37 protein-coding genes, 8 tRNA genes and 1 rRNA gene (1 of these 46 only partly in view) are annotated in these 46309 nt (G+C 38.1%); 37 read left to right on the top strand and 9 right to left on the bottom strand.

The genetic code is table 11. From position 1 onward, the window contains the following. Positions 1 to 4 precede the first annotated feature (4 nt). From rrf to ACFOUV_RS14060, 4 genes are all read left to right on the top strand, one after another. Positions 5 to 120: ribosomal RNA gene (rrf, locus tag ACFOUV_RS14075) — 5S ribosomal RNA — on the top strand. Positions 121 to 228: 108 nt separating this feature from the next. Continuing rightward, positions 229 to 300 (top strand) — tRNA-Asn (locus tag ACFOUV_RS14070). A 9-nt stretch (positions 301 to 309) separates the two neighbouring features. After that, a tRNA-Thr gene (locus ACFOUV_RS14065) sits at positions 310 to 382 on the top strand. A gap of 132 nt (positions 383 to 514) precedes the next feature. Continuing rightward, positions 515 to 1141 (top strand): metal-dependent hydrolase, encoded by a 627-nt coding sequence (locus ACFOUV_RS14060; protein ID WP_379497413.1) that lies wholly within the window; start codon positions 515 to 517, stop codon positions 1139 to 1141. A 153-nt stretch (positions 1142 to 1294) separates the two neighbouring features. Here ACFOUV_RS14060 and fabI read toward each other — a convergent pair whose 3' ends face one another. Then, complete coding sequence (gene fabI, locus ACFOUV_RS14055) at positions 1295 to 2071, bottom strand: enoyl-ACP reductase FabI (protein ID WP_379497412.1); 777 nt, start codon at positions 2069 to 2071, stop codon at positions 1295 to 1297. Positions 2072 to 2373: 302 nt separating this feature from the next. Here fabI and ACFOUV_RS14050 point away from each other — a divergent pair. The 10 genes from ACFOUV_RS14050 (at position 2374) to ACFOUV_RS14005 (ending at position 7531) form a co-directional block, all read left to right on the top strand. Further along, positions 2374 to 2448 (top strand) — tRNA-Glu (locus ACFOUV_RS14050). Positions 2449 to 2452: 4 nt separating this feature from the next. Continuing rightward, positions 2453 to 2528, top strand: a tRNA-Val gene (locus tag ACFOUV_RS14045). A gap of 5 nt (positions 2529 to 2533) precedes the next feature. Continuing rightward, positions 2534 to 2609 (top strand) — tRNA-Thr (locus tag ACFOUV_RS14040). A gap of 40 nt (positions 2610 to 2649) precedes the next feature. Then, a tRNA-Tyr gene (locus tag ACFOUV_RS14035) sits at positions 2650 to 2734 on the top strand. Positions 2735 to 2744: 10 nt separating this feature from the next. Further along, positions 2745 to 2819, top strand: a tRNA-Gln gene (locus ACFOUV_RS14030). A gap of 37 nt (positions 2820 to 2856) precedes the next feature. Next, a tRNA-Lys gene (locus ACFOUV_RS14025) sits at positions 2857 to 2929 on the top strand. Positions 2930 to 3169: 240 nt separating this feature from the next. Continuing rightward, on the top strand, positions 3170 to 4459 hold the full coding sequence (locus ACFOUV_RS14020; RefSeq protein WP_379497411.1) for a hydroxymethylglutaryl-CoA reductase, degradative: 1290 nt from the start codon (positions 3170 to 3172) through the stop codon (positions 4457 to 4459). Next, on the top strand, positions 4456 to 5418 hold the full coding sequence (mvk, locus tag ACFOUV_RS14015) for a mevalonate kinase (RefSeq protein ID WP_379497410.1): 963 nt from the start codon (positions 4456 to 4458) through the stop codon (positions 5416 to 5418). The genes ACFOUV_RS14020 and mvk overlap by 4 nt, the downstream gene beginning before the upstream one ends. A gap of 28 nt (positions 5419 to 5446) precedes the next feature. Next, positions 5447 to 6424, top strand: a complete 978-nt coding sequence (gene mvaD, locus ACFOUV_RS14010) for a diphosphomevalonate decarboxylase (protein WP_379497419.1) — start codon at positions 5447 to 5449, stop codon at positions 6422 to 6424. 12 nt (positions 6425 to 6436) lie between these two features. Next, entirely contained in the window at positions 6437 to 7531 is a 1095-nt protein-coding gene (locus ACFOUV_RS14005; protein ID WP_379497409.1) for a phosphomevalonate kinase, read from the top strand. A gap of 103 nt (positions 7532 to 7634) precedes the next feature. Here the strand turns inward: ACFOUV_RS14005 and ACFOUV_RS14000 are convergent, their stop codons facing one another. Then, positions 7635 to 7787 (bottom strand): Spo0E family sporulation regulatory protein-aspartic acid phosphatase, encoded by a 153-nt coding sequence (locus tag ACFOUV_RS14000; RefSeq protein WP_379497408.1) that lies wholly within the window; start codon positions 7785 to 7787, stop codon positions 7635 to 7637. Positions 7788 to 7980: 193 nt separating this feature from the next. Here ACFOUV_RS14000 and sigW point away from each other — a divergent pair, with 193 nt between their 5' ends. From sigW to ACFOUV_RS13960, 8 genes are all read left to right on the top strand, one after another. After that, positions 7981 to 8544, top strand: a complete 564-nt coding sequence (sigW, locus tag ACFOUV_RS13995) for an RNA polymerase sigma factor SigW (RefSeq protein WP_379497407.1) — start codon at positions 7981 to 7983, stop codon at positions 8542 to 8544. A gap of 15 nt (positions 8545 to 8559) precedes the next feature. Next, the gene (gene rsiW / locus ACFOUV_RS13990) at positions 8560 to 9195 is read left to right on the top strand and encodes an anti-sigma-W factor RsiW (protein WP_379497406.1); all 636 of its coding nucleotides are present in this window, start codon (positions 8560 to 8562) and stop codon (positions 9193 to 9195) included. A gap of 214 nt (positions 9196 to 9409) precedes the next feature. Further along, positions 9410 to 10231: a diadenylate cyclase CdaA gene (cdaA, locus tag ACFOUV_RS13985; RefSeq protein ID WP_379497405.1), complete on the top strand. Its 822-nt coding sequence runs from the start codon at positions 9410 to 9412 to the stop codon at positions 10229 to 10231. Then, a complete protein-coding gene (locus ACFOUV_RS13980) occupies positions 10224 to 11450 on the top strand; it encodes a CdaR family protein (RefSeq protein ID WP_379497404.1) in 1227 nt (408 codons plus the stop codon). The genes cdaA and ACFOUV_RS13980 overlap by 8 nt, the downstream gene beginning before the upstream one ends. Before the next feature lie 60 nt (positions 11451 to 11510). Next, positions 11511 to 12851, top strand: coding sequence for a phosphoglucosamine mutase (glmM, locus tag ACFOUV_RS13975; RefSeq protein ID WP_379497403.1), 1341 nt, complete (start codon positions 11511 to 11513; stop codon positions 12849 to 12851). 235 nt (positions 12852 to 13086) lie between these two features. Then, entirely contained in the window at positions 13087 to 14880 is a 1794-nt protein-coding gene (locus tag ACFOUV_RS13970; RefSeq protein WP_379497402.1) for a S9 family peptidase, read from the top strand. A 511-nt stretch (positions 14881 to 15391) separates the two neighbouring features. Then, a complete protein-coding gene (gene glmS, locus ACFOUV_RS13965) occupies positions 15392 to 17194 on the top strand; it encodes a glutamine--fructose-6-phosphate transaminase (isomerizing) (protein WP_379497401.1) in 1803 nt (600 codons plus the stop codon). A gap of 551 nt (positions 17195 to 17745) precedes the next feature. Beyond that, positions 17746 to 20535, top strand: coding sequence for a UPF0182 family membrane protein (locus tag ACFOUV_RS13960; RefSeq protein WP_379497400.1), 2790 nt, complete (start codon positions 17746 to 17748; stop codon positions 20533 to 20535). 340 nt (positions 20536 to 20875) lie between these two features. Here ACFOUV_RS13960 and wrbA read toward each other — a convergent pair whose 3' ends face one another. Continuing rightward, positions 20876 to 21481 carry an NAD(P)H:quinone oxidoreductase gene (gene wrbA / locus ACFOUV_RS13955; protein ID WP_379497399.1) on the bottom strand — a complete coding sequence of 202 codons (606 nt, stop codon included), beginning with the start codon at positions 21479 to 21481 and terminating at the stop codon, positions 20876 to 20878. A 205-nt stretch (positions 21482 to 21686) separates the two neighbouring features. Between wrbA and ACFOUV_RS13950 the strand changes: the two genes are divergently transcribed. From ACFOUV_RS13950 to ACFOUV_RS13940, 3 genes are all read left to right on the top strand, one after another. Beyond that, the gene (locus tag ACFOUV_RS13950) at positions 21687 to 22970 is read left to right on the top strand and encodes an MFS transporter (protein ID WP_379497398.1); all 1284 of its coding nucleotides are present in this window, start codon (positions 21687 to 21689) and stop codon (positions 22968 to 22970) included. 120 nt (positions 22971 to 23090) lie between these two features. Next, positions 23091 to 24539: a SulP family inorganic anion transporter gene (locus ACFOUV_RS13945; protein WP_379497397.1), complete on the top strand. Its 1449-nt coding sequence runs from the start codon at positions 23091 to 23093 to the stop codon at positions 24537 to 24539. Positions 24540 to 24551: 12 nt separating this feature from the next. Then, positions 24552 to 24971, top strand: a complete 420-nt coding sequence (locus tag ACFOUV_RS13940; protein ID WP_379497396.1) for a universal stress protein — start codon at positions 24552 to 24554, stop codon at positions 24969 to 24971. A gap of 298 nt (positions 24972 to 25269) precedes the next feature. Here ACFOUV_RS13940 and ACFOUV_RS13935 read toward each other — a convergent pair whose 3' ends face one another. After that, positions 25270 to 25452, bottom strand: a complete 183-nt coding sequence (locus tag ACFOUV_RS13935) for a helix-turn-helix domain-containing protein (protein ID WP_379497395.1) — start codon at positions 25450 to 25452, stop codon at positions 25270 to 25272. A gap of 311 nt (positions 25453 to 25763) precedes the next feature. On the opposite strand from ACFOUV_RS13935, the gene ACFOUV_RS13930 reads away from it, so the two are divergent. From ACFOUV_RS13930 to ACFOUV_RS13915, 4 genes are all read left to right on the top strand, one after another. Further along, a complete protein-coding gene (locus ACFOUV_RS13930) occupies positions 25764 to 27224 on the top strand; it encodes a SulP family inorganic anion transporter (protein ID WP_379497394.1) in 1461 nt (486 codons plus the stop codon). Positions 27225 to 27271: 47 nt separating this feature from the next. Then, positions 27272 to 27688 carry a universal stress protein gene (locus ACFOUV_RS13925; protein WP_379497393.1) on the top strand — a complete coding sequence of 139 codons (417 nt, stop codon included), beginning with the start codon at positions 27272 to 27274 and terminating at the stop codon, positions 27686 to 27688. 159 nt (positions 27689 to 27847) lie between these two features. Continuing rightward, the gene (locus tag ACFOUV_RS13920) at positions 27848 to 28894 is read left to right on the top strand and encodes an AbrB family transcriptional regulator (RefSeq protein ID WP_379497392.1); all 1047 of its coding nucleotides are present in this window, start codon (positions 27848 to 27850) and stop codon (positions 28892 to 28894) included. A gap of 39 nt (positions 28895 to 28933) precedes the next feature. Beyond that, positions 28934 to 29779 carry a DUF72 domain-containing protein gene (locus tag ACFOUV_RS13915; RefSeq protein WP_379497391.1) on the top strand — a complete coding sequence of 282 codons (846 nt, stop codon included), beginning with the start codon at positions 28934 to 28936 and terminating at the stop codon, positions 29777 to 29779. 577 nt (positions 29780 to 30356) lie between these two features. Here ACFOUV_RS13915 and ACFOUV_RS13910 read toward each other — a convergent pair. Then, on the bottom strand, positions 30357 to 30779 hold the full coding sequence (locus ACFOUV_RS13910) for a YugN family protein (protein WP_379497390.1): 423 nt from the start codon (positions 30777 to 30779) through the stop codon (positions 30357 to 30359). A gap of 194 nt (positions 30780 to 30973) precedes the next feature. Here ACFOUV_RS13910 and ACFOUV_RS13905 point away from each other — a divergent pair, with 194 nt between their 5' ends. Next, on the top strand, positions 30974 to 31585 hold the full coding sequence (locus ACFOUV_RS13905; protein ID WP_379497389.1) for an SAM-dependent methyltransferase: 612 nt from the start codon (positions 30974 to 30976) through the stop codon (positions 31583 to 31585). 58 nt (positions 31586 to 31643) lie between these two features. Here ACFOUV_RS13905 and ACFOUV_RS13900 read toward each other — a convergent pair whose 3' ends face one another. Both ACFOUV_RS13900 and ACFOUV_RS13895 read right to left on the bottom strand, forming a co-directional pair. Next, on the bottom strand, positions 31644 to 33143 hold the full coding sequence (locus ACFOUV_RS13900) for a BCCT family transporter (protein ID WP_379497388.1): 1500 nt from the start codon (positions 33141 to 33143) through the stop codon (positions 31644 to 31646). A 201-nt stretch (positions 33144 to 33344) separates the two neighbouring features. Then, positions 33345 to 34265 (bottom strand): ketopantoate reductase family protein, encoded by a 921-nt coding sequence (locus ACFOUV_RS13895; RefSeq protein ID WP_379497387.1) that lies wholly within the window; start codon positions 34263 to 34265, stop codon positions 33345 to 33347. A gap of 131 nt (positions 34266 to 34396) precedes the next feature. Here ACFOUV_RS13895 and ACFOUV_RS13890 point away from each other — a divergent pair, with 131 nt between their 5' ends. The 3 genes from ACFOUV_RS13890 to ACFOUV_RS13880 all read left to right on the top strand — a co-directional run bounded on the left by ACFOUV_RS13890 (position 34397) and on the right by ACFOUV_RS13880 (position 37885). Further along, positions 34397 to 35164, top strand: coding sequence for a GNAT family N-acetyltransferase (locus tag ACFOUV_RS13890; RefSeq protein WP_379497386.1), 768 nt, complete (start codon positions 34397 to 34399; stop codon positions 35162 to 35164). A gap of 212 nt (positions 35165 to 35376) precedes the next feature. Further along, entirely contained in the window at positions 35377 to 35742 is a 366-nt protein-coding gene (locus ACFOUV_RS13885) for an ArsR/SmtB family transcription factor (protein ID WP_379497385.1), read from the top strand. Then, positions 35735 to 37885 carry a heavy metal translocating P-type ATPase gene (locus ACFOUV_RS13880; protein WP_379497384.1) on the top strand — a complete coding sequence of 717 codons (2151 nt, stop codon included), beginning with the start codon at positions 35735 to 35737 and terminating at the stop codon, positions 37883 to 37885. The genes ACFOUV_RS13885 and ACFOUV_RS13880 overlap by 8 nt, the downstream gene beginning before the upstream one ends. An 8-nt stretch (positions 37886 to 37893) precedes the next feature. Here ACFOUV_RS13880 and ACFOUV_RS13875 read toward each other — a convergent pair whose 3' ends face one another. Both ACFOUV_RS13875 and pulA read right to left on the bottom strand, forming a co-directional pair. Beyond that, on the bottom strand, positions 37894 to 38916 hold the full coding sequence (locus tag ACFOUV_RS13875) for an LLM class flavin-dependent oxidoreductase (protein ID WP_379497383.1): 1023 nt from the start codon (positions 38914 to 38916) through the stop codon (positions 37894 to 37896). 146 nt (positions 38917 to 39062) lie between these two features. Beyond that, positions 39063 to 41225, bottom strand: coding sequence for a type I pullulanase (gene pulA, locus ACFOUV_RS13870; RefSeq protein ID WP_379497382.1), 2163 nt, complete (start codon positions 41223 to 41225; stop codon positions 39063 to 39065). A gap of 310 nt (positions 41226 to 41535) precedes the next feature. Here pulA and glgB point away from each other — a divergent pair, with 310 nt between their 5' ends. The 4 genes in view from glgB to ACFOUV_RS13850 are tightly spaced (at most 44 nt apart) and all read left to right on the top strand, a layout consistent with a single transcriptional unit that may run on beyond the window. After that, on the top strand, positions 41536 to 43449 hold the full coding sequence (glgB, locus tag ACFOUV_RS13865; RefSeq protein WP_379497381.1) for a 1,4-alpha-glucan branching protein GlgB: 1914 nt from the start codon (positions 41536 to 41538) through the stop codon (positions 43447 to 43449). Continuing rightward, positions 43450 to 44604, top strand: a complete 1155-nt coding sequence (locus tag ACFOUV_RS13860) for a glucose-1-phosphate adenylyltransferase (RefSeq protein WP_379497380.1) — start codon at positions 43450 to 43452, stop codon at positions 44602 to 44604. After that, positions 44604 to 45710 (top strand): glucose-1-phosphate adenylyltransferase subunit GlgD, encoded by a 1107-nt coding sequence (gene glgD / locus ACFOUV_RS13855; RefSeq protein ID WP_379497379.1) that lies wholly within the window; start codon positions 44604 to 44606, stop codon positions 45708 to 45710. The genes ACFOUV_RS13860 and glgD overlap by 1 nt, the downstream gene beginning before the upstream one ends. 44 nt (positions 45711 to 45754) lie before the next feature. After that, positions 45755 to 46309, top strand: partial view of a glycogen synthase gene (locus tag ACFOUV_RS13850; protein WP_379497378.1) — the 5' end (the start) only. 876 nt of this gene lie beyond the right edge of the window; 555 of the gene's 1431 nt are visible here — the first part of the coding sequence; the start codon lies at positions 45755 to 45757; the stop codon falls past the right edge of the window.

The following is a 46309-nucleotide window of genomic DNA, read 5'->3' as shown; positions in this document are numbered from 1 at the left end:
GTTGTCTGGTAGCAATAGCGAAGAGGTCACACCTGTTCCCATCTCGAACACAGAAGTTAAGCTCTTCCGCGCCGATGGTAGTTGGGACTTTGTCCCTGCAAGAGTAGGACGCCGCCAGGCAGCTTTTTTAATATAAATATTCATCAAATACATAATTTAATGGATATTATTTGTGGCTTGTGGCATATTAATTTATGAAATTGAATCTAATATGCGAAATTATATTATTCCACAGTAGCTCAGTGGTAGAGCAATCGGCTGTTAACCGATCGGTCGTAGGTTCGAATCCTACCTGTGGAGCCTTTTTTTGCTTCCATAGCTCAGCAGGTAGAGCACTTCCATGGTAAGGAAGGGGTCGTCCGTTCAAATCGGATTGGAAGCTTAATGTAAGGGGTTGCCATTATTAATGGTAATCCCTTTTTATTTTGGAAAAGCATCCGAGTGTATACTAATTAGAGCGATGATTTATTTTAGGATAGAAAGTTGAAATGAAACATAGAAACAGGTGAAAAGATTGAAAGGAACTACACACGCATTAATCGGAACAACAACAGGTTTAATGACAGCAAGCATATATCAAACAGATTTATCATCTATGTCTCTCTTAGTAGCTATTGGGACTGTATCTGGATTAATCCCTGATTTGGATATTGATGGAAAGCTCAGTAACCGAATTACATTTTCTAAGAAATTCCTTCAAATAGTGTCTCAATCTATAGCCATCTTTATAATCGCATATAGCCTTTTTACTGGTATAGGGATGGAAAAGTGGATTGGAGTAGGTGCTGGAATTACAATTATTATTATTTCATCTTTAATCAGGCAAAGACGTATGCTTACGATAACAGGTATTGGTGTTCTTGTTGGTGGCCAATCATTAGAGGAAAATTGGATATGGTTATTAGGCATCTATATCATTATAGCCTCATTTGTTTCCCATCGAAGTTATACACATTCTATACTAGGTATTATCTTTTTTGGTGTGATAGCCTCTTCTTTAGAAAAATCACTGGTACTTGATGGAGTTTTTGTGACTTGTATACTTGGTTATATAAGCCATCTAATTGCAGATATGAAGGTATTCCCTGTTAACAAAAGAGGAATTAAATTGTTTTTGCCATTTTCAAGAAAGCAGTTTTAAAAGCTCCTAATTAAACATTCAACTTGAGCGGTGTATGAAGAGAGCTTCTAATTCTACCAAGGCATATTTGTCAATTTAACTCTGCTAAGTTGAGTTAATTAAAAAACGATTTGCTGACTTCAACGCAGCAAATCGTTTTTTATATGTTTGTGATTATCCTCCGATAATATGAAAGCCTGAATCAACATGTAAAACCTCTCCTGTAACTCCGCGAGAAAGTTCACTAATAAAGAATAGTGTAGCATCACCAACTTGATCCTGATCGACATTCCGTCTAAGTGGAGCTTTCTCAACAATTACATTGGCTTTTTCGTTAAAGCCGGAGACTCCCTTAGCAGATAATGTGCGAATAGGGCCTGCAGAAACAGCGTTGACACGAATGCCATATTTACCTACATCCTCGGCTAAGTATCTTACACTAGCCTCAAGAGAAGCTTTGGCTACTCCCATTACATTGTAGTTCGGAATAACACGTTCTGCCCCCAAATAGGTTTGCGTAACAATGCTTCCTCCCTCAGTCATTACTTCCTTCGCTGCTTTTGTAACAGCAACAAGAGAGTAAGCACTGATTTCCTGTGCCACTAAGAACCCTTCCCGTGAAGTATTTGCGTATTCACCCTTTAGTTCTTCGCGGTTAGCAAAGGCTACAGAATGAACCAATCCATGAATGGTTCCTACTTTTTCTTTTATTTCACTAAATGCTTGTTGAATACTTTCATCACTAGCAACATCACAAGCTACAATTAATTCTGCCTCAATGTCATGTTTCTCTAATAACTTTACCAATTTTTGGTATGATCTTTCCTGTCTATTTGTAAAAATCAGGTTTGCTCCTGCGTTATGTAATGACTTTGTTATACCCCAAGCAATACTTCTTTCGTTTGCTACACCCATTATTACTACATTTTTTCCTTGCAATAGACCTGACATAGTATACCTCCACATTTTATTTCTTCTATATATTATAACCTATTAGGACCAGGTATTGAAACCATAACTTTTAGGGATTGATATTGTTTAAAATCTTACTTCAAAAGAGGGGGTTGATTTATAATATTACGAATATGACAATCTAGCCTTGTTACTGCGCTGTTTCCAGGTCGATTTCAATAAAAATAAATAAATATTTCATTTTCCTCTTTACAAAGTTATATATCCTGGTTATAATAAAATTCGTCAGTCTGCGACAGGTTGTTACAAACGTCGATGAATATACATGATATTCAATTCATGGCCCGTTGGTCAAGCGGTTAAGACACCGCCCTTTCACGGCGGTATCACGGGTTCGAATCCCGTACGGGTCACCAATATGGAGGATTAGCTCAGCTGGGAGAGCACCTGCCTTACAAGCAGGGGGTCGCAGGTTCGAGCCCTGCATCCTCCACCATTTTTGCCGGCCTAGCTCAACTGGTAGAGCAACTGACTTGTAATCAGTAGGTTGGGGGTTCAAGTCCTCTGGCCGGCACCATCTTTTGTATAAATTAATAAGTATAGTTAACAATATGTACGGAGGGGTAGCGAAGTGGCTAAACGCGGCGGACTGTAAATCCGCTCCCTCAGGGTTCGGCAGTTCGAATCTGCCCCCCTCCACCATTACTATTGTTGGGCTATAGCCAAGCGGTAAGGCATCGGGTTTTGATCCCGTGTACCCCAGGTTCGAATCCTGGTGGCCCAGCCATTTTTTTATTTTTGAAGGATGTTTTGGAATATTACACGAGCCATTAGCTCAGTTGGTAGAGCATTTGACTTTTAATCAAAGGGTCGAAGGTTCGAATCCTTCATGGCTCATCAAGCTAAATCAGTATATGCAACAGAAAATAAACAAGGTCGTTATGGTAACATACAGCCTTGTTTATTTGCATATTTAGATAAAATTATTCATAATAAATACAGTTATTTTTTTACGTTTTCTATGGAGATACTTCTAAATGAAAAAAATTAAGGTTTCATGTTATAATCTATATAGTTTAAAATCATAAATGATGAAAGAATTTTATATATAATTTCTATATTAAAGGATGATCCAGGATGAAATCTTCCAGAATCCCCGGTTTTTATAATTTGTCTGTTGAACAACGACGGGACCTGCTTAAAAATGTGCTAGATTTCTCTTCAGAGGATTTAGACGATCTCTGTATTAATCAGCCTCTATCTACTGAAACCGCAGATAAAATGATTGAAAATGTTATAGGTACATTTCAGCTCCCATTGGGTCTAGGGTTGAATTTCTTAGTAAACGGGAAAGAATATGTAATACCAATGGCGATTGAGGAAGCGTCAGTAGTTGCTTCGGCAAGTCATATAGCTAAAATTGTCAGAAGCGCTGGGGGATTTCAAACTAATGCAACGGAAAGAATAATGATTGGACAGATTCAGGTTATAGGCTGTCCGAATTATCAAGTTGCGAAACAGGACTTATTGGATCAAAAAGAGTCATTAATAAAAGCTGCGAACGCTGCTTACCCGAGCATTGTAAATCGGGGAGGCGGGGCTGGAGATCTGGATATACGTATCCTTAATGAAGAAAGTAATTCGAAGTATGGACAGATGCTTGTCCTGCATATATATGTCGATACACGTGATGCAATGGGAGCAAATATTATTAACACGATGGTTGAAGCTATTGCGCCCATTGTCGAGGAAATAACAAAAGGTAAAGTTTATTTGCGGATTTTATCGAACTTTGCAGATAAATGCTTGGCTCGGGCAAGGTGTGTCATTCCTCCTGATCTGCTTGCTACTGGGGATTATTCCGGAGAGGAAGTTCGTGATGGTGTTGTACATGCATATGAATTTGCAGAATCAGACCCATATCGTGCAGTAACGCATAATAAAGGGATAATGAATGGGATTGATCCTGTTGTAATTGCAACAGGTAACGACTGGCGTGCCGTGGAGGCTGGAGCACATGCATATGCGTCCCGCCATGGTAGTTACGGTTCCATGACAAAATGGTTCAAAGATGAAAACGGAAATCTTGTAGGGGAAATTGAATTACCAATGTCTGTCGGAACTGTTGGTGGAGCAACCAGAGTTCATCCGTTGGCAAAGCTTTCCCTATCTATAATGGATATAAAATCGGCCAAAGAACTTGCGCAGGTAATTGTAGCGGTTGGATTGGCGCAAAATCTCGGAGCATTGAAGGCACTAGCGACAGATGGTATTCAAAAAGGCCATATGGCTCTACATTCTCGATCTGTTGCAATAGCAGCAGGCGCTTCAGGGGAGATGATTGATATCATTGCAGAAAAATTAATCGAACAAAAAGAAATCCGTGTCGGAAAAGCTAAAGAATTGGTGGAAATGTATAAAAAATGAGTGCAGAAAAAGTAACAACTTCAGAAAAAACAGCTATAGGTATAGCTCATAGTAAGCTAATTTTGATAGGAGAGCATGCAGTTGTACACGGACAACCAGCGATTGCTATTCCTTTTCCACTAATTGGTGTTGAAACAGTTATTGAATATGTACCAGGCTCAGTAAAAATGGACAGTACTTTCTATCATGGGCCACTTCATTTGGCACCGGAATCTCTGCATGGAATCGTTAATTGTATAAATGAGACACTTGATTATCTGGGTATTCCTTGTGAAGATTTACTGATCCGAATTAATTCTTCTATACCACCTGGTAAAGGGTTGGGATCCAGTGCATCTGTTGCTATTTCTGTTATTAGATCCTTGTTTGATTTCGCAGATAGAGATTGTACCGAGTCCGAGTTACTAATGCTTGCAAATGTTGCGGAAACTTATGCACATGGGGCTCCTAGTGGGATTGATACACTTACGATTACTTCAAAAACCCCAATCTGGTACGAAAAAGAAAACCCTATTGATTATATTGAACTTGGTGAGGATTTTCACTTTATCGTTGCAGATTCGGGAAGAGTGGGAGATACTCGGACATCCGTCGAATCGGTTGCTCGTTTATTAAAATCTGCTCCAAAGCGTATTCAACGGAAAATCGACCGGATTGGTGAATTAACACATCACGCTAAGGATGCAATGGAAAAGGCTAGCAGGCAATTTTTAGGACAACTTTTGAATGAAGCACAGAAAGAATTGGAAGCTTTAGGTGTTAGTGATGCTGGCTTAAATAGGCTCATTTATTTTGCTCGCAAAGAAGGAGCCCTTGGAGCGAAATTGACCGGTGGTGGTAACGGTGGGTGTATTATCGCCCTTGCCCAGAATGAAGTGCATTCTAAACAACTTGCTGAAAAGTTAAGGAAATATGGTGCTACATCTGTTTGGCCGTTTGTTTTAAAAAAACAGGATTAAAAAGAAAAGAATGGAATGGGAGATTATGATGAAAGCTACAGCCAAAGCGCATACGAATATTGCTCTAATAAAATATTGGGGAAAGCGAGACGAAGCACTGATTCTACCTACGAACAGCAGTCTTTCCTTAACCCTGGATGGCTTCTTTACAACAACAACTGTAGACTTTCAGGCAAATTTAACCCGAGATCAATTTATGCTAGATGACGAGCCTGTAGAAGGAGAGTCTTATCAGCGCGTAAGTAATTTTCTTGATATAATCCGCACGATGGCAGGAAAAGAAAATCTTTATGCAACGGTTCACTCTAAAAATGATGTTCCTACTGCAGCAGGGTTTGCATCATCTGCTTCCGGATTTGCGGCGCTCGCTGCAGCAGGAACGAAAGCTATTGGAATGCAATTGGACAATCAGGAGTTATCACGACTAACCCGTCAAGGATCGGGCTCAGCTAGCCGTTCCATTTATGGTGGATTTGCTGAGTGGGAAATGGGGGGCAAAACGGATGGCTCGGATTCATTCGCTGTTCCGGTTGCCCCAGCTCAACATTGGGATATTAGAGTAGCGGCCGTAGTTCTTTCGTCAACGGTGAAAAAAGTATCGAGTCGTGCTGGTATGAAAAGAACAGTGGAAACATCTCCGTTTTACTCTGGATGGATTGATAGCATTCCCAAGGATTTACGAGAAATTAAAGATGCAATAAAAACCAAGGACTTTGAAAAAACAGGCAGTATAGCTGAAGCCAATTGTTTGAAAATGCATGCAACTACGTTGGCTGCAAATCCTCCATTTACATATTGGCATGATACAACGATGCGTGTCATGCAAACAGTTCAGGAGATGAGAGAGAAGGGTATTCCTGCTTATTTCACTATAGACGCAGGTCCAAATGTAAAGGTTCTTTATTTGCCGGAGGATGAAGGGAAAGTTAAGGAAACACTTCGAACGATACCCGGTGTAACGGATGTTATTTTAAGTAAACCAGGTCAGGGAATAAGTTATCTTTAGGAGTTGGACGTCTTGTCGAATGCATCAATGACCATAAAAGTTCCGGGGAAATTAATGATAGCTGGAGAGTTTGCCGTTCTTGAACCCCGTCATAATTTAGCGGTAATGGCAATAAACAGGTTTGTTTATGCAACGATTGAGAATAGTGATAGAAACGGGCTTACATTACATGATTTTAATTTACAAAATCTCAATTGGGAATATAATAACGATAAAATAACGATTCGTACAGACGATGAGAGAGTTCGATTTGTGCGTGATGCTATGAACATTGTCTATACATATTTAAAGGAAAAGCGAATAAACATAAAACCGTTTCATTTATCTATTCATAGTGAACTTGACGATGCGTCTGGAATAAAATATGGATTGGGATCAAGTGCAGCGGTGGTCACTTCGGTTGTAACAGCTATTCTAAAGAAATTTCTTGCCCAGGAGCCAACCCCAGAGCTTGTATTTAAACTTGCAGCAATATCTCACGTAAAAACGCAGGGTAATGGTTCTGGTGCTGATGTAGCAGCTTCGTCCTTCGGTGGTCTATTGCAGTATTCCTCTTTTCAGGCGGATTGGTTGGAAAAAGCTTATTTACACAGTGATTCGATCACTGAATTGGTGGAGGATAATTGGATTTATTATTCTTCCAAACCGATTAAAATGCCAAAAAATGTGTATTTTTGTGTTGGTTGGACGGGGAAGCCTGCATCTACCGCGAAACTAGTTGATAAAATATTACAGTTAAAAATAGATAATCCGGTAGCATTTCAGACTTTTTTAAAAAATAGTGATGAAGCTGTAGCCAACTTTTTAACAGGTATGGAGGAAGAAGATTTCAATCTTCTTATAAGAGGTGTTAAACAAAACAGACAAGCATTAGCCGCGGTTGGAAGGCATGCGAACACCTGGATAGAAACACCCCTCCTTAGCAAACTGTGTGATTTGGCTGAAACCTTTGGTGGTGCAGGGAAACCTTCAGGTGCAGGCGGGGGCGATTGTGGGATTGCTTTTATGCCCACAAAGGAAAAAGCAGAAGGATTGATGAAAACTTGGGAAGAGGTAGGTATTAAACCGCTAACCCTTCAACTGAATTCACACGGTGCAATAAGTTAATACAGTTAATAATAAAATCATAATATGAAACATAAAAAAGACATCTATTTTAGGAATTAATACAGAAAATAGATGTCTTTTTAGTTTTTCATTATATTTTTAATCATTGTGTATATCTTTGGTATTCATTAAGTAATTGATCAAGTTTAACACTTGAGGATATTACAGCTTCAGAAGTTAGATCATTGGTATAGGAAAGAGTAATCATTTTTTCACGGCATTCTTCAATTTGTTCTCTTAAATTATTTTTAGTCACAAAACTTTCCTCCTATCTAGTATACTATAATAGAAAAATACCCAAATTTAATCAATTTTAAACATCCTAATATAATATGAACATTCTGTGACGGAAAAAATAAATAAAATGCGATAAAATACGAAATAATTTTGAAACCTTTTGTAACACATATTCGTATAATGAGTACCGCATAGTAAGCGGAGGGAACCAAATGGATCAATTTATTAAAGAAAAAATTAAAGAAGTAAAAAAAGGGGATCAGGCCGCATTTGGGGATGTAGTCTCCTTCTATCAAAATAAAATTTACCAGCATTGTTTCCGAATGCTTGGTAATGCACATGAAGCGGAAGATATGGCTCAAGAGGCTTTTATACGTGCATATGTTAATATTCATTCCTTTGATGAACGCAGAAAGTTTTCTACTTGGCTGTATCGCATCGCTACTAATTTAACAATCGACCGATTACGAAAACGGAAGCCGGATTATTATCTGGATGCGGAAATAAAAGGGACAGAAGGTTTAGATATGTATTCTCAACTGGCGAGCGAGGAACGTCTCCCAGGAGAAGTAGTTGAAAGTCTTGAATTGCAGCGCTATATTCATCATGAAATCTCACAACTTCCACCAAAGTATCGAAGCATTATTATGTTACGTTATTTGGAGGAATTTTCGCTTCAGGAAATAAGCGAAATTCTAGATGTCCCTTTAGGAACGGTGAAAACCCGGATCCATCGTGGAAGAGAAGCTTTAAGGAAAAGACTTCGTCATGTGTAAAGGAGTGTGTACGACATGGATTGTAATCGAACATCAATAGAATTAATGCATAAATATTTAGACGGAGATCTCACGAACCAAGAAGAATGTGATTTACGCACACATTTGGAAACGTGTGCTGACTGTCAACACCACTTCCACGAATTAAAGCGTACAATAACACTGATAAAGAGTGCAGAACATTTTTCGGCACCAGATGACTTCACTCAGAAAGTTATGCAGAATCTACCAATAGAAAGAAAAAGCGTAAAATATATACGATGGTTTAAAATACATCCTGTTATAACGGCTGCAGCTATATTCTTTATCTTAATGATGGGCGGGATGTTCTCATCCTGGAATCAGGACAGTGAATTAGTAGTCTCCAAACAGGAAGAGCTAATCATCGAGGGAGATACAGTGATCGTGCCTGAAGGGGTAACGGTTCCTGGAGATGTACTGGTCAAAAATGGTAACTTAATAATAAAAGGTACAATTGATGGTAATGTCACATTAGTAAATAGTGAACTAATTCAGGATAACCCGTTGGTAGGGGAAGAACTTATGGCTTCGGTTGGAGGGGTAAATGGGGAATTTCAAACCGTTGACAGAATGTTTGAATGGATGTGGTATCAGGTGAAGAATTTCTTTAATGGTGTCTTTTCCTTTTAAATATATATATTCTAACGCGGATGAGCATTAAACTTATCCGTGTTTTTGTTTGAATTCTCGTATGTTCGAAGACATATGTTTTCTGTAAAAATATGTTATAATAGGTATCGTGACTAACTATAAAAATAAAGAAATTGTTCAAAAAGTTAAGTGTGCTACCAAGACTTTGAGAACACCTATTAAATAAATTTATACAGCTAAAGGATGTGTGAGCATGCTTGATGGGGGATTTGATGTTTTGGATCTGCTAAGAATAGGCGTAGATATAGCTTTCGTCTGGTATGTACTATATAAATTATTAATGCTAATCAGGGGTACAAAAGCAATTCAACTTTTAAAAGGGATTGCAGTTGTCTTAGTAGTTTGGGCATTAAGCATCATACTCGATCTCCAAACGATGCAATGGGTAACTAATCAAGCTATTGACTGGGGACTTATCGTAATTATTATCTTATTCCAACCAGAATTGAGAAGGGCACTTGAACAGCTTGGTAGGGGAAATCTTTTTTCAAGAAGTGCTAAATCGGAAGAAGAAATTATTGAACAGGAAATTGCAGCAATTCTTCAGTCATGTAGTTATATGGCAAAAAGGAGAATCGGCGCACTCATATCAATCGAACGGGAGACAGGTATTGGTGAATATGCTGAAACCGGCATAGCTATAAATGGGAAACTATCTCATCAACTGCTTACGAATATCTTTACACCGAACACCCCGCTGCATGATGGTGCTGTGATTCTTAAAGAAGGTGAAATAACAGCAGCGGCCTGCTATCTTCCTTTATCGGAAAGCCCATTTATATCGAAGGAATTAGGGACGCGTCATCGGGCAGCGATGGGTATCAGTGAAGTAACAGATGCATTAACAATTGTTGTTTCGGAGGAAACTGGTGCTGTTTCCTGCACGAAAAACGGAGAACTGCATAGGGACTTGGATCAAGATAACCTTCGCGGTATGTTGCAAGCCCACTTATCCTTAATTGAAAAAACCTCTGAAAAAAAGTCGTGGAAACGAAGGGGGAATAATAATGGATAACTGGTTTAAAAGTAAATGGTTTGTCCGGATAATTTCGTTAGCTTTTGCGGTGTTTTTATATGCATTCGTTAATGTTACTGTTAATTCAACCCAGTCTGATCCAACCTTTTCAGGAAGTACCGATCAATCAAATATGTTGGATGATGTTCCAGTAGATATTAGAATAGATGAAGAAAATTATGTTGTCAGCGGAGTACCCAAATATGTAACAGTTAATTTACAGGGATCACCTGGTAATGTGACCCCATTATCCTTACAGCGCAATTTTGATGTGTATGTCGACTTGCAAGGGTTAGAAGAAGGAGAACACGTTGTAGAAATCCAACATACAATTTCCAATGATATTAATGTTTATATTGAACCAAAAACAATTGAGGTAACCATTGAAGAAAGAGCAAGTGAAGAATTCAGTGTGGGTGCTGATTTTGTTAACAGTGATAAGTTGGCAGAAGGGTATGAACTTATTGACTACGTGCTAGAACCTGCAACGGTTACGATAACAAGTTCCAGATCTGTAATCAACCAAATAGGGTCTGTCAAAGCATATGTTAATTTAGAAGGATTGGAAGGCTCGATTAACAACCGTGAAGTTCCTGTAAGTGTCTATGATACACAGGGAAAAGAGTTGGATGTTAGAATTGAACCTGAAAGTGTACAAGTATCCGCAGAAATAGATAATCCAAGTAAATCAGTACCTGTAACTGTCGAGACTACGGGTGAAATGCCTGAAGGCTATTCAGTAAGTTCAATTTCTGCTAATGTAGAGGAAGTAGAAATTTATTCCACGAGTGATATACTGGACGATATTACTGAAGTTACTACGGAAGCAATTGATTTGTCAGAAGTAACCGAATCTGGGACGATTAATGCCCAGTTAACATTGCCGGAAGGTGTAAATGCCCCAGAGTTGGAAACAATTGAGGTAACAATCGATATAGAACAAATGCGTGTTATTGAAGATGTACCAATTACGGAAGAAGAGTTGGCTGAAGGATTGAACGTAAATTATATTGAACCTGAAACTGCCTTGATGGATATAACAGTTACAGGTAATCAATCAAATATCAGTGAACTAACCGTTGCTGATTTTCGTGCTGCCATTAACTTGTCTGACTTGGAAGAGGGAGAGCATCAGGTTCCGCTAGTCATTGATGGACCCGAAATAGAAGATATAACAGTTACTGCTGCATTGGAAGAAATACTTATTGAAATCAACTGAGACGATGAAAAGCTTGTTTAGAAAGCAGTTGAATTGGATGTAGTTAAAGGAGAGGTAAAGATGGGAAAATATTTTGGAACAGATGGGGTTAGAGGGATTGCCAATGAGGGACTGACACCTGAACTTGCTTATAAACTTGGACGCTGTGGTGGTTATGTACTCACAAAGGATAATGATAAACCTCGAGTCCTTATCGGTCGTGATACACGGATTTCAGGACATATGCTTGAAGGAGCTCTATTAGCTGGACTGCTATCAATTGGTGCAGAGGTGATGCGTCTTGGAGTTATCTCGACTCCAGGTGTAGCATATCTTACGAAGGCAACCAGTGCCCATGCCGGTGTAATGATTTCTGCTTCCCATAATCCAGTTGAAGATAATGGAATTAAATTCTTTGGCCCAGACGGCTTTAAATTAACGGATGAACAGGAACATGAAATTGAAAGCCTGATGGAGGGCGAAGATACTTTGCCACGCCCAACAGGTGGAGATATTGGTATTGTCAACGATTACTTTGAAGGTGGCCAGAAATATTTATCCTACCTGAAAGATACCATCGATAATGATTTTGAAGGAATTCAAATTGCTATTGACTGCGCACATGGGGCAACATCGAGTCTTGCGACACATTTATTTGCGGACCTTGAAGCTGATATCTTTTCCATTGGCTCTACACCAAATGGACTAAACATTAATGATGGTGTGGGTTCCACACATCCAGAGACATTACAGGCATTTGTTTCAGAAAAGGGCGCTGATATCGGATTGGCTTTTGACGGAGATGGTGACCGGTTGATTGCGGTGGATGAGAAAGGCAATATCGTCGATGGTGATCAGATCATGTTTATCTGTGCAAAGTATTTCAATGAAATTGGATTACTAAAACATAATACGGTAGTGTCTACCGTAATGAGTAACATTGGCTTTTACAAAGCAATAGAGGAAAATGGTATGCGTAGTGACAAAACCGCAGTCGGTGATCGTTACGTAATGGAAGAGATGCGTAAAGGTGGTTACAACCTTGGTGGAGAACAGTCGGGACATATTATCTTCTTGGACTACATCACAACTGGTGATGGCATGTTATCCGCATTGCAGCTTGTTAATGTCATGAAAGAAACGGGGAAACCTTTATCAGAACTTGCCGGTGAAATGAAAATCTTCCCACAAGTATTGATAAATGTTAAAGTAAAAGATAAAAACGAGGTATTAAGCAATTCCGTTATTCTGGAAGAGGTTGCAGCAGTAGAGCGAGAATTGGGTGACCAAGGGCGCGTGTTGGTTAGGCCTTCAGGAACGGAACCGCTTGTTCGAGTGATGGTTGAAGCACCAACAAAAGAAGAATGTGAGCATTACGCAAATCGAGTAGTGAAAGTTATAGAAAATCTACCTGGAATCTAACTATACTCAATATAAGAAAAGGACTGTTTTCTCCGTGAAAGCAGTTCTTTTTGTATGTCAGTATTTATAATAGTTTTTCATACATATAAATGTAAAGTCACCACGTACAATTAGATGAAGCCAAGGTGAAAGTACTGTCAGAACTAGTCAGAATAGTTTATAATTAAAGTTACTAAAGGCCAACTAACATCAACGTACGGACAAATGAAGCGGCTAAAACTCTAGGAGGATGATTATGATACAGTTTCCAAAACCAACAGTTGAACAATTTTTCCGAACGTATACAATAGGGGGATTCGCAGTTAGTAATGATGAAAAAAGACTTGCCTTTATTTCCAATTTAAATGGGAAGGTAAATTTATGGGCAATGGATTTAGATAGGTCTAGATTTCCTTATTTATTTGCTCAACATGATGAATCTGCCAATTTTATTAAATTTGATCCAAAAAACCGTTATGTGCTCACTGGATATGATAAAGACGGTGATGAAAACTATCAGATCTACGCAGTTCCATTTGATGGAGGACTTCCACAACCGCTTATAACGGGAGAATCAATGGAAAAATACTTTTTCTCTCATTTAAGTGATGATGGAGAGCGTGTCTATTATGTGACATCTGAAGGTAATCCATCTATGCTGAACACAAGGGTTCGTAATTTACAAAATGGAAGAGATATTTTGTTAAGTGAAGGCGAGGTTTCTCCTACCGAGTTGGCTGCGGTTTCGGATAATGAAGAAGCGTTTGTGTATTTGCGTTCTTTTGCCAATACATATGTCACGGGCTTTGTGAAGCAAGGTGAGGAAACAATTCCATTAACACCAGATCCTGAGAAAGTACATGTTTCATTTGATCCGGTATTTACGGATGATCATACGGTTTATTTTGTTACTGATTATGAGAGTGAATACAGCTACCTCGCTAAACTTGATTTGAATACCAAGAAATTTACTTCGGTATTAACAATCGAAACCGAAAGTGTAACTACACTAAAATGGGATAAATCGAACAAAGCCTTTTACCTTGTCACAGAAAAAGGGGTAAAGGATGAATTGTACCGATATGACTTGGAAACGCAGCAACTCGAGAAACTGAAAGCACCAACAGACCTTATTAATCAGATCGTTGTTACAAAATCAGCCAATATTTATATTCTTGGAGGAAGTGCAGCTATTCCACATAATATATATAAATCGTCAAACGGAAAGGATTGGCAACCATTAACAGATAATCGTGTACTTGGTTTAAGTGAAGACGATTTGGTGGACCCAGATGTTGTTTCCTATAAGTCATTCGATGGTATGGAAATGGAAGCACTTCTATTTAAAGCAAAACCAGAGAACGATAATGGCTATACCATCTTCTGGCCACATGGAGGGCCACAGGCTGCTGAACGGAAGCAATTCCGATCCATGTTTCAGTGCTTCCTGAATCGTGGATATACTATCTTTGCACCCAATTTCCGTGGCAGCACAGGATACGGCTCTTCATTTGTAAAGTTGGTTGAACAAGATTGGGGGGAAGGACCACGTCTGGATAATGTCGCAGGAATCGAGTGGCTGTTTGAAAATAATATTACTACTCGAGAAAAATTATTTTTAGTTGGTGGCAGTTATGGGGGCTATATGTCACTTCTCTTACATGGACGACATCCCGAATACTTTAAAGCTGTCATTGATATATTCGGTCCATCCGACCTATTCACCTTTGTAAATTCCGTGCCTCCACACTGGAAGCCGATTATGGACCGCTGGCTTGGAGATCCAGAACGTGATAAAGAGCGCTTTATTAAAGACTCGCCTGTTACTTATTTAGAGACCATGACGAAACCGATGCTTGTAATCCAGGGAGCAAAAGATCCACGTGTTGTTAAGGAAGAGTCTGATCAGATTGTTGCTAAGTTGGAAGAAAAAGGACGCGATGTCGAATATCTTGTTCTTGAAGATGAAGGACACGGTTTTTCGAAAAAAGATAATGAGATAAAAGTGTATTCATTGATGCTTGAGTTTATGGAGAAACATCAGGGATAATAAGAAAGTAGGAGCTCTTCCGTTTTGTGGAGAGCTCCTACTTGTTTATTTGTCCCCTTGTGAACAATGGGAAATTGTATTTCATAAGCTAACTAAAGGTATACATTAAAAAATATGTTGCCTGCCTAAACTTTCTCGGTTACAATATAATAAGCTCTTTGTAAAAGTATGTTTACTTTCTGCTAAAAAAGGTAAATGTATAGAGCTGTCGCTATTATTCAAGAAAAGAAAGGAGCATAGAAATTATTAAATTAATTAAAGCGCCAGGACTACTTTTCGATCGGTGAGGAAAAGTAGTTGACGAGGTGGAGGTTATCGAGGATTTCGGCGGATGCCTCCCGGCTGGATATCTCAGTCGTTTAGCTTTATCCCAAAAACAATTTGGCGACTTATTGGACAAAAGGATAAAGAAAGATGTTCATACAAAAAATACACGAGAGAGGGGCAGTTAACGCCCCTAATCTTTCTAGAGGTTTGTTTATCTGCCCCCTATTTTAAGGAGGACATCGATATGTGCGGAATTGTAGGCTATATCGGACAAAACGATACGAAAGAAGTTTTATTAAATGGACTTGAAAAATTGGAATATAGAGGTTATGACTCTGCAGGAATTGCTATCCTGAATGATGAGGGAGTCAACCTGACAAAAGTTAAAGGTCGTATTGCAGCATTACGTGAAAGTGTTGATAGCTCTGTTTATGCAACAATGGGAATAGGCCATACTCGCTGGGCTACTCATGGTGTGCCAAGTATAATCAATGCACATCCACACCAAAGCGTGACTGGAAGGTTTACACTTGTTCATAATGGTGTTATTGAAAATTACAATGACCTCAAAAAAGAATATCTTCGTGATGTGAACCTTGTAAGTGATACAGATACGGAAATAATCATACAGTTAATAGACCAGCTTTATCAAAAACATCAGGATACTTTGGAAGCATTCCGTGAAACGATGAGTCTTTTGAAAGGTTCCTATGCGATTGCCATGATTGATGCTGAGGATCACGAGACATTGTATGTTTCCAAAAATAAAAGTCCGCTTCTAGTAGGTCTAGGTGATGGGTTCAACCTTGTTGCAAGTGATGCCATGGCTACGTTGAAGGAAACGGATCAATACTTGGAGATTTTTGATAAGGAAATTGTTCTTGTAAATCGTAATTTCGTTGAAGTGCAAACACTTGAAGGCACTGTTGTCGAACGTAAACCATATACAGCTGAAATCGATGCAAGTGATACTGAAAAAGGAACATATCCGCATTTTATGCTGAAAGAAATCGATGAACAACCGATTGTTATGCGTAAAATTATCAATGAATATCAGAATGAAAACAATGAACTAAAGCTTGATACCGATATTCGTAGCGCTATGAAGGCAGCTGACCGTATCTATATCATTGCTGCAGGAACAAGCTACCATGCAGGTTTAGTTGGCAAAGAGTTCCTCGAAAAATTAGCAAAAATTCCAGTGGAAGTCCATGTTGCGAGTGAATTTTCATATAATATGCCATTGCTGTCAGAAAATCCATTATTTGTGTTCATCTCACAAAGTGGGGAAACTGCTGACAGCAGATCTGTATTAGTGAAAATCAAAGAAATGGGATATCCAGCACTCACGATTACAAATGTGCCAGGATCCACCCTTTCTCGTGAAGCAGATTACACATTAAATTTATATGCAGGACCTGAAATTGCAGTAGCATCAACAAAAGCATATACAGCACAAATTGCTGTACTGGCAATACTAGCAGTAGATACAGCAAATGCAAAAGGCATTGAATTGGATTTTGACCCAATGCAGGAGCTTGCTATTGTTGCTAATGCAATGGAAGTTTTAACAGATCAGAAAGAGGAATTGGAACAGCTGGCAAGAGATTACTTTAGTACTACACGTAATGCTTTCTTTATTGGAAGAAGTGGTGATTACAATGTTTCCCTTGAAGCGGCATTGAAGTTAAAAGAAATTTCCTATATTCAGGCAGAAGGTTTTGCCGGTGGAGAATTAAAGCATGGTACAATCGCTCTAATTGAAGAAGGAACACCGGTAATAGCGCTTGCAACGCAGAAAAACGTAAACTACTCCATTCGTGGTAACGTTCAGGAAGTAGTTGCCCGTGGTGCCAAGGCAATGGTAATCAGCCTTAAAGGATTGGAAGAGGACGACGATGCGTTTGTATTGCCACATGTGCATGAATTACTGACACCACTTGTGAGTGTTATTCCAATGCAATTGCTAGCATATTATGCAGCATTGCACCGTGGATGTGATGTTGATAAGCCAAGGAATTTGGCCAAGAGCGTAACTGTGGAGTAATGGTTAGATGGGATTTTCCTTATGTGACAACAAAGTTCTATATTAAAAAAGAGGCGCGTTATTCTAATGGAGTAACGTGCTTTTTTGTATTTAATTGTAGAACGAAAATTAATGGGAGTTGTCCATTATGGAGTCAGAGGGTTCCGTGTCTCGCTAAGGGTCTAAATTTTGCTATAGACATATGTCTCCCTATAACTCCTTTCCGGTTGTTATTCCCACCATAGTTATTTTATGAATGTAAAACTCCTCTTTGTTTTGTTCTACTATCCATACTACATCATCAGATAGAAAATTACTCCAGCCCTGAAACGAACTTTCAACTTTGTAAAGTGAATCCTTGTAATAAAAAGTGCGGCCATAAATGACTTATGGATGAATTATTGTTAAAATAATTGTATAAATAAAAAAATATATAGGCATCGGTCCTGTTTCTTTTCTCTTTTTTCGGGTCGCCTCCCTTTTGCATGCCGTACAAATGGTAGGCAGGTTTTCCTAAAGGTATAAAAAAACTGGGAATCTTAATAGGAAAGGAACCGATATAAGGAGGATGTATGGATTTCAAAGGAAATATAAACCTTAATCAAATGAAAAAATTACAAAAGCTTGGCAGTTGGACTGGAGCCATTATAGGGATTCTTTTTCTTCTTTTCATTTTAGGTACGATTGCATTTCAGTGGATAACAGAATATATTTGGATGGATTCCCTTGAATTTGGTACCGTATTCACAACGATTCTTGGCAGTAAACTTGCGCTCGGTGCAGGTGGTTTCTTCATTTTTGGTTTTGTAACCTGGTTGACCCTATTCTGGGTACGGAGAACCTATTTAAGCCATTTTGACCCACAACAGCTTCCGGCATTTTTCTATCAAAAGAAAATGGTCATGAATGGGGCGATTCTCGCAGTTGCTGTTTTCATAGGACTCCTCGGCAGTGTGATTGTCCAGGGTGTGGGCTGGGAGCCGCTTTTAAAAATCTTAAACTATGAAACATTTGGAGAAAGCGACCCTATTTTCAACAGAGATATTTCTTTCTACATGTTTGTTTTGCCATTTTTAGAAATGATTATTAATATTTTACTTGGCTTAGGTTTCTTCATGTTAGTTGTTGTGGTTGTTGCGTATTCCGTTTTTAATATATACCGGATGAATCGCTCAGCACAAGTTCATCTTGGACTGACGATTGCCATTATTGGCGTGTTGTTAGCTTGTACCCATTTGCTGTCACCATTTCAAGCGCTTTTGTCCAATCAAGTGAATATTTTTCAGGAAAGTGTGGTACACGGCCTAAGTTATACAGACCGCATTATTAATATTCCTGTTTCCTATATCTTAGCGGCAGTAGCAATTATCGGTGCCATTTGGGTCATTCTTGCACTTAGAAAAGGCAATTTTAATTCGATGTTGATTCCGATTGTTGCTTATGTTGCAGTCATGATTCTCGGGCAAGGTGCATCCGCGCTTGTGCAAAACTATCTTGTAGAGCCAAATGAATTTCAGCGCGAGCAGCCATATTTAGAGCATAATCTGAATTACACACGGCAAGCTTACGAGCTTGAAAATATTGATGTGTCAGAACATCCGGGTAATCAGGATTCACTGGATGAAGATATGATTGAGAATAATGAATTAACAATTAACAATGTGCGGATTAATGATGCACGGCCGCTGCTTGATGTTTACAATCAATTGCAGACATTCCGTACGTATTATGAATTTAATGATATTGATGTCGACCGATATGAAATTGACGGTGAATATCAGCAAGTGTTTCTTGGTGCAAGGGAATTAAACACAGCTGACCTGCCGGAACAAGCTCAAACCTGGGTAAACCGGACATTGCGTTATACGCATGGATACGGGGTTGCGATGAGTCAAGTTAATGAGATTACATCCCAAGGACAGCCAGAATATATTGTGAAAAATCTCCCGCCGGTAGGAGAGGTTGATGTCGAACGGCCACAAATTTATTTTGGAGAATTGGATTATCCAAATGTCATTGTAAATTCTGATGTCGATGAATTTGACTATCCATCCGGTGATGAAAATATGAACAATCGCTATGAAGCGGATAAGGGGATACAACTTAGCGGTTGGAACCGTTTGTTATTTTCTGCTAATGAAGGATCATTCCGTATGCTAGTATCGGATCAGCTATCCAATGAAAGTCAGCTGCTCGATACCCGAAATATTGTGGACCGCATTAACCGGATTGCTCCATTTTTCGAATATGATGAGGATCCATATATCTTTGTACGCGATGATGGTTCGCTAGCCTGGATGATGGACGCTTACCTTGTAGAAAAAGGTTATCCGTATGCGGAAAAATTTCAAGACAATAAAAATTATATTAAAAACGCAGCAAAGGTTATGATCGATGCTTACACCGGAGAAGTTACTTTCTTTGTTACCGAACCGGATGATCCGCTCCTTCAGACATATCAAAATATTTTCCCGGACTTGTTTACAACGGAGATCCCGGAAGATGTGGAAAGCCATTTCCGTTATCCAGAAAGATTGTTTAAGATTCAAGCAAATAAATATGGTACGTACCATATGACAAATCTTGAAATTTTCTATAACAGGGAAGATCGCTGGGAATTTCCAACAGAGCATTATTTTAATGAAGATATTGAAATGGAACCTTATTATGTAACGATGAAGCTTCCAGAATATGAGGAAGAAGAATTCATTTTAATGATGCCATATACACCTAGAAACCGGCAGAACATGATTGCCTGGATTGGTGTGCGGAATGATGGCGAACATTACGGGGAAAAATTTGTCTACCGCTTTCCAAAACAGGAGAATGTCTATGGACCGCAGCAAATTGAAAATCGGATCAACCAGGACAGCGTTATTTCTCAAGAGTTAAATCTGTGGTCACAAGGTGGTTCTCAAGTCATTCGCGGTAACCTATTGTCCATCCCAATTAACGATACAATGCTATATGTGGAACCAATCTATATTGAGTCCTCCAATGAAACGTCATTGCCGGAAGTAAAACAAGTTGTCGTTGCTTATCAAGATTATATTGTCATGGAAGCAACATTTGATGAAGCATTAAATCGTATACTTGAATTAGCCGGTGGCGAAATCGATGAGAGTGATTTACAGCCTGAAGGACCATCACTAGAAGATATCGAAGGAGAACCTGAAGAACCGGCAGAAACTGATGAAGAGGAAACACCTCCACCAGTACCATCCGGAGATTCAGATCAATTATTGCATGAATTCTCTGAGCTGTTTGGTGATTATCAAGATGCCCTTTCAAATGGAAACTGGGAAGAAGCAGCCGAAATTATGTCAGAGATTGAAGAGAGACTAGAACAAGAAAATCAATAATATTTTGTTTTATAAGAGATGAGCACCGCATATCGCAGGTGCTCATCTTCTTTGATGTTGATGTGGTTTCAAATAAAAAATTCTTCTGAATATTATTATCAGTAGTTATATGGATTCAAAAGTAGATCTTCATCATGCAGATCAGGCTTTGTATAGGGCAAAGAAAGATAGAAATCAATGTTTCTTCTATAAAATATCCTCTAAAGGTCTTAAGCAGAAACTTCCTGTGGCAACGAACATATAAATGCTCCTATGTGTAAAACATAGGAGCATTACTCTTTTTAAAAAAGTATATCAAGATATGTTTATTTAAACGGTGACATAGCTAATCCAAATTCGGTTAAGCCCCAATAACCTTTGAAGCAATATCCACTGTCCGTTTTGCTTGATGTTTTACTGCTGCTTGTACATCTTCCACCATTTTCCCGTCTGGTCCCTGTGTTACGCTAGTTCCATATGGATTTCCACCAGCACCAAAAAGCACTTGATCGGTGTATCCAGGAGGTACAATAATTGCCCCCCAGTGCATCATGGATGTATAAAGAGAAAGGATCGTTGCTTCTTGACCTCCATGAGAATTTGATGCGGATGTCATTGCGCTGACCACTTTATTTACTGTTTTACCAGATCCCCATAATCCACCTTGTAAATCAAGAAACTGTTTCATTTGTGATGCTACATTTCCAAAACGTGTTGGGGTACTGAAGATAATTGCATCTGCCCATTCAATATCCTCAGAAGATGCTTCTGAAACATCCTTTGCTGCTTCATAATGGGCTTTCCATCCAGCATTTTGTTCTATTGCTGCTTCTGGGGCAAGCTCATGGACTTTACGTAATCTAACTTCAGCTCCAGCCTGCGAACCACCTTCTTCAGCCCATTGTGCCATTTGATAATTTGTTCCAGTAGAGCTGTAGTAAATAATCGCTAATTTAACGTTTGCCATTTGTTATGTTCCTCCTTTGATAGTAGTTCGATCCTAAAGGTTACTACGTCGTGATAAACATATTATCTGCAAAAACTGTTTTCTTATTTAATAAAAAAAATCAATTTTAGTATAAAAAGGTTGTTTACTTTGCTTGAAATATAAACAATGATAATATTCATTATGAATGTTCAATAATTCAAGCATTCAACCGGGGGAACAGCATATGGCTAGTAAAAATTTTTTCCAAAAGTTCTATTATGGTTGGGTAATAGTTATGATTGCCGGGCTTGGTGTTTTCTTCTCAGGACCGGGTCAAACATATTCTAACTCAGCTTTTATTGATCAATACATAAATGACTTTGGCTGGTCCCGATCACAAGTATCAGGAATGTATTCTGCTGCTACATTAGTTGCCGGGGTAGCTATGATATTTATTGGTAGATTTATTGACAGATTTGGCCAGCGGGCAATGATGGTAACAATAGGTACACTGTTTGGGATTGCATGTCTTTTTAACAGCATGGTTTCCAGCATGTGGATGCTGACGGTAGGATTCTTTCTGATTCGTCTATTAGGTCAGGGAAGCATGACCCTTGTTCCAAATACGTTGGTGGCACAATGGTTTGTGAAAAAAAGAGGAGTGGCATTCAGCATAATGACCTTGGGGAGCTTTTCCAGTGCGATGCTGTTTCCAATTATTAATACATGGCTAATTGATACATGGGACTGGCGTTTTGCATGGCAATTCTGGGGTATTTTATTACTGGTTGTATTTGTACCTATTGCGTTATTTGGAGTGCGTAATAAACCAGAGGAAATGGGATTAGTACCGGATGGATTTTCAGCAGAAAAAAAGACAAAAGATAAACCTGGTTCAGGATTTAAAGATAAAGAAGCCGAACAAGACTGGACGCTTAAAGAAGCGAGGAGAACGAAAGCTTTTTGGGCGATACTTATTTGTGTTGGCATTCCTGCAATGGTCAATACAGGGATAACATTTCATATCATTTCTATTTTTGGATCAAATGGTTTGTCTCCGGAAATAGCAGCAATGGTATTAAGCTTAATGGCTGTAGTTGGTATTCCAATGTCTTTTGTGTCCGGATATGTCACAGATAAAGTCCAGACCAATTATCTGCTTGTTGCTATTTTTTTGATTGAAATTATTTTACTGTTAATGTTATTGGTAACAAGCAATTTTTGGATGGGTGTGGTATTTGGAACTGTTTGGGGGCTTTCGAATGGTCTTGAACGGATAAGTATAAATGTTATTTGGCCAAATTATTTCGGTCGGAAATATATTGGGAGCATAAATGGTGTCGGAGTAACAATGACGGTTGTTGGCTCATCATTGGGGCCACTTCCATTTGGAATAGGATATGATATCTTTCAAAGTTATACTCCAGTATTATTGGTAACATTAATATTTCCAGTAATCGGAGTTGTTTGTTCCTTGATTGCTAAGAAGCCTGATAAATCTCAGCTAGCATCTGAGTCACGAAGTTAAACAAGGTTTAATTAGTTTTAGTACATATTTGTTCTTCTTGTCGAGTACCATAAATTTACAGATATCGCTCTTACTCTTTTACGTATACTATGTTTAATCGTAAAAGGGGGATATCTGTCTATGAATAACGTTAAGTATATACAATCATGGTTAAGGAATATAAAAGGGGATATTCTAGCTGGGGTAGTAGTAGCACTTGCTTTAATACCCGAAGCGATTGCTTTTTCAATTATCGCAGGTGTGGATCCTATGGTTGGTTTGTACGCTTCTTTCACAATTTCCGTCGTAATAGCATTTGTTGGTGGAAGACCAGCCATGATATCCGGCGCAACTGGAGCGATGGCCTTATTATTTATAGACCTAATTGCAGAACATGGCCTTCAATATTTATTAGCGGCTACAATATTAACTGGTATAATACAAGTAATATTTGGTATATTTAAAGTAGCAAGGTACATGAAGTTCATCCCTCGTTCAGTGATGGTTGGTTTTGTAAACGCTTTAGCAATTATGATTTTTTTGCCTCAATTGGACCATTTTATTGATGAAACACGGGTGATGTACCTATTAGTCGCTGTCACATTATTTATTATTTACTTGTTTCCGTATATTTCTAAAACAATACCCTCTACATTAATTGCGCTGGTGGTAGTCACATTTATTGCGATTTTTATGGACATCAATATTCGTAATGTAGGAGATATGGGAGCGATTTCGCAAACATTGCCTATATTTTTAATTCCTAACATTCCTCTAAATCTGGAAACATTATTAATTATTTTACCTTACTCTCTTGCGCTTGCTATTGTAGGTTTGTTGGAATCTTTGCTAACGGCGTCTATTGTGGATGAATCTACAGGAACAGAAAGTAATAAAAATGTGGAGAGCAGGGGACAGGGAATTGCTAATATCGTTACTGGTTTTTTCGGTGGAATGGCTGGCTGTGCAATGATAGGACAATCGGTTATTAATGTAAAATCAGGCGGTAGAGGCAGATTATCTTCATTAGTAGCTGGAGCATTGCTTATGTTTTTAATCGTTATTATGGGCGATGTTGTTGTTCAAATTCCAATGGCTGCACTGACTGGAATTATGATCATGGTTGCTATAAGTACATTTGATTGGAATTCGCTGCGCACCATTCACTTAGTACCGAGAAGTGATGCAATTGTTATGGTTGTTACGGTATTAACAGTTGTTTTAACGCATAATTTAGCTATAGGTGTTTTTACAGGTATTATATTAAGTTCCATTTTTTTTGTATCAAAAATATCTCAAGTACATGTGGAAAGCTTAATGCAAGAAAATAAAAAAGTATATATCATCCGAGGAGAACTATTTTTTGCATCCGTTACAGAATTACTCCCTCAATTTAATTATGAAGAGGAAATTAAAGAAATAGAATTAAACTTAAGCAATTCGCATATCTGGGATGATTCTGCAGTTGTTGCTGTAGAGAAAATTATAGACAGGTTTAAAGAAAATGGAAAGCATGTGGAAGTAACCGGTATGAACGAGGCAAGTACCGAATTAGTAGGGAAGTTAGCAAATAAACTGGGGTCACATTAGGAGGGGAATAGTTTGTATAAAAAGATTTTACTTGCTACAGACGGTTCTGAACATTCAAGACGTGCAGCAGAGAATGCGATAAATATTGCAAAATGCGACGCTAAATCAAAAATTGATATTTTATTTGTTGTTGACGTTAATAAAGCTAAATCGGATGTACTTAATAATTGGAACACAATTGATATAAATGATTCACGAAAGAAACGAATTAAAGAAGCGGAAAGGCTTGCGAAAGGATCAGGTGTGTCTTATGAGATAATAATATTACACGGTGATCCGGGTCCTACCATTGTTGACTACGCTAATAAAAACAAGCTAGATATCGTAATTATAGGAAGTAGAGGTCTTAATGGATTACAGGAATTTGTTTTAGGTGGTGTAAGTCATAAGGTTGCAAAAAGAGCGGATTGCCCAGTGCTCATTGTAAAATAATGTAGAGGACTTAACCCTCGAATTAACTGTTTGAACTTATTTTATTGGTGCGAAAGTTGAGTTATATATAAAGAGACTGGGACAAAAGTGTTTTAACCAAAGTAGTGCATATATACCGCTACGGAAATACACTACGCTTTCCGCGGGCGCTGCTGAGCCTACTCCGAGCTATCGCTCTACGTAGTCTCACCTAGGCTTTTCATCCCGCAGGAGTCTCCGTGTATTTCCTTCGCTATTATGGCGAAATGTTCGGCTTTGAGTTAAACACTTTAGTTATGTCCCAGGCTCTATACGTGGTTTAAAGTCTTTCCCCATTTTTTAGTTTTTCAATAAACTCATTCAAATCTTCTTTTTTAACTCTCCAGTGTCTGCCTATTTTAAATCCGGGCAGTTTCCCCTCTTGTACTAATTTATAAGTTGTCATTTCACTCAGCTGCAAATACTCTGCTACTTGTGAAACAGTCATAATTTCCTTCGTCATAAGAGATGCCTCCAAACTGTTAACATGTCTATATCATACCACAAATGGTAAATGGTTATTGAAATTTTATAACAAATTAGCTTAAATTATACTTAATTATACTCAAATATAAAATAATGACCTTTTTATATAATTAGATAGATAATTGATGAATAACGGAGAACGGATGAGTATTTTATCAATGTCTACGCTTACTTTCGGTTTTGTATTTTAAAATTTATATGGTATGATTCGTTTTGTTGAAAACGGAACTTAACTTTTGTGAGAGTCGAAAGTTACTATACTATAAAAATTTTAAAAGAGGTGCTAAATTGAAAGTACAGGAATTAAAACAAGAATGGTTCGGAAATGTGCGAGGCGATATATTAGCGGGAATTGTTGTAGCCCTGGCCCTTATACCAGAAGCGATTGCTTTCTCAATTATTGCAGGCGTTGATCCAATGGTTGGCCTTTACGCTTCATTCTGTATTGCGGTAGTTATTGCCTTTGTGGGTGGACGGCCGGGAATGATCTCTGCTGCAACAGGTGCAATGGCGTTACTCATGGTAGATTTAATTGCCGACCATGGGCTGCAGTATTTATTGGCTGCAACCATCTTAACAGGAGTTATACAAATAATATTTGGAATATCTAAAATGGCAAAAGTGATGAAGTTTGTTCCACGTTCAGTGATGGTTGGCTTTGTGAACGCACTTGCCATTATGATTTTTACATCCCAGTTACAGCATTTTGTTGATGAAACATGGGTAATGTATGCACTTGTTGCGTTGACGTTGGCAATTATTTATCTTTTACCTCGAATTACAAAAGCGATACCATCGACACTTGTAGCGATTGTAGTCGTAACAGCAGTTGCTGTTTTAGGTAATATAAATGTGGGAACAGTTGGAGATATGGGTGCATTGACACAACAGTTACCTGTCTTCTTATTCCCGAGCATTCCATTTACATTTGAAACATTCATGATCATTCTGCCTTATTCTTTATCATTGGCGATTGTTGGATTACTAGAATCATTGTTAACAGCTAATATTGTTGATGATATGACAGATACAGAGAGTAATAAGAATAAAGAGAGCAGTGGTCAAGGAATTGCGAATATCGTATCAGGATTTTTTGGTGGAATGGCTGGTTGTGCAATGATTGGACAATCGGTTATTAATGTGAAATCCGGCGGAAGAGGTCGCTTATCAGCACTTGTTGCAGGTGTGTTTCTCATGTTCTTGATTGTTGTTTTAGGTGGGTTGGTTATACAAATACCACTCGCAGCCTTGGCTGGTGTAATGTTCATGGTCGCCATCAGTACATTTGATTGGTCATCCGTTAAAAACCTTGCGAAACTTCCAAAAACAGATGCAATCGTGATGGTTGCTACCGTGATTATCGTACTTGCGACGCATAATTTGGCTATTGGGGTATTAGCTGGTGTATTATTGAGTGCCATTTTCTTTGCAGCTAAGATATCTAAAGTTAAAGTAACGGAAGAACTTGTACTTCGAGAACAGAAGAAAATCTATCGTGTAGACGGACAATTATTTTTTGCATCTGTAAGTGATTTTCCAAGTAAGTTTAACTTTGAGGATTCTGTCAAAGAAGTAGAAATTGACTTAACGAATACACACTTGTGGGATGATTCTGCAATTGGAGCATTGGATAAGATAGAAATGAAGTTTGCACAGAATAACATTAAGGTCAGTTACAGCGGGATAAATGCAGAGAGTGAGCAACTGAAGAGCCGAATTGGTGGTATTTCGAACGCATCTGGTCATTAATTAACGGTTATATGGTTAAAAATAGAGATAAATGAGAGGTGAGGCATTTGTTTAAACGAATTTTATTGGCAGTAGATGGATCAGAGAATTCCATCCGATCTACTCATCATGCTATTTCACTTGCTGAAAAATTTGACGGAGCGATCGATGTCCTTTATGTTGTTGATGGGAATAAAGCAAAAGAAGATGTTTTACATGCTACAAATAAATTTGAAATTGAAAAAAAGCGTAAAGAAAAACTTAATCCAATAAGGGAATTATTGGAGCGGTCGGTTGCTGAATTTAATACACATGTACTTCATGGGGAGCCTGGACCAGAGATTGTCGCGTTTGCGAACGAAAAAGGATTTGACTGTGTCGTGATTGGAAGTCGTGGATTGAATAACTTACAATCTTTTATATTAGGCAGTGTAAGTCATAAAGTTGCAAAACGAGCAGAATGCCCAGTTCTTATAGTGAAATAAGAAAGCAAACGGTCCTATAAATAAGATACCAAAAACCTGAGTTTAGTTTCCTAACGACTCAGGTTTTTTGAGTTGCTCTACCCTTGTGATTTAAGAAATAGATAAAAAACGATATAATAAAAAGATGAGAACTCCGAACGTAAGAAGGAAGTTGACTACATGTCTATTTATCCAATGGTGAAAGCTTTACTTATAGGAATTACTGGAGCTATTCTTTTTGTTGCAGTGGGCCTACCGATGCCATGGATGCTTGGTCCATTATTTGCAGTATTATCCGTACAATTACTTACCCCAATTTCGCTTAAATGGCATCCTGTTTTTAGAAATATAGGTCTTGTCATTGCAGGATATGTAATTGGTTATGCATTTACATTAGAGGCTTTGCGTGATATGAAGCAATATTTTCCGGTTATGCTTCTCATCAATATTGTCTTTTTTATATTATTTTTGTTAATTAGTTCATTGATGGCATACCGGACAAAGATGGACCGTGGTACTGCGATGACTTGCTGTGTACCTGGAGGACTGCAACAGATCATTATATTCGCTGAAGAACAGAAAAATATTGATTTGTCTGCTGTGACTTTTTATCATATTCTTCGCGTTTTAATGATTGTTACGGTCGTTCCGTTTATTGTAACAAGCGACCAAACATCACACGTCCAGAATTCGGTAGAAGGGGTTTACTCCGTTTATCTGATTGGACTTCTTGTGCTTTGTTATTTTACGGGGTTCCTCTTTAAAAAGATAAAGATCCCAACCGCTTATTTGCTAGGACCAGTCTTTTTAATTATGATGTTTAATTTAGGAAGTGTTGAAGTCCCAGTTATGCCATCCTCACTTCTACATGTGGCACAATTGGTTATTGGAATTTACATTGGTCTTCTGTTGAAAAAAGAGAATATCAAACTTACCAAAAAGCATATTTTTTATGCCTTTTTTTCAAGTGGGGTATTAATTCTATGTGCACTAGGCATTAGTATTCTTCTCCAAAGGCAAACAGCACTAGATTTCTCGACTGGTTTTTTAAGTGTTGTTCCCGGAGGTCTAGATCAAATGGGTATTATTGCTGCTTCTGTAAAAGCAGAAGTGACAATCGTAACCGCATTTCAATTGTTCCGCATTTTATTTCTGTCGGTATTTATTATTCCTTTCGTAAAATATGTGGTGAGCAAGGATACGAAACGGAAGAGTTTGGAAAATTAAGCTTTAAATGTTATATAAAAGGGCGGTGAAGGCAGATTTATGATTTATATAGGTTTAACTGGATGGGGAGATCATGATTCCCTTTATCCAAATCATATCAAATCGACAAATAAATTAACGGAGTATAGTAGCCATTTTCCTGTTGTGGAAGTAGATGCTTCTTTTTATGCTGTTCAGTTGCTGCGCAATGCGGAAAAGTGGGTGAATCAGACACCAGAGACGTTTCGATTTGTGGTGAAAGCTTATCAGGGAATGACCGGTCATCAGCGTGGAGATATTCCTTTTGCCTCTAAGAAAGAGATGTTTGAGGCTTTTATACAATCCTTAAAACCATACCAGGAAACCGGTAAACTCGCTTTGGTTCTTTTTCAATTCCCACCATGGTTTGACTGCAGGAAGGAAAACGTTACGTATTTGAGATATTGTAAGCAAATGATGGAGGAAATTCCAATCGCCCTTGAATTTAGACATCAATCCTGGTTTAATGAACGCTATCGTGCTGAAACACTTGCTTTTATGAAAGAAGAAGACTGGATTCATTCTATTGCGGATGAACCACAGGCCGGAAAGGGGTCCATTCCATTAGTGCCGGTAGCAACGAATGCAAATATGACATTGGTTCGGATGCATGGGAGAAATATCCATGGGTGGAATAAGTCTGGTAATGCTAATTGGCGGGAAGTTCGTTATTTGTATAATTATAACAAGGCAGAACTCACTGAGTGGAAGAAGATGATTATGGATTTAAGTAAAGATACAAAAGATATCATTGTCCTGTTCAACAATAATTCCGGTGGTGATGCAGCGAGCAATGCCAAAACATTTCAAGAACTGCTCCAAATTCAATTCGAAGGGCTCTCCCCGAGGCAACTTGATTTGTTCTAAGTTTGCGTGGAGGGAAGAGCCCTCATCGCATTTTGGCCTTTCCTACTTGTTTTTTTATCATCGCATTTTATATAAACTCTGAAGTAACTGCTGGTTTTCTATCAGTATGCAGAAACTTCGGCGACCGCTCTGGGAAATATACTTGCGGTTCGCGGGCGGCTGGTGAGCCTCTTCATGCTAACGTATTTCAGAGTCTCACCTATGCCTTTCCTCCCGCTGGAGTCTTCGTATATTTCCCAGAGCTGGAAGGTTGCTGACAATGACTAAACTTGCTAATAGATAAAAATAATCTACTACAGCTTCACCAGTCCGGATGAGCGAAGGACGGTGACTCCTGTGGGAACAAATGTTTTCGGTGGGGCGAGTAATCGCAGTCCCAGCACGTGTCCGAAGACCAGAAGAGCGGTTTTCTCTTCGCGGCTGAGGCCGTGCCCGCGGAAAGCATCCGCCCAGAGCGATCCCGGACGGCAGCAAGAGCGCATTTCTCCTGGAAATAAATCTAAAGTTACTTCGCATTTTATCTCAACTCTGCGATAATTAAAAGGCTATAAACATTACGAAAACAGCGTTATTTTTATTAAGATACACTCAGGGATATGTATTGCATGACTTGCTCGACAGATTTCTCCCCAATTTCTTCCCATTTCGCTTTATGTTTTATTTGCCCATCTGTATCAAGCGGTGTCTGAAATTGACTAAACCCAGTAGCTGTTAGTAATGAGGACCCATCCTTGTCCAAACCAATATTTACAACATGTTTGATAACAAAAGGTGTTTGAAACTCGAGAAGGGCGTCTTTATGATCCAACTGTCCGCTTACAACCTTAAAAGGTAATCTTATATAAATCGTTTCTCCACCCTCTCGTGATAGAATTCCATCAAAGAAACCTTTATCATAATCCCAACCTCCACATAAGCCATATCCTAAGGGCTTAAGTCCAGACAGCATTTGCCCAAAGTAAGCTCTTTTTCCTTCAATTTCTGTATCTAGTTCAATCATTTTCCTTCACTCCTTTTAAGATATAATGTTACCTATTCTTGCCAATATCTTAAAAAGGTATTCAAATATTTAATGTGAATTAATGATGAGTAATGGTTGTGTTATTTTATTGTATCTGACAAAATAAAAATAAATGACAATTCTGGTTTCCGATATTTAATGGGGACAGAGTGTAAGTAAAAGAGGAATATCATATGAATGAATATAAGCTTGATAAATTATTACATATCCGAACAGGAGCAGGGGAGAAACTGCTCTACCCTGAATCCATCCAATACAATCCATATGAACCAACGCCATATAGCGCATTAGAAACACTTTTCAAGAATTACGAAATGGGTAAAGATGATCAATTGGTTGATTATGGATGTGGAAAAGGAAGGATGAACTTTTATATTCATTATTTTTTCGGTATATCTGTCAAAGGAATTGAAATGGATGATAAATTCTTCCAAGAAGCAATTATTAATCAAAGAAATTACTTACATCATACAAAAAAGAATGGTGATACGATTGAATTCTTTTGCTGTCTGGCAGAAGAATACATCATTGAACCGAATGATAATCGTTTCTATTTCTTTAATCCATTTTCAGTAACGATATTTAGAAAGGTCATTAATAATATTTTACGCTCTGTAGAAAATACGAAACGTGAAATCGAGTTAATCCTATATTATCCACACGAAGATTATGTTTATTTTCTTGAAAACAACACTTCTTTTGAATTGATAAAGGAAATTATACGGCCGGCTTTATATGAGAGAAATCCGGATGAACGCTTTTTGATTTATCGCTTATTATATTAAAAAAACGTACTCTGAGCAAAATGCGCTTTAGAGTGCGTTTTTAGATGGTACGAATCACTTATTTCTTCTTGGGTATTCTCTTGATGGTTTTTAACTCCTGTTTAAGTGCTTTAAAGAGAGAAAACATCATTAAAATCACAACAAATGAAAAGGGAAGTGCAGCAGCTATAATGGTATTTTGCAATGCAGTTAACCCACCTACATAAAGTAAAATGAGAGCTACTGCCGACTGTGCAAGACCCATAATCGTTTTAACTGTATTAGGAGGAGTTAATGACCCTCTTGTGGTTTGCATTCCTAAAACGAATGTAGCTGAGTCAGCCGACGTAATAAAGAAAGTCATAAGCAACAAAATTGATAAGGTGGATAAGATGAATGAAAAAGACATTTGGTCATACATGTTAAAGGTTATTAGTTCTGTTGAATATTGTGTTAAGTCGATACCACTGTTTTGAATATCACCTGCTGTAGTCCCAAACGTTGCAAACCAGATGGCGATAATGAAAGTCGGTACAATCATAACTCCAATCATAAATTCACGAATAGTTCTTCCGCGTGAGACACGAGCAATGAACATTCCAACAAAAGGTGCCCATGAGATCCACCATGCCCAGTAAAAAATCGTCCAGGAATCAACCCAACCACGATTATCCCCTTCTAGTGGTGCGGTACGAAAACTCCATTGCACAATGTTTTGAAGGTATAAACCAAAAGTATCTGTAAACATGTTAAGGATAAGCATTGTTGGTCCAATAAATAATACTCCAAAAAACAATAAAATTGCGACAACCATATTCGTATTCGATAAATATCGAATCCCTTTACTTAGCCCCGACCAAGATGAAACAAGGAATAGAACCGTTACAATCGCAACAATGATAAACTGGGATGCGAAACTAACATCAATTCCAAATAAATGATTCAATCCACCGTTAATCTGCATAGCTCCTAATCCAAGGGACGTTGCTACACCAAATATTGTTGCAAATGTCGCAAGTACGTCAATCGCTATTCCAAATGGACCGTTCATCCTATCGCCGAATAGAGGTTTTAAAGTTGACGAAATCAAGCCGCGTTCCCCTTTGCGAAATTGAAAAAATGCAAGTGAAAGTGCAACAATTCCATACATAGCCCAGCCATGGAAACCCCAGTGGAAATAAGTTAATGAAAGTCCTTCCTTAAATGCCTGTTCAGTACCTGCTTCAGATAGCGGCGAATCTAAAAATCCGTGAAAAAGCGGTTCAGCAGCACCATAGAAAACAAGCCCTATACCTAGTCCTGCAGAGAATAACATCGCAATCCAAGTAGGTGTAGAAAATTCAGGTTTTTCATTATCTTTTCCTAAACGGATTTTGCCGTAAGGGCTTAGGATGATAAAGATGGAAAGAATAATCAGAGCAATCATCAGCCACATATAATACCATCCGAAGTTGGTAGAGATAAAAGCATTCAGGTTTGTTGTTACTTTCTCAAATCGTACAGGCATGATAGCACCGATCAAAACAAATAATACAACTAAAGCAATGGTGATATAAAAAACATTAGAAACCTTCTTCATGTGAACCCCCTGTATAAGCTAATAGTATCGGATAGATGTTGCTGGAATTGCCGGTAGAGGAGCGAAGAAAATGAGATTTTTGCAACATCTTTCTTTTGTGTACAGTTAGCATTTGGAGTTTCAGGGAAATTATACTTTCAAGAAAAAGCTTCAAGAGAAGATCGTTACTAACCACATTTTGTAGTTAGTAACATATACGAACTATAACTTTGCCATTGATTCGATAATCGTTATCATCTTGTAAAGCTGATCGTTTACTGGTGTTGGAATTTGATATTTCTTTCCAAGTTCACATACCTTTCCAGCAAAGTATTCCACTTCGGTTTTACGATTGGCTTCAATGTCTTGCAGCATGGATGTTTGACCATCGGGTGCCAAATTCATTAAAATAGGTCGGTAATTACGTAAATCATCTTCTGTTAAATGAACCCCGATACTTTTGGATATTTCTACTACTTCATACATAGCTTGTTCCATCCATTGATGAAGTGCAGGGATTTCCTGGAAATATTTAAAAGATGCGCGAAAGACTGCAGAAGTTTGGTTTACTCCTACATTAAACATAAACTTAGCCCAAATGGCATGCCATATATTTTCTGGAATTTCATATGGAATATCAGCCATATCAAATAATTCTCTTAGCGCTATAATATTATCCGAAGTTGTTTGATCCCTTTCCCCAAAGCAAATTTTTCCCATACTGGAAAAACGAATTTTATTATTTGTGCGTAAAGCATCAATCCCTACACACATACTATAGAGAATATGTTCATTATTAGTAGCTTCATAAATTTCCTCTTCACTTGATATGCCATTTAAAAGAGAAAGAATAATTGTATCAGGCCCAATATGGTGCTTCATATCTAATATAGCCTGTTCCAGTTCTGCGTTTTTTACTGCGAAAATTACAAGATCTGCAGGTTCTGTCTTTGCCTCTGGAAGTATATAATTAAAATGAAAAACAGTACCATCCACATTCAATCCCTCTGATTTATACCTCCGAATTCGCTCCTCGTTGGCAACAACACGAAATGAGGCCCCTAATAAGGTATGTAACTTGCTTCCATAAGCAGAGCCAATCGCCCCTAAACCAATTAATGAAACATTTTTAATTTTTTTCATAAGTATCCTCGCTTTTCTTTATTTTTGTACTATAATTTTATTATATAAGAAAAAGTTTCGATTTCAAAATTTATTTGAAAATTCCTTTAATTAATCGAAAGGTTTTTCTATTAAAATAGAGGAGAATAAAAATGAAAAAGATTACATTTGAAGATATATATACAATAGGGAATATAGTATTTGAAAACACTCTATATAAACATATTCATTATCCGGAAATGTTAAATCGGTATGATAGTAATTTTATACAATTTAAGCACTTACCAACGTTAGATGAATTCAAAGATACTGAAGATTATTTGAGGGAATTCCATTTTAGAAGGAATCAGAGGCACGTAAAGTTTTATTTCCCAGAAAGCGAAAAACCCGATGAGAATGAAATGAACTATTTAAAAAAACAAGGGTATGAGGTTGGGTATCTTGAGCTGTACACTATCCAGCCAAATCAGTTTCCAAGAGTAGAAAATAGTTCAGATATACTTATCCAACCTGTAACAGTTGATAATTTTGAAGCCTATTTAAAATTACGTTTTGAACAGGATTTGGAGTTTGGGAAGAACTTTGCAACGCAAAAAATTGATTTAAATAAGAGGCAATTTAATAATCCAGCAATTATGCAGATTATTGCGAGTTATAAAGGTAAGCCTGCAGGAGCGGTAGATGTAATTATGACTGAAAAAACGGCAGAAATTGATAGTCTCGATGTAAATGAATTTCTGCGTAAAAAGGGAATTGGAAGCAGACTGCAGTATTTTGTAATGAAAAAATTTTGGGATAAAACAGTGCTATTAGTTGCCGACGGGGAAGATACACCAAGGGAAATGTATCAAAAGCAAAATTATCAATATGGTGGATTTAAATATGAGGTACAAAAGATTTATAAAGAACAAGCACTTTGATCCATAAGGTATTAATTAAAAGGAGAATTCGATATCGAATTCTCCTTTTATTAATAGGGAGGTATATTGGGATAGAATGCTGCTCGATTTGATTCTGCATGCTGATTTCTCTATCGATTAAAGGTTTTAATCAAACGTTTGATTAATTGACAATTTAAGAGGAGTTGCATAAACTAATATTCAAATAACTATTTGAATGTAGAGGTGAGAATATGAATAAGGATATATGTGAAGTAACTTGTATTGATAAGGAGAAAGTAAACAGAGTCAGTCAAAGGCTTCAGGAACAGAATCCAATGGAAGTTGCCAAAGTATTTAAGGGTCTTTCAGACGATACGAGGGTTAAAATTGCTTATGCACTTTCGTTAGAGGAAGAGTTATGTGTATGTGATGTCGCGAATATTATTGGATCTACAACTGCCACGGCATCTCATCATTTACGCTTGCTTAAAAATATTGGATTGGCTAAATATAGAAAAGAAGGGAAATTGGTGTACTATTCGTTAGATGATGCGCATGTCAAGCAATTAATCCAATTTGCCTTTCAACACCATAAGGAGGTTGCAGAAATTGGGTGAATCCGTAAAATCATTGGAAGATAGTAAAAATGTTTATCGTGTACAAGGATTTTCCTGTGCGAATTGTGCAGGTAAGTTTGAAAGAAACGTCAAAGAAATTCCTAGCGTCCAGGATGCGAAAGTAAATTTTGGCGCTTCCAAAATATCTGTTTATGGGGAGACCACAGTAGAAGATTTGGAGAAGGCTGGGGCTTTTGAAAATCTTAAAGTTGTACCTGAGAAAAGGCAGGAAACGGATTGGGTTGAAGGAAACAACCAAGATAAAGAACCATTTTTTATGAAACATAGCACCATTATGACTTCTGCTTTGTTTCTATGCTTCGGTTACCTCTCTCTAGTTGTAAAAGGGGAAAGCAATAGTGTGACGGTCGCTCTGTTTGTTGCTTCCATTTTATTAGGTGGATACTCACTTTTTAAAGTAGGTTTCCAGAATTTATTGCGATTGGATTTCGATATGAAAACATTGATGACTGTAGCGGTTATTGGGGCTGCACTTATCGGGGAATGGGCAGAAGGTGCGGTTGTCGTTATTCTTTTTGCAATCAGTGAGGCAATCGAAAGGTATTCAATGGACCGGGCCCGAAAATCCATAAGTTCTTTGATGGATATTGCACCAAAAAAGGCGCTAATTAGAAGATATGGTCAGGAAGCAATGCTTCATGTTGATGAGATTCAAATAGGTGATGTTATGATTATCAAGCCCGGACAGAAAATTGCGATGGATGGGGTCGTTATTAATGGTTACTCAGCAGTTAATCAAGCAACAATCACGGGAGAATCTGTTCCTATTGCAAAGACAATCGATGACGAAATATTTGCAGGAACACTAAACGGAGAAGGTTTGCTTGAAGTAAGAGTAACTAAACTTGCAGAAGATACAACACTTTCAAAAATTATCTATCTGGTTGAAGAGGCACAGGCGGAACGTGCACCATCGCAGGCATTTGTTGATAAATTTGCAAAGTATTATACGCCAGCAATTATGATCGTTGCTTGTTTAGTCGCAATAATACCACCATTGCTTTTTGGGGCAAGTTGGAATTCCTGGGTTTATCAGGGATTAGCCGTACTGGTGGTCGGTTGTCCATGTGCTTTGGTAATATCGACTCCAGTCTCTATTGTCACTGCAATTGGTAATGCTGCCAAAAATGGTGTTCTGGTTAAGGGTGGCGTTTATCTGGAAGAAATGGGAGCACTAAAAGCCATTGCTTTTGATAAAACAGGTACGTTAACAAAAGGCATTCCGGTAGTTACGGATTTTAAACTCATCTCGAAAGAGGTTAATTCAAAAGAAGTCCTTTCCATTATTGCAGCACTTGAAAGTCGTTCCCAGCACCCTCTTGCTTCAGCGATTATTAAAAAAGCAGAACAGGAAAACATCAGCTATTCTAATATTTTTGTTGAAAACTTTTCGTCAATTACAGGTAAAGGTATTAATGGAGATATAGAAGGAACAACGTATTATATAGGCAGTCCAAGACTTTTTCATGATTTGGGATTGGAACACTCTATAGAACATGAGGTCACATTACTTCAAATGCAGGGAAAAACCGCGGTAGTAATCGGGACAGAGAAGCAGGTTATTGCAGTAGTAGCTGTAGCAGATGAAGTGCGGGAAACGAGTAAAGATGTGATTAAAAAACTGCATCAGCTTGGAATTAACAAAACAATTATGCTTACAGGTGATAATGCAGGAACTGCTCAAGCGATAGCTCAGGAAGTAGGCGTAACTGATGTTAAAGCTGAGCTGTTGCCGGAAGATAAATTGGATTTCATTAAAAAACTAAGAAATGAATATGGCAATGTCTCGATGATAGGAGATGGTGTTAATGATGCACCTGCTTTAGCTGCCTCTACAGTCGGAATTGCGATGGGAGGAGCTGGTACGGATACAGCTCTTGAAACAGCAGATGTAGCTCTAATGGGCAATGACCTAAGTAAACTTCCATTTGCAATAAAATTAAGTCGTAAGGCATTAACCATTATTAAGCAAAATATCACCTTTTCAATTGCTATTAAAATCATTGCCTTATTACTAGTTATACCAGGATGGTTAACACTATGGATTGCCATTCTTGCTGATATGGGAGCTACACTTTTAGTTACAGCAAATGGATTAAGGCTTCTTCGATTAAAAGATTGAGAGATCGGCTATTGGGCGGATTTTTGTTTATCTCTAAGCTTAAATGCATCAGCGAGTAATTGTATTCCTTTCATGCGGTTTGCAGCTCCTGGAAAGTTAGGGATCAGGGTAACTTCGTCAGCCTGATAGAATTCCGCCAATTTTAGTATTTCCTCTTTCACGTGAGCAGGATTTCCAACGATCATTCTTTTACGTATTTGATTAATCTTTTGTTTTTCTAACGAACTATATTGTCTTTTTTTTGCTGTTTCAACAGAAGGGAAATAAGGCGGATTTTTTGCTGTTTCAAGGGAGGCCATCCATAAATCGAATGCCTTTGAAAGTTCTTCTGCTTCTTCTTTTGTTTCAGCGATTACGACGAAAACACTAATGGATACATTTGGTTTCTCGTGAAAAACAGAGGCTTTAAAATTTTTCCGGTAGGTTGCTATTATGTCAGCACCGACTTCTGAAGGTTTTATAAAATGAGCATACGAATAAGCAGTGCCGTATTCAGTGGCAATTTTTGTACTCTTGCCTCCCGCGCCCAACATCCAAATCTCCGGGAGTGTTTCGGTGACAGGGGTGGCGATTAAATTCTGAAATCGATGTTCTTGATTCGTCTCACCTGTCAGGTATTTCTGGATATCAGTTACTTGTTGCTCGTAGGGTAGTCTTTCCTCTTTTTCTTCATTCAAGACCTTACTAACAATTCTTCCGCCGGTGCTGTTCCCAATACCCAAGTCGATGCGAGCCGGATGGAGTGCCTCCAACATTCGGAAATTTTCAGCAATCTTATAAGGACTGTAATGAGGAATCATTACTCCGCCTGATCCAACTCTAATTGATTTAGTGGCAGCGGCCAGATGCATCATAAGCATCTCAGGAGCACTGCTGGCAATGGACAGGGCATTGTGCTGCTCAGGGACCCAATATCGGTGGTAGCCAAGTTCGTCTGCGTATCTGGCAAGTTCAGTAGTTTGTCCTAATGCATCACGAGCATTAGATCCTTCATCTATTAGTGCATAATCAAGAATATTTAAGAAAACCATTTACCTTACTTCCTCTCTCTGTGTTGCAATTTGGTGTGGATATTTTTTATAGCACCAAAAAGGAATACCCACTACTATGTGCAGGAATCCCTTTTAATTATCAAACCTTCCCTAGGACGGCTTTTAAATGAAGCAATCCTTGATAACTAATAAACCGCTTCGGTGCTGACTACATCCAAATCTGATGAAGCGGGTTTGCGTGTCTTCTGAAAAACAACGAGTTCATAGGCATCAACAAATGTATATTCGCCAATGATTTCTTGCTGCTCGGTTCTTTTAGTGGAATTATTGGTTACGGCAATACTCCACTTCCCTGATGAGGGGAGATGAAGGTCATATTTGTTATTAGATGGATTAATATAAATGGAGAAATCATCTTTATCACCTAATAATGTAAATCCAAAAACCGGTTGAGGTGTTTCAATAACATGAAATCTTCTTCTTATTTCCTGTTTGGATGTCATTCGAAAAACATCATATTTTTTTCTTAAGGAAATGAGTGTTTTTAGAAAAGTAATATTTTTTTGTTCCTGTTCTCTTTTATTCCAATCAAGTTGATTAATATGGTCTCCTGAAATATAGCTGTTTTCATCACCCTGCTTACTGCGGAACCACTCCTGACCAGCGTGGATAAAAGGCACGCCTTGGCTTAGTAGAACGATTCCAGTAGCTAATTGATGCATTTTTTTACGTATGGACTCATCAACATCAGGATTTGTCAGCTGCAGGCGATCCCATAAGGTATGGTTATCGTGGCACTCTACATAGTTGACCATCTGATTTACATCCGACACAAAGGGTTCACCATATTCTTCCAGTGAAGATCCTGACAGTAAGTTAGGCATTTTCTCGAGAAAGCGGCCCTCTCCATTAATATAACCAGTATCCTGTTCATTAAATAAATTTCCTTTTAAACAATCACGGAAATAGTCATTGAAAAAGCGAATGCCCCCTAATTTTCTAGAGTTAAAACTAGTTGCCTTCCAATCAGATGGAATTGCTGTCGGTAATTCCCATCCTTCTCCAAGCAACATCATTGGTACATCTTCTGCGTTACAGCGTTCTTGAATTTGTTTCATTGTCTCAATATCCATTGCGCCCATAAGATCAAAACGGAATCCATCTACATGATATTCATTGATCATAAAATCAATCGTATCAAGAATAAATTTACGTGTCATCTTTCTTTCCGTGGCAATATCATTTCCAACCCCAGTTCCGTTGCTTAATTGTCCGTTAGGTTGATAGCGAAAATAATATCCTGGAACTAGTTTCTCAAAAGGTGATTCTTCCAAAATAAAAACATGGTTAAACACAACATCAAGAATCACAGCTATTCCTTCACGGTGGAATGCTTGAATCATTGTTTTTAGTTCATTAATCCTTGCTATCGGTCTATCCGGTAATACCGAGTAGCTCCCTTCTGGGACTTGGAAATATAACGGATCGTAACCCCAATTATATTGTTCATCCGGGTGAAGTTCATCTACACGTGCATAATCGTTGATTGGCAATAACTGAACATGTGTACAGCCGATTTCTTTCATATAGGAAAGCCCGGTGGAAAATCCGTTTGGAGTGGTAGTACCAGTTTCAGATAAACCTAAAAATTTTCCGCGATTCATGATGCCGCTTTCTTGTTGAATCGTGGCATCTCTTACATGAAGTTCATAGATGATGGCATCCTGCAAATTTTTGACGGTAGGCCGACTTTGTTCATGTTCTACTTGATCGGACCTTGAAAAATTAACAACAACGCCTTTTTCACTATTGGCAAGCATACCCTTTGCATATGGATCATTTACGCGTTGGGTATCCCCGTTAAGGCTTACTTCAAATTCATACGGATATCCATGCCAGTCACCCTTAATTTCCGTCTCCCATACGCCTTTTTCACGTTTGCTTAGCGCATACATGTTGTCACCTAGTACCAACTTTAAGGCGGTTGCTGTTGGGGACCACACAGAGAAGATAGTGGAATCCTCCGTACACGTTGCTCCAAGCTTAATAGCTGTCGCAGAATAATTCTCATCAAACCATTTTGTGCGGACAATTGCACGAGGATAAACTGGAAATTTCATTTCTCCCCATAGAAGAACAAGCTCTTCACCGATAGGAAGTTCCTCTTCGTTAGCGAGTCGAACTGTAGAATCATCTATTTTCTCCTGAAACGATACAGAAAAATTCCTTTGTTCCTTTTCCCAATAAAGAATAGGTTCATCCTTACGGAAATCCGGTAATTTATTTAAATGATCGGCAATGACTGTCAGTAAATGAACGTCATCCATCCAGGCTATATTCTTTTTCACAATGACAACTCCTCTTCCACTGACGCTTAACTGCTACAGTATATGTTATACCAAACTTTTCGGGAATTTCATAAAATTATTATATCTAAATAAATTATTCACTCGATTTACCATTATTAAACATTATGATTCGATAAAATAGAAAACTCCACAAGTAGTGTCAATTTTCGACAAAAACCACCAGTTATTGTCGAAGGAATTTTCTGAAAACTGGCTTGAATTCTCTTATTTTTATATCTATAATTAATTATAATGTACAAAACGATAATAACTCCAGTATATTTACCGTTTTGGAAGGAGGCACCATTTGTTGAAATACAACATTTCAGAACAGGATATATATTTATTTCACCAGGGCACAAACTATCAGAGCTATAAAATGTTAGGTTGTCACGTTACGGAATGGGAAGGTAAAAGGGGACACCGATTTTCCGTTTGGGCACCTCATGCACAAGAAGTGCGTATCGTTGGTGACTTTAATCATTGGAATGGCAATGCACATCCATTAGAAAAGGTAACAAGCGAGGGAATCTGGATTGGTTTTTTCACAGATATATCGGACAGTACGATATACAAATATGAGATTATAACTTCAGATAATCAAGTGTCGTTAAAAGCTGATCCATATGCACTCCAATCAGAGCTTCGGCCGAGAACTGCTTCCGTGACACCTGTTGGAAAATCAGTTTATGAATGGAAAGACCAAGATTGGAAGGCACGGAAAGAAACTTTTGACCCATACTCCTCTCCGATTTCGATTTATGAAGCCCATCTGGGTTCATGGAAAACAAAAGAATCAGGTGAATTCTTTACATATCGGGAACTTGCTGAGGAACTGGTACCTTATGTGAAATCCCTTGGATATACCCATATTGAATTATTGCCGTTAGCTGAGCATCCTTTTGACCTATCTTGGGGCTATCAGATAACGGGCTATTATGCTGTTACGACCCGTTATGGTTCAAGTGATGATTTTAAATATTTTGTGGACAAGTGCCATAGAAATAATATAGGTGTCATTATGGACTGGGTTCCAGGTCACTTTTGTAAGGATGATTTTGCACTTCGGGAGTTTGACGGAAAGGCTTTGTATGAATATAGAGATCCCCTTAAAGCAGAGAAAAGATCCTGGGGAACGTTGGCTTTTGATTTCGGTCGGCCAGAGGTTCAGAGTTTCTTAGTTTCCAATGCGCTGTTTTGGCTGAAAGAATATCACATAGATGGAATTCGAGTGGATGCAGTTGCCAGTATGTTGTATTTAAATTTTGATAGACATGATGGAGAAGAGAAAATTTACAATTCTTCAGGTGGAGAAGAGAATCTGGAAGCTTTTGCATTTATACGCAAATTGAATGAAGTCGTTTTTTCATATGAACCGAATGCGTTAATGATGGCTGAAGATAGCTCGGACTTACCTCTCGTTACAGCTCCGACATACGCTGGAGGGCTTGGTTTCAATTTCAAATGGAACATGGGCTGGATGAATGACATGCTTAAATATATGGAAGAAGAAGCAGGGAATCGAAAATGGCATCATAATTTACTTACCTTTTCCTTTATGTATACGAACTCTGAAAACTTTCTATTACCACTTTCGCATGACGAGGTTGTACATGGTAAAAAGTCATTGTTGGATAAGATGCCGGGAGATCAATGGCAGCAGTTTGCCAATCTCAGGCTTTTATATGGTTATATGTTTGCTCATCCAGGAAAGAAGCTTCTGTTTATGGGTGCAGAACTTGCACAATATGCAGAGTGGAAGGATAAGGAACAGTTGGATTGGCATTTACTTGATTACCCGCTCCACAATGGAATATATAAGTATATAAGCGAATTAAATCATTTTTATACGGGTAATTCTGAACTTTTTGAAATGGATCATCGACCAGAGGGGTTTGAATGGATTGATCCACACAATATTGATCAAAGTATTATTGCCTTCAGAAGGAGAAGTATGCAACCGGAGAAAGAATTGATTATCGTTTGTAATTTTACTCCAAATACGCATTTTGATTATAAAGTTGGGGTTCCGTTTGCAGGGAAATATGAGGAAATTTTTAATTCAGATCGGACAGAATATGGTGGATCTGGGCAAATAAATGGTTCTAAACATTTTAGTTTCCCAGAAAAATGGCATGCTTTGCCGCAACATATAAAAATAAAAGTACCACCGTTAGCAATCACGATATTCAAACGTAATCAGTTGGATGAGGAGGGGTCATAAATGAAAGAATGTGTTGGCATGTTATTGGCAGGAGGAGAAGGTAAGCGTTTAGGGGCTTTAACCCATCATGGGGCGAAACCGGCAGTACCTTTTGGTGGTAAATATCGGATTATTGATTTCACATTAAGTAATTGTGCTAATTCTGGAATTCAAACACTTGGAGTATTAACACAGTACTCTCCCTTGGAACTGAATAGACATATTGGAAATGGTAAACAGTGGGATATGGGCAATAAAAGTGGTGGAGTAACAGTATTATCTCCATACACTGGAAAAACGGGTGGGGACTGGTATTCCGGAACTGCCGATGCCATCTATCAAAACATCCACTTTGTCGATCAATTTAATCCAGAGTATGTGCTTGTTATTTCCGGTGACCATATTTATCAGATGGATTATCAAAAAATGCTTGAACAACATAAAGAAACAGAAGCAGATGCAACAGTGTCTGTTATCGATGTGCCAATCGAAGAGGCCTCCAGATTTGGAATATTGAGTGTGTCTGAAAATCATCGTATATATGAATTTGAGGAGAAACCTGAAGCACCTCAAAGTAACCTGGCGTCGATGGGAATATACATTTTCACATGGAAAAAACTGAAATCCTATTTATTTGAAGATGCACACAATAAACAATCCAGTCATGATTTTGGGAAAGATATTATCCCTGCAATGCTCCAGGATAATCATCGGATGTTTGCTTACCACTTCAATGGTTATTGGAAAGATGTAGGAACGATTCAAAGCTATTGGGAGGCTAATATGGATTTACTCCATGAGAAATCAGGGCTAACTTCCAATAATAAGAATTGGAGAATCTATACAAACGATTCGAATCTTCCACCACAATATATAAGCCAACATGCATCTGTGAAAAATTCTCTAATAAATTCAGGATGTTTTGTATATGGGCATATCAACAATTCTGTTCTGTTTAGAAATGTAAGGATAGAACAAGGAAGTATCGTTAAACAATCTATCATTCATCCGAAAGTAAGCATTGGAGCAAACTGTATGTTAAAACGTGTCATTGTTATGGAAAATACCGTAATTCCAGAGGGGACCATTCTTCAAAGAAGCGAGGATGAGGAGCCACTTGTTATAAATGAAGAAGTATTAGGTGAAATGCTTACACCTGCAGGGGGGGATAAATAATGGAAAAAATGATGGGACTTATAAATTTGGATCATGAACACTATGTGTTTAATGAACTTGCTTATTTCCGTAATAATGCTTCTCTGCCATTTGGGGGACGTTATCGAATGATCGATTTTGCTTTATCGAATATGGTTAATTCAGAGATTCATGAAGTTGCGGTTTTTGTAAGGAATAAGTACCGCTCACTCCTGGATCATATTGGAACTGGAGAGAATTGGGAGCTGGACAGGAGAAATGGCGGTTTGTTTATTCTTCCGCCAGATTGGAATGACCCGTCTGACAGCTCAAAGGGAGATCTTCGGTTTTTCCATAATAATCGTGATTATTTCCATCGCAGTAAATCTCGGTATGTTTTAATAAGTGGTAGTCAATTCATCTCCAACTCCGATTATAAGAATGCATTCAAATTCCACTTGGAAAGGAATGCTGATGTTACGTTGATCAGTGCTGATGTTGGCGAAGTTCAGCCGGAGCACTATCCATATTTTCGAATTGAAGCAGATGATTCCGGTTGGGTGGAAAATATAACACATGATCAGAAGAATTCAAAGCTCTTTACCGGTGTCTATATTATTAATAAAGACCTCCTGCTAGATTTAGTTGATGAATGCATTGCGTATAATAAGGATAATTTTTTTGTGTGTGGTATTAAGGACAAACTATCTGACTTAAAAATACAAAAGTATGATCATTACGGTTATAGTGCTTTTGTAAATACTATTGAAAGCTTTTATAAGCAGAATATGAATCTTTTGAAAGAGGAAAATTATCGAGATTTATTTTTCAATAAGAATTTAGTCCGTACGAAAATTTCTAATAATCCACCAGTGAAATATTGTGAACACGCAGAAGTTAACGATTCCTTACTTGCGAATGGTTGTGTAATTGATGGGACTGTTGAAGGAAGCATGCTCTTTCGCGGGGTTAATATTAAATCCGGTGCAACAGTGAAAAATTCCATTATTATGCAAAGGTGTACCATTGAAGAAGGGGTATATTTAGAAAATGTAATCTTGGATAAGGATGTATATGTAACAAAGGGTCAAAAAATCATCGGATCAAAGGAAAAGCCCTATGTTGTTGCAAAAAGGCAAGTTATTTAGACTAAAGTCTTATAGTTTAATAAATTAAGGAAGGTGAGATATAAATGAATAATATATTATTTGTCGCCTCAGAATGTACACCATTTATTAAAACAGGGGGATTGGCAGACGTAGTTGGCTCGCTTCCACAGGCACTAAGACAATATGAGAAGCAGGAAGTGCGTGTAATTTTGCCGCTATACGACGAAATGGATGAAGAATGGAAGGATCAACTCGAATATCTCTGTTCCTTTGATGTACAACTAGGCTGGCGTACCCAGGAAGCACATCTTTTTACTTTGACTTATAATAAAATTATTTATTACTTCATCTCCAATGACTATTATTTTACGAGAAAAGGTATTTACGGTTATTACGATGACGGGGAGAGATTTGTTTTCTTCAGTCATGCGGTTATTGAGTCTTTAAAATATATAGATTACAAGCCACAAGTTCTTCATGGACATGACTGGCAAACGGGGATTGCTATTGCCCTTGCGAACATTTTACAACCTGTTGAAAATATGAAGACTATCTTTACGATTCATAATATTAAATATCAAGGTGTGATGCCCTTGGATATTTATGAGGACTTCTTCCGGTTAGGGAGAGAACATATA

The sequence above is a fragment of the Oceanobacillus longus genome (assembly GCF_042650085.1).
GTDB lineage: Bacteria > Bacillota > Bacilli > Bacillales > Amphibacillaceae > Oceanobacillus > Oceanobacillus longus.
The sequence above is the reverse complement of the archived record's forward strand: the minus strand, read 5'-3'. Positions and strand labels throughout refer to the sequence as shown.

What these genes read in the sequence shown, in the direction of transcription:
- fabI (WP_379497412.1), bottom strand. Translation starts at nt 2,071, where the DNA reads ATGTCAGGTCTATTGCAAGGAAAAAATGTAGTAATAATGGGTGTAGCA.
- ACFOUV_RS14020 (WP_379497411.1), top strand. Translation starts at nt 3,170, where the DNA reads ATGAAATCTTCCAGAATCCCCGGTTTTTATAATTTGTCTGTTGAACAA.
- mvk (WP_379497410.1), top strand. Translation starts at nt 4,456, where the DNA reads ATGAGTGCAGAAAAAGTAACAACTTCAGAAAAAACAGCTATAGGTATA.
- mvaD (WP_379497419.1), top strand. Translation starts at nt 5,447, where the DNA reads ATGAAAGCTACAGCCAAAGCGCATACGAATATTGCTCTAATAAAATAT.
- sigW (WP_379497407.1), top strand. Translation starts at nt 7,981, where the DNA reads ATGGATCAATTTATTAAAGAAAAAATTAAAGAAGTAAAAAAAGGGGAT.
- rsiW (WP_379497406.1), top strand. Translation starts at nt 8,560, where the DNA reads ATGGATTGTAATCGAACATCAATAGAATTAATGCATAAATATTTAGAC.
- cdaA (WP_379497405.1), top strand. Translation starts at nt 9,410, where the DNA reads ATGCTTGATGGGGGATTTGATGTTTTGGATCTGCTAAGAATAGGCGTA.
- ACFOUV_RS13980 (WP_379497404.1), top strand. Translation starts at nt 10,224, where the DNA reads ATGGATAACTGGTTTAAAAGTAAATGGTTTGTCCGGATAATTTCGTTA.
- glmM (WP_379497403.1), top strand. Translation starts at nt 11,511, where the DNA reads ATGGGAAAATATTTTGGAACAGATGGGGTTAGAGGGATTGCCAATGAG.
- ACFOUV_RS13970 (WP_379497402.1), top strand. Translation starts at nt 13,087, where the DNA reads ATGATACAGTTTCCAAAACCAACAGTTGAACAATTTTTCCGAACGTAT.
- glmS (WP_379497401.1), top strand. Translation starts at nt 15,392, where the DNA reads ATGTGCGGAATTGTAGGCTATATCGGACAAAACGATACGAAAGAAGTT.
- ACFOUV_RS13960 (WP_379497400.1), top strand. Translation starts at nt 17,746, where the DNA reads ATGGATTTCAAAGGAAATATAAACCTTAATCAAATGAAAAAATTACAA.
- wrbA (WP_379497399.1), bottom strand. Translation starts at nt 21,481, where the DNA reads ATGGCAAACGTTAAATTAGCGATTATTTACTACAGCTCTACTGGAACA.
- ACFOUV_RS13950 (WP_379497398.1), top strand. Translation starts at nt 21,687, where the DNA reads ATGGCTAGTAAAAATTTTTTCCAAAAGTTCTATTATGGTTGGGTAATA.
- ACFOUV_RS13945 (WP_379497397.1), top strand. Translation starts at nt 23,091, where the DNA reads ATGAATAACGTTAAGTATATACAATCATGGTTAAGGAATATAAAAGGG.
- ACFOUV_RS13935 (WP_379497395.1), bottom strand. Translation starts at nt 25,452, where the DNA reads ATGACGAAGGAAATTATGACTGTTTCACAAGTAGCAGAGTATTTGCAG.
- ACFOUV_RS13920 (WP_379497392.1), top strand. Translation starts at nt 27,848, where the DNA reads ATGTCTATTTATCCAATGGTGAAAGCTTTACTTATAGGAATTACTGGA.
- ACFOUV_RS13915 (WP_379497391.1), top strand. Translation starts at nt 28,934, where the DNA reads ATGATTTATATAGGTTTAACTGGATGGGGAGATCATGATTCCCTTTAT.
- ACFOUV_RS13910 (WP_379497390.1), bottom strand. Translation starts at nt 30,779, where the DNA reads ATGATTGAACTAGATACAGAAATTGAAGGAAAAAGAGCTTACTTTGGG.
- ACFOUV_RS13905 (WP_379497389.1), top strand. Translation starts at nt 30,974, where the DNA reads ATGAATGAATATAAGCTTGATAAATTATTACATATCCGAACAGGAGCA.
- ACFOUV_RS13900 (WP_379497388.1), bottom strand. Translation starts at nt 33,143, where the DNA reads ATGAAGAAGGTTTCTAATGTTTTTTATATCACCATTGCTTTAGTTGTA.
- ACFOUV_RS13895 (WP_379497387.1), bottom strand. Translation starts at nt 34,265, where the DNA reads ATGAAAAAAATTAAAAATGTTTCATTAATTGGTTTAGGGGCGATTGGC.
- ACFOUV_RS13890 (WP_379497386.1), top strand. Translation starts at nt 34,397, where the DNA reads ATGAAAAAGATTACATTTGAAGATATATATACAATAGGGAATATAGTA.
- ACFOUV_RS13885 (WP_379497385.1), top strand. Translation starts at nt 35,377, where the DNA reads ATGAATAAGGATATATGTGAAGTAACTTGTATTGATAAGGAGAAAGTA.
- ACFOUV_RS13875 (WP_379497383.1), bottom strand. Translation starts at nt 38,916, where the DNA reads ATGGTTTTCTTAAATATTCTTGATTATGCACTAATAGATGAAGGATCT.
- ACFOUV_RS13860 (WP_379497380.1), top strand. Translation starts at nt 43,450, where the DNA reads ATGAAAGAATGTGTTGGCATGTTATTGGCAGGAGGAGAAGGTAAGCGT.
- glgD (WP_379497379.1), top strand. Translation starts at nt 44,604, where the DNA reads ATGGAAAAAATGATGGGACTTATAAATTTGGATCATGAACACTATGTG.